This is a genomic window from Pseudomonas sp. GM74, assembly GCF_000282455.1.
In the GTDB taxonomy this organism is placed as follows: domain Bacteria; phylum Pseudomonadota; class Gammaproteobacteria; order Pseudomonadales; family Pseudomonadaceae; genus Aquipseudomonas.
In genome coordinates, this window is sequence record NZ_AKJG01000159.1 from 1 (window position 1) to 51,172 (window position 51,172).

Below are 51,172 nucleotides of genomic sequence, written 5' to 3' on the forward strand. Positions count from 1 at the left end.
GGCCGCGCAGCGGTCGTCATCCAGTCATTCGGATTGCTCGTCAGATGCATTGCAACGCCGGTTTGCGACTGCTTCGGCAGCTGCTACAGGAGACCGGGCGCAACTCGTTTTGTAACCTGCGCTTAACTCACCGAGTGTTTAATTTTGTTGACTGAAGCGCATTAAGTAAACGCGAAAAGTCAGACTACTTTCACACAAAAAAACTTACCTTTATTTAATAATCAAATTGTCGATTGTCGGACAATTTCTCTCGTGCATTAACTTTCAAAATAATACTTTCAGAGCACGCCTATTGTTTCCGGGCACTTGCTGGAATCTCATATTTTGACGTCAAAAAAATAGTGGACATTTGATTTCAAATTGTGTCAGTTTTCTTTCGCCTTCAATGGGCGAGTGATAGGACGATCTCGCCAGGGACCGTCGCTATCTGACAAAAACTGTTCCATAGCTAAACAAGGAAGTGTGTTTATGTCGAAAGTAAAAGATCACGCTATTGATTCCGCCGAACAGGCGTTTCAGCCAGTCAATGCATTGGCAGCCAGTAGTTCTGCATTCAATCAAATCAATAGTTTCAGCCATCAGTATGATCGGGGCGGCAACCTCATGGTCAATGGCAAACCCTCGTTTTCCGTCGACCAGGCAGCTACCCAGTTGCTGCGCGACGGCGCTGCTTACCAGGACAAGGACGGCAGCGGCAAAATCGAACTGACCTATACCTTCCTGACTTCGGCATCGTCGAGCACGATGAACAAACACGGGATTACCGGGTTCAGTCAGTTCAGCGCGCAGCAGAAGGGCCAGGCGGTGCTTGCCATGCAATCCTGGGCCGATGTGGCCAATGTCACCTTCACCGAAAAGACTAGCGGCGGCGACGGTCACATGACCTTCGGAAACTACAGCGGCGGCCAGGATGGTGCGGCGGCGTTTGCCTACCTGCCGGGCACCGGGGCTGGATATGACGGGGCTTCCTGGTACCTGATCAACAGCAGCTACACACCCAACAAAACCCCGGACCTGAACAACTATGGCCGGCAAACCCTGACCCACGAAATCGGCCACTCCCTGGGGCTTGCCCACCCTGGCGACTACAACGCCGGCGAAGGCGCTCCGACCTACAATGACGCTTCCTACGGGCAAGATACCCGCGGCTACAGCGTCATGAGCTACTGGAGTGAAAGCAACACCAGCCAGAATTTCAGCAAGGGCGGGGTCGAAGCCTATTCGTCCGGCCCGCTGATGGACGACATTGCGGCCATTCAGAAGCTCTACGGTGGCAACACCACCACCCGCACGGGCGACACCACCTACGGATTCAACTCCAACGCGGGACGTGATTTCCTGAGCGCGTCCTCGTCAGCGGATAAAGTGGTGTTTTCCGTGTGGGATGCCGGCGGCAAGGACACCCTGGACTTCTCCGGATTCACCCAGAACCAGAAGATCAATCTCAATGAGGCCTCGTTCTCCGACGTTGGTGGCCTGGTGGGTAACATCTCCATCGCCAAGGGTGTCACCGTCGAGAACGCCATTGGCGGTGCCGGCAATGACCTGTTGATCGGTAACAGCGTGTCCAACGAGCTGAAGGGCGGTGCCGGCAACGACATCCTCTACGGTGCCGGTGGTGCGGACAAACTGTGGGGCGGCGCCGGTTCCGACACCTTCGTGTTTGCGGCCAGCAGCGACTCCAGACCCGGTGCTGTCGATCAGATCCTCGACTTCGTCAGCGGTCTGGACAAGATCGACCTGACGGGCATCACCAATGGCGCTGGCCTGCATTTCGTCAGCGCTTTCACCGGCACGGCTGGCGATGCGGTGTTGAACACGTCGGGGGGCAACAGCCTGTTGTCGATCGACTTCTCCGGGCATGGCGTGGCTGACTTCCTGGTCAGCACCGTAGGCCAGGCGGCGTACTCGGACATCGTGGCCTGATTCAAGGTGTAAGGAGGGCGGCGCCGATGCGCCGTCCTTTGTCCCTTGAGCCGCGACCCTGAGTAAAACGCCCTATGATTCGCAACGCTTTTACCTGCAAGGCAACCGCGTGGCTGATAGCGACGCTCATGATGTTTTTTGGAGATGTAGCCATGGCTCGCAGCCTGAAATTGGCGGACCCGTCGGAACTCGCGGGAAAGTGGCAGGTGACACTGCAGGACAAACCGCTGGATGTTTGCACCATCGAACTCAACGCCAGCCAGACCGTGGACGGTGCCGAATGCCTGAGCGCCTGGTTGAGCGAGCAACCGACCGGTTGGTTCACGGAGCCGGACGGAATCGCGCTTACCGGTAAGGAGGGCGCAAAGATCGTGTTCTTCAGTCGGCAAGGAGTAGGGCTGTATCGAGGCACTTCGAAGTCCGGACTGATCATTATCCTGAAGCGCAAAGTTCAATAGCCGGAACACGTTGCCGGTGTCGGAAAGTTGCAATTAACGTGCAAGTAACGACCTCGCCGGGCAGGCGAGGGATAACACTTCAGGAAGAGCCCATGAAGATGGCGAAGAACCCGGTCACCGCACCGTTAATCAAGACGCTGGGTGACTACAAGAGCACTCTGCTCAGCGTTGGTTGTTTCACTGCGCTGATCAACATTCTGATGTTGGCGCCCTCTATCTACATGCTGCAGGTCTATGACCGGGTATTGTCTTCGCAGAATGAAACGACATTGGTCATGTTGTCGTTGATGATTGTCGGCTTCTTTGCCTTTATCGGTTTGCTGGAAGCGGTTCGCAGTTTCATCGTTATCCGTATTGGCAGCCAGTTGGAGCGTCGCTTCAATCTTCGGGTCTATCAGGCGGCGTTCGAGCGCAATCTGTTCCAGGGCGAAGGTAACGCCGGACAATCGCTGGGCGACCTGACGCATATTCGCCAGTTTGTCACCGGCCCCGCGCTGTTCGCATTCTTCGATGCGCCGTGGTTTCCGGTTTACCTGTTCGTGATTTATTTGTTCAATGTCTGGCTCGGTGTGTTTGCCACCGCAGGCGCGGTCCTGTTGATCGCACTTGCGTGTCTCAACGAGGCGATGACCAAAAAACCATTGGGCGAGGCCTCGCTGCTCTCCCAGAAATCCAGCCAACTGGCCACCAGTCACCTGCACAACGCCGAAACCATTCAGGCCATGGGCATGCTGGGGGCGTTGCGCAATCGCTGGTTCCAGGTGCATTCGCGTTACCTCGGCCTGCAGAACCAGGCCAGCGACACCGGCGCCGTTATCAGCTCCTTGAGCAAAACCCTGCGCCTGTGCCTGCAATCGCTGGTGTTGGGCCTTGGCGCGTTGCTGGTGATCAAGGGCGACATGACCGCCGGAATGATGATCGCCGGCTCGATCCTGATGGGCCGCGTGTTGAGCCCCATCGACCAGTTGATTGCCGTGTGGAAACAGTGGAGCGGCGCCAAACTCGCTTATGGCCGTCTGAATGCTTTGCTGCAAGCCTTCCCGCCGGGTGACGACGCCATGGCGCTGCCGGCGCCGAAGGGCCAGATCACTTTTGAACAGGTCAGCGCCGGACCGCCGGGCCAACGCGCTGCAACCTTGCATCTGGTCAGTTTCAGCCTGGCCGCCGGGGAGGTGATGGGCGTGCTCGGTGCCTCGGGTTCCGGTAAATCCACACTGGCGCGGGTACTGGTGGGCGTCTGGCCGACCCTGGGCGGTACGGTGCGGCTCGACGGTGCGGACATCCATCGCTGGAACCGCGACGACCTCGGGCCTTACATCGGTTATCTGCCGCAGGACATCGAGTTGTTCAGCGGCAGCATCGCGCAAAATATCGCGCGTTTTCGTGACGCCGATCCCCAAAAAGTCGTGGCCGCCGCACAGCAGGCCGGCGTGCATGAGCTGATCCTGCGCCTGCCACAGGGCTACGACACCGTGCTCGGTGAGGATGGCAGCGGTCTGTCCGGCGGGCAGAAACAGCGCGTGGCCCTGGCCCGCGCACTGTACGGCCAACCGAGCCTGGTGGTGCTGGATGAGCCTAATTCCAACCTCGATACCGTGGGCGAAGCGGCGCTGGCCAGCGCGATTGCGCAAATGAAAGCCCGGGGAACCAGCGTGATTCTGGTGACCCATCGCTCCTCCGTGCTGGCCCAGGCTGACAAGTTGTTGGTGCTCAATGACGGGCGCCTGCAGGCGTTCGGTGCGAGTCAGGAGGTGCTCAAGGCGCTCTCGGGCGCCCAGCAGGAAAAGGCAGCGCACCCGTCGGGCGGGCTCAGCATGAGCCGGCAGTATCAGCCCGCGACAAGGAGTTCGGGCGTATGAGCAACATCAATGAAGCCAGCATGGAACAGGTCGACATCGCCGAGCGCCCCGAGCGCGACGCCCGCTATTTCGTCCGCCTGGGCTGGGTGCTCGCCCTGGTCGGCGCCGGCAGCTTCTTCATCTGGGCCAGCCTGGCGCCGCTCGATCAGGGCATTCCGGTACAAGGCACGGTAGTGGTTTCGGGCAAGCGCAAAGCCGTGCAATCGATGAGCAGCGGCGTGATCAGCCAGATTCTGGTACGCGAGGGGCAGTCGGTGAAACAGGGGCAGCCGTTGTTCCGGCTCGACCAGACCCAGGTGGCCGCGGACGTGCAATCACTGCAAGCGCAGTACCGCATGGCCTGGGCCAGTCTGGCGCGTTGGCAAAGCGAGCGGGACAACCTGAAACAGGTGAATTTTCCCGCCGGGTTGAGCAACGACCCCGACCCGCGTCTGGCATTGGTGCTCGAAGGCCAGCGCCAGTTGTTCAGCAGCCGTCGCGATGCCTTCGCCCGCGAGCAGTCGGCCTTGCGTGCCAGTATCGAAGGCGCCGCTGCGCAACTGGCGGGTATGCGCCGTGCCCGCACCGACCTGAACGCTCAGGCCGATTCCCTGCAACAACAACTGAGCAATCTGACGCCTTTGGCGGAAAACGGCTACATCCCGCGTAACCGTTTGATGGAGTACCAGCGGCAGCTGTCGCAAGTGCAGCAATTGTTGGCAGAAAACCTCGGTGAAAGCGGTCGGGTAGAGCAGGGCATTATCGAATCGCGCCTGAAGCTGCAACAGCACATCGAGGAGTACCAGAAGGAAGTTCGCACGCAACTGGCCGATGCGCAGCTCAAAAGCGTGACCCTGGAGGAGCAACTGACCTCCGCCGGGTTCGACTTGCAGCACAGCGAAATCATCGCCACGGCTGATGGCATTGCCGTGAATCTGGGGGTTCACACCGTAGGCGCGGTGGTGCGCCAGGGCGACAATCTGCTGGAGATCGTGCCTCAGGACACGCGCCTGGAAGTGGAGGGGCGCCTGCCGGTCAACCTGATCGACAAGGTCGGGGCGCATTTGCCGGTGGACATCCTGTTCACCGCGTTCAACCAGAGCCGCACCCCGCGGGTACCGGGCGAAGTCAGCCTGATCTCCGCCGACCAGATGGTCGACGAGAAAAGCGGCGCACCGTACTACGTGCTGCGCAGCAGCGTCAGCGATCAGGCCATGGAAAAACTCAATGGCCTGGTGATCAAGCCCGGCATGCCGGCGGAAATGTTCGTGCGCACCGGTGAACGCTCACTCCTCAACTATTTGTTCAAACCGCTGCTCGACCGGGCAGGCTCCGCGTTGACCGAGGAATAAGGATGTTCGGTTGTATGAATAAGCTTTCCAGGCTCGGGGCGGCGTTGATGCTGCTCGTGGGCAACCCGGCGGTAGCGGCCATGGGACCGTTCGATGTCTACGAACAAGCGTTGCGCAATGACCCGGTGTTCCTCGGCGCCATCAAGGAGCGCGATGCCGGCCTTGAGAACCGCGCCATCGGCCGCGCCGGGCTGCTGCCGAAACTGGGTTACAACTACAACAAGGGCCGCAACAGCTCCAAGGTCACCTACCTCAACGAGCGAGGGCAAAACCAGAGCGATGACCGCAATTACAGCAGTTACGGTTCCAGCCTGACCCTGCAACAGCCGCTGCTCGACTACGAGGCCTACGCGGCTTATCGCAAAGGTGTGGCGCAGGCGCTGTTCGCCGATGAAAGCTTTCGCGGCAAAAGTCAGCAATTGCTGGTGCGGGTGCTGGAAAACTACACCAAGGCGCTGTTCGCCCAGGACCAGATCGACATTGCCCTGGCCAAGAAAAAAGCCTACGAGCAGCAGTTCCAGCAAAACGAGCAGATGTTCCGTCAGGGCGAAGGCACGCGCACCGACATTCTTGAAGCCGAATCGCGCTACGAACTGGCCACCGCCGAGGAAATCGAGGCGCGTAACGAACAGGATGCGTCCCTGCGCGAACTCGGGGCGCTGATCGGCGTGCCGACTGTCGACATCGTCGATCTCGCGCCGCTGGATCAGCACTTCCAGAGTTTCACCCTGCAACCGGCCAATTACGACACCTGGCACGAATTGGCGGTGGCCAACAACCCGAACCTGGCCTCCCAGCGTCAGGCTCTGGAAGTGGCGCGTCATGAGGTCGAACGCAACCGTGCCGGGCACTTGCCCAGAGTCAGTGCCTACGCCACGGTGCGCCAGAACGAGTCGGAGAGCGGCAACACCTACAACCAGCGCTATGACACCAACACCATCGGCATCGAAATCAACGTGCCGTTGTATGCCGGCGGCGGTGTCTCGGCATCGACCCGTCAGGCCAGTCGCGCGATGGAGCAGGCCGAGTACGAACTGGACGGCAAGACCCGGGAAACCCTGATCCAATTGCGTCGGCAATTCAGCGCCTGCCTGTCCGGCGTGAGCAAATTGCACGCCTATCAGAAAGCCCTGATCTCCGCCGAAGCACTGGTGGTATCGACCAGGCAAAGCATTCTGGGTGGCGAACGGGTCAATCTCGATGCGCTGAATGCCGAACAACAGCTCTATACCACGCGCCGCGACCTGGCCCAGGCCCGCTACGACTACCTGATGGCCTGGACGAAATTGCACTACTACGCCGGAACCCTGAATGAGCAGGATCTGGCCAGGGTTGATGAGGCATTCGGACAAGGCCCGAGGCCCCACTAACCCCACCTTTTTCCGTAGCGGCTGGCGAAGCCGGCGTTCGGCTGCGTAGCAGTCGTAAAACCTGTGCATGCGATCTACTTGATGGACCGCAGTGCCTGAATTCACGACTGCTACGCAGCCGAACGCCGGCTTCGCCAGCTGCTACGGCACTCGGGATCGGGAGCCCGGGCTGTGAGTGATCTCTGACAATTCCAACAACGAGAGAGGCAATACCCATGGGTGTGTACGACTACAAGAACCTCGGCGCAACGGATGCCAAAGCGCTGTTTTCCGACGCGATGGCAATCACGCTGTATTCCTATCACAACCTCGATAACGGCTTTTCGACCGGTTATCAGCACAACGGATTCGGCCTTGGCCTGCCGGCGACGCTGGTGACGGCGTTGATCGGCGGCACCGATTCCCAAGGCGTGATCCCCGGCATTCCGTGGAATCCCGATTCGGAAAAAGCCGCACTCGACGCCGTGCAGCAAGCCGGTTGGACTCCTGTCACCGCTGCGCAGTTGGGCTATGACGGCAAAGTCGACGCCCGGGGAACCTTCTTCGGCGAAAAGGCCGGCTACACCAGTGCTCAGGTGGAGATTCTCGGCAAATACGACACCCAGGGGCACCTCACGGAAATCGGCGTCGCCTTTCGCGGTACCAGCGGTCCACGGGAAAACCAGATCAGCGACTCCATCGGCGACGTGATCAATGACCTGCTGGCGGCGCTGGGCCCGAAGGATTACGCGAAAAACTACGTGGGTGAAGCATTCGGCACGTTGCTGGCGGACGTTGCCGCATTTGCGCGGGCCAACGGTCTGTCCGGCAAGGATGTGCTGGTCAGTGGCCACAGCCTCGGCGGCCTGGCGGTCAACAGCCTGGCGGATTTGAGCAGCGATAAATGGGGCGGTTTTTTCCAGGATTCAAACTACATCGCCTACGCCTCACCGACTCAAAGCAGCAGCGACAAAGTACTGAACGTCGGCTATGAAAACGACCCGGTATTCCGCGCCCTCGACGGCTCGGCGTTCAACCCGTCATCGGTCGGCGTGCACGACGCCGATCAAAACTCGGCTACCAACAACATCGTCAGCTTCAATGACCACTACGCATCGACCGCCTGGAATCTGTTGCCGTTTTCCATCCTTAACATTCCGACCTGGATTTCGCATTTGCCCACCGCTTATGGCGACGGTATGAACCGGGTGATCGAATCAAAGTTCTACGACCTCACCAGCAAGGACTCGACCATCATCGTGGCCAACCTCTCGGACCCGGCACGGGCCAATACCTGGGTGCAGGATCTCAATCGCAACGCTGAGACCCACAAGGGCAGCACGTTCATCATCGGCAGTGACGGCAATGACCTGATCCAGGGCGGCAAGGGCAACGACTATCTGGAAGGTCGCGACGGCAACGACACCTTCCGGGATGCCGGTGGCTACAACATCCTGTTGGGCGGTAAAGGTTACAACGTGCTCGACTTGCAGCAGTCAGTGAAGAATTTCGACTTTGCCAACGATGGCGCCGGCAACCTGTACATTCGCGATGCCAATGGCGGTATCAGCGTGACCCGCGACATTGGCAGCATCGTGAGCAAGGAACCGGGCTTCCTGTGGGGGATGTTCAAGGATGACGTGACCCACAGCGTAAATGCCAACGGGCTTGCGGTGGGCAATCAGTTGAATGCCTACGCGTCATCGGTAAAGGGCGGAGCGGGGAATGACACCTTGAAGGCGCAGACAACCGGCGACTGGTTGTTCGGCCTCGACGGCAATGATCATTTGATCGGTGGTAAAGGCAACGACGTGTTCGTCGGTGGGACAGGCAACGACCTGTTGGAATCGGGTGGCGGGATCGATACTTTCCTGTTCAGCGGCGCGTTTGGCCACGACCGGGTACTCGGCTATCAGGCGAACGACAAACTGGTGTTTCTCGGGGTGCAGGGCGTGATGCCGAACGACGACTTCCGGGACCATGCCACGGCAGTGGGACAGGATACCGTGCTGACGTTTGGCAATGATTCGGTGACGCTGGTGGGGGTGGGGCTGGACAGTTTGTGGGGAGCGGGGATTGTGATTGCCTAAGGGTAATGAGGCGCCGGTAAGGGCCTCTTCGCAAGCAGGCTCCCTCGCCACGGATATAGTGTTCGTTCTTAAGTGAACAGCATTACGCCTTTTAAGCGGGGGCTTTGTCGTTACTGACAGGTTTATGGAACTTTATTGATTAGCGCAGCGCCCTGGTTCCTGACATTGCCAACGGCCTTGTCGACCTTGTACCACTCAAATACGTCACTGACCTCGCCCTGGGATAAGGCCATTTCCTCGGCCCGCTCCTTGGGTGTGGCAGGGTCCAGCCATTCCCGCGCCAGCTCGGGCGAGAACACCACCGGTCGGCGGTCATGCACGTCAAGCAGGCCGCCTGCGCTGTCGGCCGTCAGGATGACGAAACCGTCGTGCTCCCTGTGAGGCGCTCCGCCGATGGGGTACTGGCCGATGGCCGCGCAGAAAGCCGGGGCCCGATTCCGTCGCCGAATCAACCACGGTTGTTTGTTGCCGTCACCTGCATCGACCCATTCGAACCAGTTATCAATCGGGCAGATCGCGCGATGGGGCCAGATCGCCCGGAAGTACGGGCCGTGGGCGACTTTCTCGACCCGGGCATTGACCGGCTCCACGCGATCCGTTGCCCAGTGCGGTCGCCAACCCCAGCGCACGGCGTCGGCGTGCAGCCGATCGTTCTCCAGGTGCAGCAGGGCGAGTTGCGTGGTGGGGGCGGCGTTATAGTGCCCCAGGGGTTCGTTGCCGACGTGATTGATCAGCGCGTCGGGGATGCTCAGCACCGCTACGAAGTCGTGGATTCCACGGTATTGCGACAGTCGTCCGCACATGGCCTGACACTCCGGTTGAGCATTTTTTTCAGTTTAGTTGGTGGCAGCGAAACGGGCTTGGCAAGCACTGGAACCAAACTCTGTGTACCTTATCCAACCTCGGCCCGCCGTTTCGATGCGGGCCGATGACGGATGAACGGGCGAAGGATTCTTGCCAGTTGAAGTATTGACCGTGATGGTCCGGCCCAAGGCAAAAGATGAAACAGTTGTTCAAATGTTTAATGGTGTGCGCCTTGGCAGTGGGTTTGCTGGGCTGTATCGCCGCACCGATTGAAATGACTCCGCAGACTGAGCAGCGTCTAAATGCGCAGCCCCCCATCCGCTTTCTACTGACGTTCGATGACGGTCCCAGTGCCTCGAGCTGGTGGAATCCGACCGTCACGGTACTGGAGAGCCTGGCGCAAAACCCGCTGCAACCGGACATCAAGGCCGTGTTCTTCGTGCAAACCCGCGCTCCGCGAGCCGGCGGCAGCGAATTGGGCCGGGACATCATGCGTCGTGAACATGCCGAAGGTCATATCCTGGGCTTTCACACGGCGACACCCTGGCACACCAATCATCGCTCCCTTGACCCGCCAGCGTTGGAGCAGGCCCTCACCGATGGCAGCGCCGACATCGCCGCGATTGCCGGCGCCCCGCCAACACTGTTGCGCCCGCCATTCTGGAACTACGACAAACGCACCTTCGCCGCTTATCGGCAACATGGCCTGCACGTGCTGCTCACCGACTTGAGCGCCAATGACGGCAAGATCTGGGGCTTCAACGCCAGCCCCCGGCGCCGCTCGCACATGCTGCGCTCGATGTCCGAAGTTCGCGAACGCATTGCCCGTGGCGAATTACCGGTGGTCGATGGCGTGATTCCGGTGGTGGTGACCTTCCACGACCTCAACCGCTATACCGCCCGGCATACCCGTGAATACCTGCAGATTCTGCTCGACAGCGCCCGACAGACCGGGGTGAAAACCGCCGACAAGCCGTTTTACGACGAACAGGCTGCGCTGCAGCGGGCGGCCATGGCGCGTACCGTGCGCGACGATTCGCAACCGGTCGAGTTGCCGGGGTTCTGGAACTGGATCTGGGGTGGGAACTCCCATTGAAAAAAAACGTGCAGAAATGAGCGCTGGATAACACTGACCTGTGGCCAGCCGCTCTATCTGCTCAGGAGGTCGGCGGCAACAGCTCATCGATCATCCGCAAACAATGGTTCAACCCCGGCGACACATCGCCCACCCGTCGGCTGAGAATGATCGGCGAGGTGGCGTTGTCTTCCAGCAGCGGGGTGAAGCCGATGTCGTCGCGGTGCAGCAACTGCACCGAGGCCGGTACCAGCGTGATCCCGATTCCTGCCCCCACCAACCCGATCGCCGTTTGCAGTTCGTTGGTCCATTGCGCGACGTGGATACTCACGCCGTAGGACTCGAACAGGGCAATCACATGGTCGGCGTAACTCGGCCGTGGATTGCCGGGGTACAGCACAAAGGGTTCCCTGGCCAGATCCCGCAGGCTGATGGGACCTGCAAGCAACGGGTGCCCGGCGGGCAGGGCGGCGACCAGGCGGTCTTCGGTGAGCACGGTCTGGACGATGGCCGGGTCGTCGATGCGGATCCGGCCGAAACCGATGTCGATGCGCCCGGCCTTGAGCGCCTGCACCTGTTGCAGGGTGGTCATTTCCGAAAGCCCCAGCTCCAGTTCCAGCGGCTCGCCACTGCGTAACCGCCGGATCAGTTCCGGCAGCACGCCGTACAGCGTCGACGGCGCAAAACCGATGCCCAGCCAGGTCTTTTCCCCCAGCCCGATACGCCGGGTGTTGTCGCAGACCTTGTTCAGTTGTTCGAGCAGGGCGGTGGAGTGCTCATGGAAAAACCGCCCGGCATCCGTCAGCTTCAACGGTCGTCCGCGCTCGAGCAGCATCACCCCCAGTTCGTCCTCCAGTTGCTGGATCTGCCGGCTCAAGGGCGGCTGGGCGATGTGCAGCAATTCGGCCGCGCGGGTGAAGTTGAGGGTTTGAGCCAATACCTGGAAATAACGCAGGTGACGCAGTTCCATGGAGCCTCCTGTCAATCAGTTGCATACCTTTAAGGTATCAAGTCAGACCAATTCTATATTGGCATCGTAAAAAAAGCCGTACGAGAATCGATTCCAGAACTTCAAGAACCTGACGGGTATCGAAATGCTTGCAACAGCCATTGAGTCGATCGAGACGATCATCGTCGATCTGCCGACCATCCGCCCGCACAAGCTGGCGATGCACACCATGCAGAACCAGACCCTGGTGATCATCCGCGTGCGTTGCGCCGACGGCATCGAAGGCATCGGCGAATCCACCACCATCGGTGGCCTGGCCTACGGCAATGAAAGCCCGGACAGCATCAAGACCAACATCGACGCGCACTTCGCCCCGCTGTTGATCGGCCAGGACAGCAACAACGTCAACGCCGCCATGTTGCGCCTGGAGCGCAGCATTCGCGGCAACACCTTCGCCAAATCCGGTATCGAAACCGCACTGCTCGATGCCCTGGGCAAACGCCTTGGCCTGCCGGTCAGCGAATTGCTCGGCGGTCGTGTTCGCGACGCGCTGCCCGTGGCCTGGACCCTGGCCAGCGGCGACACCGAGAAGGACATCGCCGAAGCGGAAAAAATGCTCGACCTGCGTCGCCACCGCATCTTCAAACTGAAGATCGGCGCCGGTGAGGTCAACCGCGACCTGGCCCACGTGATTGCGATCAAGAAAGCCCTGGGTGACCGCGCCAGCGTGCGGGTCGACGTCAACCAGGCCTGGGACGAAGCAGTGGCGATACGTGCCTGCCGGATCCTCGGCACCAACGGCATCGACCTGATCGAGCAACCCATCTCGCGCAACAACCGCGCCGGCATGGCCCGCCTGAACGCCATGAGCCCGGCGCCGATCATGGCCGACGAATCCATCGAATGCGTGGAAGATGCGTTCAACCTGGCCCGCGAAGGCGCGGCTTCGGTGTTCGCCCTGAAGATCGCCAAGAACGGTGGCCCACGTGCTGTATTGCGCACCGCCTCCATTGCCGAGGCGGCCGGCATCGCCCTGTACGGCGGCACCATGCTTGAAGGTGGCCTGGGCACCATGGCTTCGGCCCATGCCTTCGTCACCCTGAACAAACTGGCGTGGGACACCGAGCTGTTCGGCCCGCTATTGCTGACCGAAGACATTCTCAGCGAACCGCTGGTGTATCGCGATTTTGAACTGCACGTGCCGAACACCCCGGGTCTGGGCCTGAGCCTGGATGAAGAGCGCCTGGCGTTTTTCCGCCGCGACAAGACATCCACTGCCATTCATCGAGCCTGAGGAGAGCATTATGCTGTTCCACGTAAAAATGACCGTGAACCTGCCGGTCGACATGAATCCCGAAGCGGCAGCCAAACTCAAGGCTGACGAAAAAGCCCTGGCCCAGCGCCTGCAAGAGCAGGGCAAGTGGCGCCACCTGTGGCGCATCGCCGGGCACTACGCCAACTACAGCGTGTTCGATGTCGACAGCGTTCAGGAACTGCATGACCTGCTGATGCAATTGCCACTGTTTCCGTACATGGCCATCGAAATCGACGCGATGTGCCGGCATCCTTCTTCCATCCGTGACGATGACCGCTGAGCCCAGCCTGTTCAGCGCGCTACGCTAATAATTACAAGATGAGGAACCCAGAATGAACGTCAAGATTTCCCACACTGCCGAAGTCCAGAAATTTCTCGAAGAGGCCAGCGGCCTGCTCAATGACGCCGGCAACCCACGGACCAAGGCACTGGTCTACCGCATCCTGCGTGATTCGGTGAACATCATCGAAGACTTGGCCGTGACTCCGGAAGAATTCTGGAAAGCCGTCAACTACCTCAACGTGCTGGGCGCTCGCCAGGAAGCCGGGCTGGTGGTGGCCGGTCTCGGTCTGGAGCACTACCTCGACCTGCTGATGGACGCCGAAGACGAGCAGGCCGGCAAGTCCGGCGGCACCCCGCGCACCATCGAAGGCCCGCTGTACGTGGCGGGTGCGCCGCTGTCGCAAGGCGAAGCGCGTCTGGACGACGGCGTCGATCCGGGTGTGACCCTGTTCATGCAAGGCCGCGTATTCAACACCGCTGGTGAACCTCTGGCCGGCGCCGTGGTAGATGTCTGGCACGCCAACACCGGTGGCACCTACTCGTACTTCGATACCACGCAGTCGGAATTCAACCTGCGTCGCCGCATCGTTACCGACGCCGAAGGCCGCTACCGTTTTCGCAGCATCGTGCCGTCGGGCTACGGCTGCCCACCGGACGGTCCGACCCAGCAACTGCTCGATCAACTGGGCCGTCATGGCCAGCGCCCGGCGCACGTGCACTTCTTCATTTCCGCACCGGATCATCGCCACCTGACCACCCAGATCAACCTCGATGGCGATCAATACCTGCACGACGATTTCGCCTACGCCACCCGTGACGAACTGATCGCTAAAATCACCTTCAGCGACGATCAGCAGCGCGCGGCGGCCCATGGCGTGAGCGGTCGCTTTGCCGAAATCGAATTCGATTTCACCCTGCAGTCGTCGGCCCAGCCTGAAGAACAGCAGCGCCACGAACGGGTTCGCGCACTGGAAGACTGATAACACGACCCTGTGGGAGCGGGCTTGCTCGCGAAGGCGGAATCAGCCTCAACATCAACGTTGACGGACACTCCGCTTTCGCGAGCAAGCCCGCTCCCACAAGGGTTTCGGTCAACTGTCCGGAAATATCTCAAGCGCCTGGCACACTGATCTAGAATGGCCCGATACAACACATAACAACAATGAGAGTGACCTGATGATGCAAGCGCAACTATTGAGTCAGCGCAGCCGGGTGTTCGACCACGCCGACCCTTACGCGGTGTCGGGCTACGTCAATCAGCACGTCGGCAACCATTGCATCCTCATGCCCCGTGCGGGACGGCCACTGGCCAGTCTCGACCACCGCAAGTTCGCCAGCCTCGACCTGTGCCGCATCAGCTACGGCGCCAGTGTGCGGGTGACGTCCGGTGCGCTGGACAGCATCTATCACCTGCAAGTGCTGCTGCGTGGCAATTGCCTGTGGCGCGGACACGGCCAGGAACATTACTTCGCCCCCGGCGAATTGCTGCTGATCAATCCTGACGATCCGGTGGACCTGACGTATTCCGCCGATTGCGAAAAATTCATCCTCAAAGTCCCGACCCGCTTGTTTGAATCGGTCTGCGATGAGCAGCGCTGGCGCTATCCGGGGCAGGGTGTGCGGTTTCTGGAAAACCGTTACCAGCTCAATGAACTGGAAGGTTTCGTCAACCTGCTGGCGATGATCTGCCAGGAGGCCGAATCCACCGAGCAGATCCCCAGGGTGCAGGAGCATTACACGCAGATCATCGTCAGCAAGATGCTCAGCCTGATGAAAACCAACGTCTGCCGCCTCGAACTCGGCTCGCAGGCGGCCACGTTCGAGGCGATTGCCGATTACATCGCCAATAACCTCAAGCAGGACATCGACAGCGAAGAGCTGGCGCGCCAGGCCCACATGAGCCTGCGCTCGTTGTACGGATTGTTCGAGCGCAATGCCGGTCTTACGCCGAAAAACTACCTGCGCCAGAAACGCCTGGAACGCATCAACGCCTGCCTGAGCGACCCGACCTGCAACGTGCGCAACATCACCGAAGTAGCCATGGACTACGGCTTCCTGCACCTGGGCCGGTTCTCCGACAGCTACCGCAAACAGTTCGGCGAATTGCCGTCCGATACCCTCAAGCGTCGGCATTGAGGCCGGCACTTCCAACATTCATGTCGCCTGACCCGACGCCTTCGCGGGCAAGCCCGCTCCCACAGGTTTAGTGGCTGGACACAATTTTTGCGTTCAACCAAAATCACTGTGGGAGCGGGCTTGCCCGCGAAGAGGCCGGTACATTCAACATTGATGTCGCCCTGACACAACGCCAAACCCCTGCACAAAACGGATAAAGGTCTGCACCCCGCGGATATTCCAGCCTGCCCCCCCGTCCTAGCATGACCCCTGCCTGAACAATAACAATGGAGGCGGCGGCCATGACCCTGCGACCCGAATACGTGCATTCCCTGCTTGAAGACGATCCCGAGCAGGGCCTCTATCGCTGCAAACGCGAGATGTTCACCGACCCCCGGTTGTTCGATCTGGAGATGGAACACATCTTCGAGGGCAACTGGCTGTACCTGGCCCACGAAAGCCAGATCCCCAACATCAACGATTTCTACACCACCACCATGGGGCGCCAGTCGATCTTCATCGCGCGCAACAAGGACGGCGTACTCAACGCCTTCATCAATGCCTGCAGTCACCGTGGTGCGACCCTGTGCCGGCACAAGTCCGGCAACAAGAGCTCCTACACCTGCCCGTTCCACGGCTGGACCTTCAACAACTCCGGCAAACTGCTCAAGGTCAAGGATCCGGCCAACGCCGGCTACCCGTCGAGTTTCAACTGCGAAGGCTCCCACGACCTGACCCGCGTTGCGCGCTTCGAGTCCTATCGCGGCTTTCTGTTCGGCAGCCTGAAAGCCGATGTATTGCCACTGGTCGAGCACCTGGGTGAGTCGGCGAAGATCATCGACATGATCGTCGACCAGTCCGCCGATGGCCTGGAAGTGCTGCGCGGCTCCTCCAGCTACATTTACGAAGGCAACTGGAAACTCACCGCGGAAAACGGCGCCGACGGCTACCACGTCAGCTCCGTGCACTGGAACTACGCGGCCACCCAGAACCAGCGCAAGCAGCGCGAGGCGGGCGACAGCAATCCGACCATGAGCGCCGGCAGCTGGGCCAAGCAGGGTGGTGGTTTCTATTCCTTCGACAAGGGCCACATGCTGCTCTGGACCCGCTGGGCCAACCCCGAGGACCGTCCGCTGTACGAGCGCCGCGATGAGCTGGCGCAGGATTTCGGCAAGGCCCGCGCCGACTGGATGATCGAGAACTCGCGCAATCTGTGCCTGTACCCCAACGTGTACCTGATGGACCAGTTCAGCTCGCAGATCCGCATCGCCCGGCCGATCTCGGTCAACCGCACGGAAATCACCATCTACTGCATCGCCCCCAAGGGCGAGAGCGACCACGCCCGTTCCAGCCGGATTCGCCAGTACGAGGATTTCTTCAACGTCAGCGGCATGGCAACGCCCGACGATCTGGAAGAGTTCCGCTCCTGCCAGACCAGCTACCAGGGCAGCGTCACCACCTGGAACGACATGTCCCGTGGCGCCGAGCACTGGATCGAAGGCGCCGACGAGGCCGCCAAAGAGATCGACCTGCATCCGCTGCTCAGTGGCGTGCGCACCGAAGACGAGGGCCTGTTCGTGCTGCAACACAAGTACTGGCAGCAGACCATGCTCAAGGCCCTGGCGGCCGAGCAGTCGAAGCTGATCGCCGTGGAGGACGTGCAATGACGATTTCCCATGACAGCGTGCGCGACTTTCTCTACCGCGAAGCGCGTTACCTCGACGACCGCCAGTGGGACGAGTGGCTGGAGCTGTACGCCCCGGACGCGACCTTCTGGATGCCGTCCTGGGACGACAACGACGAGTTGACCGAAGATCCGCAGCGGGAAATCTCGCTGATCTGGTACGGCAACCGCACCGGCCTGGAAGACCGCGTCTTCCGCATCAAGACCGAGCGCTCCAGCGCCAGCGTGCCGGACACCCGCACCTCCCACAACATCAGCAACATCGAGCTGCTCGAACAGGCCGACGGACTGTGCAAGGTGCGCTTCAACTGGCACACCCTGAGTTTTCGCTACAAGACCGTCGACAGCTATTTCGGCAGCAGTTTCTACACCCTCGACGTGCGCGGTGAAAACCCGTTGATCAAGGCCAAGAAAGTGATCCTGAAGAACGACTATGTTCGTCAGGTCATCGATGTTTACCACCTGTGAGGCGGCCGTCATGACCCATTCCATTGCATTCAATTTCGAAGACGGCGTCACCCGGTTCATCGACGCCAACGTTGGCGAAACCGTGGCCGATGCCGCGTACCGCCAAGGCATCAACATCCCGCTGGACTGCCGCGACGGCGCCTGCGGCACTTGCAAGTGTTTTGCCGAAGCCGGTCAATACGATCTGGGTGAGGAATACATCGAAGACGCCCTCAGCCCTGAAGAGGCCGAGCAGGGTTTTGTCCTGACCTGCCAGATGCGCGCCCAAAGCGATTGCGTGGTGCGGGTGCCGACTTCCTCGCAAGTCTGCCGCACCCGTCAGGCCAGCTACGACGCGACCATCAGCGCCGTGCGCCAACTGTCCGACAGCACCATCGCGCTGTCGATCAAGGGCGAAGCCCTGAGCAAACTGGCGTTCCTGCCGGGGCAGTACGTGAACCTGGGGATACCCGGCAGCGAGCAGACCCGTGCCTACTCGTTCAGCTCGTTGCAGCGCGACGGCGAGGTCAGCTTCCTGATCCGCAACGTGCCCGGCGGCCTGATGAGCAGCTTTCTCACGGGCATGGCCAAGGCCGGCGACTGCATGAGCCTGGTCGGTCCCTTGGGCAGTTTCTATCTGCGTGACATCCGTCGGCCGCTGTTGCTGCTGGCCGGTGGCACGGGGCTGGCGCCGTTCACCGCGATGCTGGAGAAGATCGCCGAGCAGGGCAGTGATCACCCGCTGCATCTGATCTACGGCGTGACCCACGATTTCGACCTGGTGGAAATCGACCGCCTCGAAGCCTTTGCCGCGCGCATTCCCAACTTCACCTTCAGCGCCTGCGTCGCCAGCCCCGAGAGCCAGCACCCGCTCAAGGGCTACGTGACCCAGCACATCGAGCCGAAGCATTTGAACGCGGGCGATGTCGACGTCTACCTGTGCGGCCCGCCGCCGATGGTCGAGGCCGTCAGCCAGTTCATTCGTGAACAAGGCATTGCGCCGGCCAACTTCTACTACGAGAAATTCGCCGCCAGCGCGGCTTGAGTCGCGCACGAACTCCCGGTGTCGGCAAAGACCCAATGTGGGAGCGGGCTTGCTCGCGAAGAGGCCGGAACATTCAGCATCTATGTCGTCTGTCAGTCCGCTTTCGCGAGCAAGTCGGATCGCCGCACCGCCGCTCCCACAGGATTGGGTTTCGACCGATACATCGTCATTGACCGATGAGGTACACATGAACAGATTTCAAGAAAAAGTCGCCCTGATCACCGGCGCTGCCCAAGGCATCGGGCAGCGGGTGGCCGAGCGCATGGCCGCAGAAGGGGCGAAGCTGATCCTGGTGGATCGTTCCGACCTGGTGTTCGAAGTGCAGCAACAGCTGGCGTCAACCACCCAGGTTTTGGCCCTGACCGCCGACCTTGAGCAATACGAGGAGTGCAGTCGGGTGATGCAAACCGCCGTCGAGCGCTTCGGTCGCCTCGATGTGCTGGTCAATAACGTCGGCGGGACGATCTGGGCCAAGCCGTTCGAGCACTATGACGCGTCGCAGATCGAGGCCGAGGTTCGCCGTTCGCTGTTCCCGACCTTGTGGTGTTGCCATGCGGCGCTGCCCTTCATGCTGGAGCAGGGCAGTGGTGCGATCGTCAACGTATCCTCCATCGCCACCCGCAGCCTCAACCGTGTGCCCTACGGCGCGGCAAAAGGCGGGGTGAATGCCTTGACCGCCTGTCTGGCATTCGAAACCGCCGGTCGCGGCGTGCGGGTCAATGCCACGGCGCCTGGCGGCACCGAAGCACCGCCACGACGCATACCCCGCAACGGTGCCGAGCAGAGTGAGCAGGAAAAATCCTGGTACCAGCAGATCGTCGACCAGACCCTCGACAGCAGTTTGATGAAGCGCTACGGCACCCTGGATGAGCAGGCGGGGGCTATTCTGTTTCTGGCCAGCGACGAAGCGTCCTATATCACCGGCATGGTCATGCCCGTGGGCGGTGGCGATCAGGGCTGAGGCGAGCGGCGAACAACCCCATCGACAAACGGAGTCAGGGTGATGAGTGACAAACCCACGATCGTGCTGGTCCATGGTTTCTGGGGCGGGGCCGCCCATTGGAACAAGGTCATCGTCAAATTGCTCAACCGGGGTGACACGCACATTCGTGCCGTCGAGTTGCCGCTGACTTCACTGGCCGAGGATGCCGAGCGCACGCGCAAGATGGTCGCCCAGGTGCCCGGCCCGGTGCTGCTGGTGGGGCACTCCTATGGCGGCGCGGTGATCACCGAAGCCGGCGACCAGCCGAATGTGGTCGGGCTGGTGTACATCGCCGCTTTCGCCCCGGACGTCGGCGAAAGTCCCGGCGGCATCACGCAACGGCATTTGCCAGCGGCGGCGGCCAACCTGGCTCCCGACAGCGACGGTTACCTGTGGGTCAAGCCAGAGCTCTATCACGAAAGCTTCTGCCAGGATCTGCCGGCGACCGAAGGGTTGGTCATGGGCCTCACCCAGAAAGCGCCGCTGGCCAGCACTTTCGGTGACGCCATTGGCACGGTGGCCTGGAAGAACAAGCCATCGTGGTATCAGATTTCGACCGCAGACCGGATGATCGCGCCACAGAACCAGCAATGGATGGCCGCGCGGCTCAACGCCCGGGAGATTCTGACCTTGAACGCCAGCCATGCGTCCTTGGCTTCAATGCCCGCCGAAGTGGCGGGTTTGATCGACAGGGCAGCGACGGCATTGGCCAAGGGCTAGGGTCCAAGTGCAATCCGAATGGGGAATTTTCATGGCGACGTCTGGTCGGTATTTTGGACAAGGGTGGGTGTAAGGTACGCAAGTCAACCTGATATCACTGCCCAGGAGGAGGTGACTATGAGTGTTTCGATGCTGAACAAAATGCACATGAACGGTTATGACGTACTCTGCGTGAACAATGGCCCCTGGCGGGTGTGCACGCGAGGCGACCGGCTTGGCTCGTTTGACAGTCGGGAAGAAGCTCTGGCGTTTGCCGCGTCGCTGCCCGGCTACAGGGCACGTGCCGGCAGGACTGCGGCCAGTCATCAAGCAAAATGAAGCCCAGCCAGAAGCCCCGGTTCTCCGGGGCTTTTTCATGATGGAGCGACGCTAATAGCCGCCGCCTCCGCTGGGGCGGGAGGGTTCCCGGGCCTTTTGTTGCGTGTGGCTCCACTCCGCGCAGGTCATGAAGCTTTTGTGGTCGACCATGCCACGGTCGTCAAAGCTGACATTGAACGCTTGTTGATGGCCGGATTGACTCAGCTTGTAGTCAAAGCACGTGCCGGGTTCGACAGTCCGGTCGGTGACCGCCAAGGGCTGGCCGCCGATTTGCCGGACTTGCTCCTGGGTCATGCCGGTGTCGACTTTCGCGACCAGCGGCTGGTCCTGATAGATCGAGTTGGTGCTGCAGCCTGCCAACGCGGTCAGTGCGACGACCAACGTAAATAGAGGCCTGTTCATGGCAGCGCTCCCGCTATTGAGCCTTGTTGCGGCTAATGACCTTGGCTTTCACTTCCTCGGCGTAGCCGGACAGTTTTTCTTCATCGCCCTGAAACAATGAACACAATCTTTGAACGGCTTGTGCGTCGACTTCGCTCCCGAGCAGGCGCAATTGCTGCTCTATTCGCAGAAGCTCCACGGCCGACCAGCGCAAATCTGACGCAAGCCCTTGCAGATCGCGCCGAAGTTCCTGTTCCGATTCGTTAAGCCACATGATGACCTCCTGAACTCCTCACTCCGAAATTTTAGACCTGTTTGCCGCACCGGATGCTGTGTTTGTCTGAATCGATGGGGTTTCCTTTGGTCGGGGAAACACTGGTATCGGCCCATCAACTCAGCGGGTCAGAATGGGAGCAAGTCACGCAACGACAGTATGGAGCCTGCGAAAGATGGATAGATTACCTGAACGCAAGGAACTAACCGGGCGAAGTGATATCAATGACAGTCGCTGAATCGTTGGGGATGGCAGTAGGGACGACAGCGAGCTACATTTTCTTATTTCGAATTAAAGGAAACAGCATGCGGATGTTGATGGGGGGGGTCGTGCTGGCATTGCTGGGCGGATGCTCGTTGCCGGCGTCGCTGGTACCGGGCGAGCCGAATGTCAGCAAGCACAGCGAGAAAACGCCAAAGGAGTATGCGGCGTGCGTGTTGCCTGCCTGGCAAAAGGAAGTATCGAATACGACACAGGTTTCGATATCCAACGGATACCGCATCACCGCGCCCAGCGTAATCACGGCCGACGAAGTGGTGGATATCGTGAAGTACAAGGACGGCAGCCGGGTTTCGCTGTATCAGGGGCCACCTTGGGCCAAGTCCGGCGACCTGCGCAAAATCGTGCGCGACTGTTTGTAAGCGCAGGAAGGTGATATCGCTCACCGACCGTTTTCCGACTCGATTGAGAAAAAACCGGATGCCTGGCGTGCATCCGGTTTTTTTGTGTGTGGATCAGTCTGAAAGGCTGGTCGTCGGGATGATTTGCTCGCTGGCGTCGGCGGATCCGATGATTCCCGTGGCCTGATTGATTCGAACATCACGTCTGAATAAAAACATCCCGCTCGGGTTCGCCTGAGCGGGATTTTTACGCGTTGATTGCTTGTGTGAAATTTACCGTGTATTTTTTCATGAAATTAAAAATACAAAATTTCACGAGGCCGTATGTTTCAGCAATCCACCCGGCATGTCGCCAGTTACTACGCCCATACTTGCGCCGACCGCCTGGTCGATCGAGCCGCACTGGAAGGTGAACAAGACACCGAAGTGCTGATCATCGGGGCCGGTTTCAGTGGATTGCATACGGCTTTGCGCCTGGCGCTGGCCGGCAAGCGCGTGACTCTGCTCGAAGCCAGCCGGGTGGCCTGGGCCGCGTCCGGGCGTAATGGCGGCCAGGCGATTCTCGGCTGGTCGTGCGACATGCCACCGCTGGAAGCGGCACTGGGTTACGAACGGGCGCGGCGCTTGTGGGACGGCATGCGCTGGGCCGCGCGGGAGCTGCGTGACTTGCCCGGCCGCCATGAGTTCGATTGCGACTACCGCGCCGGCCATCTCTGGACTTCGGTGATGCCGCGGCGAGTGGGGCTGTTGACCGAGTGGCAACACGAGGCCAGCCACAAGTGGGGTCACGACGAACTGCAATTCATCCCCCGGCAACAGCTGCCGGAATGGGTGGCCAGCGAACGTTATCAGGCCGGCCTGTTCGACCCCGAGGGCGGGCATCTGAATCCACTGAAACTGGCCCTGGGCCTTGCCGATGCAATCGAGCGGGCCGGTGGGCGCATCCACGAGCTAAGCAAGGCGCTGAGCTATGGCGAGGAGGGCGACGGGTTTGTGGTGACCACCGAGCGCGGTCGTATTCGCGCCGATGTGCTGGTGCTGGCGTGCAACGCTTACCTCGACCGACTCGACCCGCAACTGGCCAGTTGCGTGTTGCCGGTCGGCACGTATCAGGTCGCGACCGCGCCGCTGACCAGGGAGCAAGCCACCGCGTTGCTGCCGAGCAACGTGTGCGTGACCGACAACCAGTTCGTACTCGATTATTTCCGCCGCACCCCGGATAACCGCCTGCTGTTCGGCGGTGGCTGCACTTACCTGGGCGGCATGCCCAAGGACATCGCCGCCGCGACCCGGCCGTTCCTGGAGCGGGTGTTCCCGCAACTCACCGGTGTCGATCTGGAGTTCGCCTGGGGCGGCCACATCGACCTGACCCTCAAGCGCACGCCGGATATCGGCCGCCGTGGCGATCTGTACTGGATGCAGGGGTACTCCGGGCATGGCGTACTGCCGACATTGGCCGCGGCGCGGGCGGTGTCCGACGCGGTACTCGGTCAGCCCGACGAGTTGTCCCTGTACCAGGGCCTGAACAACGGCAGTTTTCCCGGCGGCAAATACCTGGCCGCGCCGCTGGAAGCCATCGGCAAAGCCTGGTATCGACTGCGCGACAGCATTTGAAGCGACACTTTCCGGAAGCCTCTAGATGGACATGCAAGAAGAAATCTCGGCGCTGGCGATCCTGATCCAGGACCTGCGCAAGCACAAGAAGTACACCCTGAAGGAACTGGCGGACAAAATCGGTCGCTCCGTGGGTTTTCTGTCCCAGGTCGAGCGCGGCCTGTCGCGCCCGACCGTGGCGGACCTGACCGCCATCAGCGAAACCCTGGGGGTGCCGACCACCTATTTCTACAGCTTGCCCAAACCCATGGCCTTGTCCTGGGTCACCCGCCCGGACGAGCGCCGCACGCTGTACTACGCCGACGGCATCACCGACATCCTCGTCTCGCCAAAAATGCGCGCGTCCTTTTCGATGCTCGAAAGCCAGCTCGAGCCCGGTGCCAGCAGCGGCGACCGGCATATGAAAGACAGTTCCGAACAGGGCGGTTACGTCCTGGAAGGGCAGTTGACCCTGTGGCTCGACGACAACGAACCGGTGACCTTGCGTCCCGGTGACAGCTTTCAACTGGCCAGCCATGCGCACTGCCGCTACGGCAACCTGTCCGATCAACTGACCCGCGTGCTTTGGGTTTACACCTGACAACAAGGAACAAAACGATGGATGCTGTGTGCTCTGAACTGCTGGCCGAGGTTCGCAACTTCCGCCACTGCAACCCCGAAGTGCGTTATGTCGACCTGATCTCCCTGGACATTCCGGGGCATTTCTACGGCAAGCGCTACCCGATCGAGATGCTGGAAAAAGTCGCTGCCGGCAGTGCACTGAAGCTGCCGCAGAACTGCGTGCTGCTCGGCACCCAGGGCGGGCTGTTCAAGATCGGCGATTACTGCTTCAACGATGGTGACCCGGATGCGCTGCGCCGTTTGGTGCCCGGCACCTTGAAGTTGGTGAGCTGGGAAAAGCAGCCCTTGGGCCAGATGCTGATCACCTCCGACGGCACGGAAAAGCCCATCGAATTCGAACCTCGCGAAGTGTTGGCCCAGGTGTTGAAGCGGCTGCACTGTAAAGGCATTTTCCCGGTGGTGGCGTTCGAGCTGGAGTTCTACCTGTTCGACAGCCGCTTGAAGGACGGCTTGCCGCAGTTTCCCCGTGATGAGTTGACCGGTGATGCCGACGATCAGCCGAACATGCACATCGAACGCTTGTCGCGTTTCGCCCCGGTGCTCGATGAAATGGTCGAGACCGCGCGAGCCCAGGGTGTCGATGCCACGGTGATCACCGCCGAACTCGGCCCGGGCCAGTTCGAAATCAACTTCGGCCATTGCGACGACGGCCTGCGCGCCGCCGACTGGGCCGCCCTGTTCTGCCGCAGCACCCGGGGCGTGGCGCTCAAGCACAACTTGCGCGCCAGCTTCATGGCCAAGCCCTACCTGCAGCACCCCGGCAGCGGCATGCACGTGCATGTCAGCCTGTATGACCAGGCCGGCAACAACCTGCTGGCGGCGAACGGCCAGCGGGCGCTGCGCCATGCCGTGGCCGGTTGCCTGGATGTGTTGCCGCACTGCATGCCGATCTTTGCCCCGAACCACAACGCCATGCGCCGCTTGAGCGGCACCGTGAACGTGGCGTCCCGCGCCAGTTGGGGCTTCGAGGATCGCGATGCCTGCTTGCGTATTCCGGAGTCGGACATCAAGAATCTGCGCATTGAACATCGCCTGGCGGGCGCCGATGCTAACCCCTATCTGGCGTTGGCGGCGATTCTGGTGGGGTTGGAGCAAGGCCTGGAAATGGAGCGCGAGCCGATTGCACCGCTCAACGAAGATCGTGGCAGTGGCATCGATCTTCCGTTGGAAATGCTCGAAGCGGTGCAGTCCATGCAAAATCATTCATCGCTGCGCGAAGGCTTGGGGGCGGAGTTCGTGGACGTCTATTGCGAAAACAAACGTCAGGATCATCTGGCATTTCTGCATGACATCAGCGCGCGGGAGTATCGCTGGTTCCTTTAGCCGCCCTTAGAAAATATGTGGATATTGAAGGGGTTAGAAAGATTAGTAACTGGATAGTGAATAAAAATATCTTGTTACAGCAAGAAATATTCCGTAATATTCGCGCCGCGTTCACCACCACGGTTTATGCATTTTTAAATCCCGGGCGTCCATCAGCTGCCCGGGATTTTTTTTGCCTGAAATTTAGTCCAGTCTTTTCAGGCTGCCCTTCAGGTCGATACCGGCCTTTTCAAACGCCTTGAGGGTTTCGGGCGCGGTGAGCTTTGATAGGAAGTTTTTGAAGTTGTTGGCGGCGTCATCGTTACTGCCAGCACCGCGCCGGACAATCTGCAGTGAGGCGCCGATTTCGGCCACGACGCGCTCGCCGGTAATGCCCAGCATCTTGGCCACCAGCAGGTCTTCCATGGCGCCTTCGTCTTTGGTCAACGCCTGAGCGTTGCTGGTGTCTTTTTGCTTGAGGTACGCTTGATGGGCAGCACCGAGACCTGCGAACCGGTGGTGCTGGTAAAAGAGAATTTGAGGCTGAAGGTGAGTGTGGTGGCCATCGTGTACTCCAGGTTGCTCTGTGGGTGAGGCCTGATGATGGCGGTGTGAGCGGAGACTGGCTTTTAATCAGATTTAAAGAGACGATCCGCGCGCGTTTGAAGGTCAACCCGCACTGAAATCACAAGGAGGAATGGACGTATGAGTGAATCAAACAGAGAAAAATTCAACGACCTGATCAGTCAGATCATGGATGTATTGATCGATTCATGTCCTGTGTACAACAGCCTTGATCCAGAGGAATTTGGTATTCAAGCAGGGGAAATGGCTAACAATGGCATGTACAACCCCACGGATGAAGAAGCGTTTTTTAACGACTGCATTCGGTGGCTCAAAGACGAGGAATTTATCCGAGGGGATAACAGCTTTGTGGTCACCAGCTATGGCTTGGAAATGTTCAATAGCCTGCCTGATTGCTTGGTAGCCAACTGAACATGTGGTGGTTGCTCCCGCGAATGTGGGAGTGATCACCCGATCCTGAGTCGACGCACAAAAAGGAGATGTGCAATGGAAGACGAACTGACCATCGAGATTAACGGTGCGCAATACACCGCGACCTACTCAGTTTTCAACGATACCTTGACGGCGATAATGCCTGACGGAAGCCAACGTTATACGGAGCTTCGTGGGCTAACTCCCATGATGGCGACAAGAACTCATCTTCGGGCTTATGTTCTTAGCATCTCCCGCCAAAACAATCAGGAGGATTAGTGTGCCGGCACCGAACATTGAGCGTTTCAACATCCTTGTGGGATCGATTTTTGCGAAGCTCTATGAATCATTCCCTGTGCCGATTGAGTTATCGGCGATAGAGTTCGCCGACCAATTGGTGAGCGATGACTGTGCGAAAGAGTGGAGCCAAAGAGACTCGACTGTCCGCTTTTTTGGCTCAACGGTTGACTGGTTAAGCGACCATGGATACCTCAAAAGAGGGGTGGTTTTTAGCAATAGTACAATCCTGGATTGCGTGCTGACTGCACGTACGCTGGAACTGTTAAACGCAATGCCTTCGAGCCTTGAAAACAAAGGTCCGTCTTTGGGTGATCAGTTGGTCAAAGCGACGAAGGAAGGCATGAGCGGTAAAGTCAAAGAGCTGGCCTCTGACTTCTTGAGTAGAGCCGTTGTGTTTGGAACCAAAGCGGCGACCGATTGGGTGAACTCTTGATAGTCGATTTTTTCATTACCTGATTTTCACTCCTCACACATTAGTGCCAGAACACCATTGGCGAAAGAATGCGCGCCTTCGTCAATGGTGTTTTAAGACTGCTGCGCAGCCGAAGGAGAACGCCGCCGGCTGGCGACTTACCACTACGCTGTTGCGTTAGGTTTACGTTACGAGGCATTCGATCGGCTGTGTGGTGCAATGGATTTCACCGGTGTAAGTAAAGAACTTGAGGTGATTGGTGAGGACTTGAATGGTCTGATTCGCGTTCATGAACAATTTGATAGCGCCCGGCTTATTGAGCTGAATGTGGGGGCACCATTAAAGGATTTTTGCTGAATACTCAGCGAGCGTTCTGGGTCGATTCCGACCCAGAGCTGCATGAGGTACAAGGCTTAATTGAAGTGAACAGCGCGGTGGTTAGCTATGCCGCCTGACAAACAGATTTACGCCTTCAAGCATGATTGAAATTCGCTTCCGATCATTTACCTCCTCCCAAGAGCCATGCGCCGCTGCGTTACGAACCCCACCCCAAGACTCAATGTCTTTCACATCTTGCTTTGTTATTTCTTCAGCCGTACGAAGAACCTGAGCGTATGTGCTGATGCTCGGCTTTTTACCATTGAGGTTTATGCCCTTGTCCTCTACCCATGTGCGGAGAAACTCTTCAAGCGTCGCACCAATCAACACGGCCGCGGCAGCAGGATGGCATTCAGCTTTCTCTAGCAGCGCATGTGCCTGTTGCAGGAAATCGGACACTACGTCAATTTCGGCCTGTCTCTTAGGCGATAACTCGTCTTGAAGCCCGGCTTCTACATAGGAGATGAAAGCATTGAGAATTGCCTTCGCTCCAAGAATTCCTTTATCAGTGAAAACCCCTCCAAGGGTGAGTACTTGTTTGTAAAAGTCGCTATCTTTTCCTACATAAATACGAAAGAATTCGCTTATTGCGGAAAGCGCACCCAAAAAATACATGGGTGACTGAGGGTTCACCTTGTCTACCAGCTGTATGAGTAGTCGCGCTTTTTCAACTAGCTGCTCTGGCGTCATAGGTCTACTTTTCCTTTTGTTAAATTCTGTCATTTAAGTTCAGGCTGTAAGGGCTAGAGCCTCGTTGAACTGGGAGTACTTGGTTTAGGAATGTTTGCATAGCCTGTCATTAGTTGAATAGCATCGTGTGGCCAATTGGCAGATGCTCACCCTAGGCGTAAGTTTAATAAAGGGAGGAGCACTTGTCGGGACGCTGGCGAGGACGTATCACAATATGAAGTTGGCATTACAACTGGTGATCATGTTGAGCGAGTTTGCGATAAGCCAACTACTGGATAACCTCGGGGCACTGCAACAGAAGTAGGCCTACGACGTGTCCTGCGTTCAGTCAAGATGGCTTCAGACTGTATAACAAGCTGAAATCCTGAAGTTATATTCTTAATTAAGTCCTTATCAGAACTACTGCGCGAGGAGTTGACGGTTCTCCTCCCCGAGAAGGCTCCTCTACGTCACGCATTAACTCAAGTCCCTCTAACAATTCGTTAGGAAGTTCAGAGTCAGCATGCTTTTCACGGAGTGACACTAACACACTGGCCAGCCAATTTCGCAATGCAGGGGTCCCAGATGAACCATACAAAGCTTGATGAAGCGGCGTACCTATCAGTCCCATTGATAGAGCTTCTCCAAAGGTATACATGCAGCACGTTGCGGTAGCTTCCTTATAGTGGCCAATTTTTCTGACTACTTGTAGTGGCGTTCCCCACTGGAGCGTCCCCGTGCGGTTTTCGCTATTTTTCAAAGGCCAGAGACCGTCCGCGACAAAGTAAGCAAAATCAAAACCTGAACCCTGCGGGTAGAAGACGCCAAACGTACCCACGGATGGAAGAAGAGCACTCGACAGCAAGTCGTATGGGAGGTGAGTAGTTGCCGTCGCTGCGCTTATTGATGGTCGGTTTGAGAGCAAGTCCCATTGTTCTAAGTTTGCACGGAAGTTGTATGGAACAGACGCTCTTGAACCACAAATTAGCTCGTTGGTGGTGACCTTAGCCTGATTGAAAGTAACCCGTGCTGCGTTGGGGTTACCTGCTGGGTAATGAATAATCATAACGTCACATAACTCGCAGCGAGGGACAGTTCTGCCTGCTCCCCGAGCCGCGCTAAATGTCACTTGGTAACGATTGCCATGATACTCCTCTGCTACTGCGTTGGGTCCGAGGGCGTTAAAAGCGCGGATAAAGGCACGGAAAAGCGCGATTTCACCACGAGCCCCCACTGACTCTGTGCGAAAAGAATCCCGAAGGAGTGATCCCACCATTAGATTTAAACTTCCTTGGTATTTTGACTGCCCTCGATGGTAGTGGCGATTTGCTAGATCTGCAATGGCCCACACAATTTCCGGCACATAGTGCAGGCCTAAAACGCAACGCCGATCATGCTGGTCGGTTGCGTCGAAGTGCCAAGAGTACAGCCATTTTTTTAGATAGTTGAACTGGTGGTGATTTCAAGCTGGCTTCCAAGCCCTGTGGCACGTTACTCACTGGTAGTTCGGCGCAATCCTCTTTTGCTTTCGCTGTTCCCTGAAAATCTTGGAATTTTGCGTAGTGAAGCGAGTCATGAACCAGGTCACGTGTAGGTTCACTGACGGCTAACTGCTAGTCTGAACGACTTCATTCAAGGGCCATATCGATGACACAATCCGGTATCTATACCAATAGCCTTGGGCAGGACCAAGTTCAGCGACCTTACACGGTTCATATGGCTAAGGCGTCCAAAATACGAATCGCAGTACCGTATTTCACTCGTGAATCGGAAATTTTGCAGGCAGCAGCACGAGGCGCGAAAATCGAGCTGTTGGTCGGACTCAACAAAAGCACAAACCCTACGGCGTTGCGCCGTGTACTCGATGCCCCGAACTGCGTGGTGCGTTATTTCACTGACGGTTTCCATGCCAAAGTATTTTTTTTCGACGGTGTGGTCATGCTTGGATCGGCGAATCTGACCGAAGGCGGAATGGCCAGCAATCGGGAGGCAGTTCTGGTTCTTGATCAGCCTGGGGACGAGGATCGCATACTGGATTTACAGCTTTTCTTTGCTCAAGTTTGGGACAGTGCCGAGGTGCTCACGCTTCAGGTGTGTAAGCAGTTCCGGGATGCCTGGGATAAGTCGTCCCGCTTGGGCAATCCCGACGCTCCATTTCAGATACTTCAGGATGTGGAGCCACCCACAGTCCTTTCCGGGAGCGGCCAAAAAACTGCACAGCAACACTATCTAAGCGAATTGCAAAAGTTGATTTACGAGGAATACTGTCCAGCCTTCACGGAGGTTTCTGCGGTGCTTGTAGATGGTGGTTTTCGTCGTTCCGAATTTACCGAGCTTGGTCTTGAGGTCGAGACGAACCGCTTCTTGAACTGGGTGCGCCTTGAGCATGCAATTGGAGAGGCGTCCTGGCAAGAGGCCCCCCTGCGGCAGGAGGGCTTAAGACGACAAATGATTATTCGTCTTGCTGAAGAGTGGGTAACAACCACTCATACCCATATTCCTGATGACTACTTTGAGCTACTCACCGAATTACGAGCGGTGATGGCAACACCAGAGAGCATTCGGGCCGCCAATCATGACCAATTGGCCAGCGCATTGATTTGTGTGCATGCCTTTAAGCAACAACTGCGCTTTACGAAGGGCGGCGAAGATGCCTTACCGGCGAAATTTTGGAAATTCAACAATGGTGATCTACTTCGTGTACAAAACTCGTTGATCAATTTGGTGCATGGAAGTGATGATTTTGCAGTGCGCATTTGTGCAGTGCTGTACGACCAGCGACACAAGCTTGGTGCGTTCGGTCGGTTCTGCGCGTTAGAGCTGGTTGGGACGCTTAAACCGAAGCAGGTCCCTCCGATCAACGGGCGCATGGTCAAGGCATTACGGTTTATTGGCTTTGATGTGCAGGCAACGTAACTTGACTGAAATAGGGACCGCGTTCACCACCACGGTTTATGCATTTTTAAATCCCGGGCGTCCATCAGCTGCCCGGGATTTTTTTTGCCTGAAATTCAGTCGGCCGCTGACTCCATCATTGGCGCTCGCTTGCCGAGCTTCATCAGCCAGTAATAACTCAACGCCGGCACCAGCAGCCCGACGATCCACGCCAGATCCACCCCGTCCAGCGCCGTAGCCACCGGGCCGACATACAGCGTGGTGTTCATGAACGGAATTTCCAGGGCAATCGCCAGCAGGAAACTGCCGCAGGCAATCCGGTTGACCCGCCCGTAGATCCCGTTCAGGTCGAAGATGTCGTCAATCCGGTACTGGCCTTTGCGCAGGCAGTAGTAGTCCACCAGATTGATCGCCGTCCACGGGATCAGGAAGTAGCTCATGAAGAAGATGAAGTTCAGGAAGAAGTTGATGAAGTCGTCCTGACTGATGGTGCACAGGGCTGTGGCCACCAGGCTGATCAGCAGCATGAACACACCGCGCACCCGCGGGGTCACCTTGAGTCGGGCGAAAGGTTCGATCACGGTGATGGTCGACATGAACGCGCCGTACAGGTTGAACACGTTGATCGACACCTGGCCGTAGACGATGAACGCGAACAGCAGCACTGCGGCGCCGCCAAACAATCCGGCGACATGCCCGCCGACATTGCTGGAAAAGTCGCCGATGCCGACGCTCAGGATCGCCCCGAGAATCATCATCCACGCGCCGCCGCTGACCGTGCCGGCGTAGCTGTACCAGAACACCTGGGCGGTTGGCGTGTTGCTCGGCAGGTAGCGCGAATAGTCAGCGACGTAAGGCGCGTAGGACAGTTGCCAGGTCACGGCGATGCTCACCGCCACCAGGAACTTCGATAACGAGAAGCCGGTTGGCAGCCATTGTTCGGCCGGGATCGGCAACTGCAAGGCGAGCACCGTGGCGGCGACGAACACCACCAGCGACAGAATCGACAGCAGCTTCTGCAAGCGGTGAATCAACCGATAGCCATAGAGCGCGACGACGAAGCACAGCGCGCCGATCAGGTAGATATTGCCGGACATCGGCAGCGGGCTGACGGACTCCAGCGCCTGGGCCGCGAGCAAGGTGTTGCTGACGAAGAAACCCAGGTAGATCAGCATCACGAAAAGCAGCGGCAACACTGCCCCCAACACGCCGAATTGCGCCCGGCTCTGGATCATTTGCGGAATGCCCAGCTTCGGTCCCTGGGCCGAGTGGGAGGCCATGAAAATCGCCCCCAGCAACGAGCCGATGATGATCGCCAGCGCACTCCAGAACAGGTTGAGCCCCATCACCACCGGCAACACGCCGGAGGCGATTGTGGTGATGTTCATGTTGGCGCCGAACCAGATATAGAACAGCGAACCCGGTTTGCCGTGGCGTTCGGTCTCGGGGATGAAATCGATGCTTCTTTTTTCGACTTGCATGGCGATCACTCCTGAGTCCGGACGAGACGGGATTGCAGACGGGCGATGGTGCTTTGCAGCTCATGGGGCTGGTGGGCAAACAGGTCCGGCTGCTCGGGGATCAGGCTGATGTAATCACGTTGTTGCAGGGCACGCCGGCATTCGGTCGTGGTGAGGATTTCCAGCGCATAGACCCAGTTGGCCATGATCAGCAAGGCCGAGTAATGCCCGGCCTCGGTGGTCGTGGTGCAGGCATCGCTGACCAGGCGCACGCGATAACCCAGGGCGAAGGCATCGAACACGCTGGTCAGCACGCAGACGTCTGTCAGCACGCCGCAGACGATCAGCGTGTCGACCTCCAATGCCTTGAGTCGGGTGTCGAGGTCGGTGCGGTGAAAGGCACTGTACCGGCCCTTGTCGATGATCAATTCACCGGGCTGCGGCGTCAGCGACTCGATGATTTCCACTTGCCGGGTGCCGGCGCGGTAACTGCCGGGGCCACCGTCGGCGGCCAGAGGTTCGCCGTGGGGCAGGTCACTGCCGTCGGCCTGATTGATGTGGCGGGTATAGATGACAGGCATCCGCTGATGGCGGGCGGTATCGAGCAGGGCGGCGGTATTGGTAACCACTGTGTCGAGGTTTTCCAGGACGAAGCCGTCCTCTTGCTGCATGTCGATGATCAACAGCGCGTTGTTATTGTTCATTGGGCAAACCTGATCAAAGGCGAAACACGATGCACCGTACGCGCCATGCAATGGCGAGACGCGGGGTGCGTGATTGGCTGTTCGGGTGGGCTCAGTGAACTATTTGCCAGAAACCGTTCTGCTTGGCCGAAACGCTGGCGCGCAGGCGCTTGAAATGCAGGTGCGAAGCGGTCCATTCACCGCGCAGGTAGGCCCGCGCGGCACCGGAGGGAGGGGCGAGTGATGGGAGACGACCAGTGATCATTGGAATCGACTCTTGTGGGGGCGAACCTGCTCGCGAACGCGGTGTGTCCGGTACACCAATCCCTGTGGGAGCGGCGGTGCGGCGATCCGACTTGCCCGCGAAGAGGCCGGCACATCCAACATTAATATCGTCTGGGGCACCGCTTTCGCGAGCAAGTCGGATCGCCGCACCGCCGCTCCCACAGTTGAGGTGTGCTGGTCCCCAGCCTCGCATCCTGGCACAGGAATCAGCGAAACGCTGGCACCACGTGCTTGATAAACAGCTCCAGGGATTTTTTCTTCTCCGCGTGGGGCAGGCTGTTATCGCACCAGAAGCTGAATTCGTCGACCCCCAGTTCCTGGTAGTACTTGATGCGCGGAATGATTTCTTCCGGGGTGCCGATCATGGCGGTCTTGTGCAGGCTCTCGAGTTCGAACTCGGGGCGACCGGCGAATTTCTCTTCCGGGCTTGGCGCGAGGAAGCCGTTGACCGGGGTGGTCTTGTTGCCGAACCAGGCATCGAAGGTGCGGTAGAACTTCGAGATTGCCTTGGCCCCGACTTCCCAGCCCTGCGGATCGTCGGCGGTGTGCACGTGGGTGTGACGCAGCACCATCAGTTGCGGGCGCGGCACGTCCGGGTTGTTGTCCAGGGCGGCCTGGAATTTGTTCTTCAGGTCGAGGACTTCCTCGTCGCCTTTCATCAACGGCGTGACCATGACGTTGCAGCCGTTGGCCACGGCGAAGTTGTGCGAGTCCGGGTCGCGGGCGGCGATCCACATCGGCGGGTTCGGTTGCTGGATCGGCTTGGGCACGCTGGTGGAGGTCGGGAATTTCCAGATGTCGCCGTCATGGGCGTAGTCGCCGTTCCACAGGGCCCGTACCACAGGAACCATTTCCCGCAACGCCTGGCCGCCGGAGGATGCCGGCATGCCGCCGGCCATGCGGTCGAACTCGATCTGGTAGGCGCCACGTGCCAGGCCGACCTCCATGCGCCCGTTGCTGATCACGTCGAGCAACGCGCATTCACCGGCCACCCGCAGCGGGTGCCAGAACGGCGCGATGATGGTGCCGGCGCCCAGGTGAATGGTGGTGGTCTTGCCCGCCAGGTAAGCCAGCAGCGGCATCGGGCTTGGTGAAATGGTGTACTCCATGGAGTGGTGTTCGCCGATCCATACGGTGCTGAAACCACCGGCCTCGGCCATCAGCGTCAGTTCGGTCAGGTCTTCGAACAACTGGCGGTGGCTGACGCTTTCGTCCCAACGTTCCATGTGTACGAACAGGGAAAACTTCATGACGCTTACCTCGGATCTATTGTTGTTGGCCTGTCGACTGCGGGCCTGATAGTTATTGGTATACCATAATACGAAATGTCTGCAAAACATTTCTCTGCCGGCAACCCCGGGTTCTGTGGGAGCGGGCTTGCCCGCGAAGGCGGAGTGTCAGGCGACATCGATGTTGAGTGTGCCGGCCTCTTCGCGAGCAAGCCCGCTCCCACAGGGGGATGCGGTGATATCAGAGGGTTCAGGCCAGCACGGGCAGGGCACCCATCTTGCCGTGGCAATACACCAGTGGCCCGCTGCTCTGCCGGGGCACGATCAGGTTTTTCACCGCGCCGACCATGATGGCGTGGTCACCGCCTTCATATTCGCGCCACAACTCGCATTCGATGACCGCCGTGGCGTTGGCCAGAATCGGGTTGCCCAACTCGCTGAGCGTCCACTCGATCCCCTGGGCCTTGTCCTTGCCTTTGCGCGCGAAGGCATAGGCTTCGTTCTGCTGGCCGCCGGACAACACGTGGATGGCAAAACGTTTGTTCTTGATCAACACCGGGTAGGAGTCGGAGCTGTAGTTGGGGCAGAACAGCACCAGGGCCGGGTCCATCGACAGCGAGCTGAAGGCGCTGGCGGTCAGGCCGACGATTTGCCCGTTATCATCCAGGGTGGTGATCACGGTCACTCCGGACGGGAACGAACCCATGACTTGTTTGTAGATGGCGGCATCGATCATTGGACGGTCCTCGGGTGGTGTGACGCGTTTTTATGTGTTTGTAGGTCTGATGGTATACCGTAATACATCGTTTGCAAGGTCTTTTTAGGTGAACCGATAAACGTAAGGCCTTCGTCGCAAACCCAATGATTACGGGGCTTTAAGCTGGCCAACGATGGCGCGATTCGGGCAGGATGCCGGTTCAGATGCTTGTTCAAAGACCGGATCAGTCTTGTTTAAAGCTTGGAATACCATAATATGGTTCGCATCTGAGGGGCGGCCAGAGAGTCCCCCGGTTTGGCTTCATACAAAGATAAGAACAGACAAACTCGAGTTCATGCACATGTCCCAGATGTCCCGGCAAGATCCGTTGATCGAGAACCATACGGTCGACTACGTTCCACTCGCAGAGCGCCACGGGAAGGCCCGCGATCTCTTCACCCTGTGGTTCAGCACCAACATCGCGCCACTGCCCATCGTCACGGGCGCCATGGTGGTCCAGGTGTTCCACCTCAATCTGTTCTGGGGCCTGCTGGCGATTGCCCTCGGGCACATGGTCGGCGGTGTGGTGATTGCGCTGGCATCGGCCCAGGGGCCGTGCATGGGTATTCCGCAGATGGTGCAGAGCCGTGGTCAGTTCGGCCGCTATGGCGCGCTGCTGATCGTGTTCTTCGCGGCGTTGATCTACATCGGTTTCTTCATTTCCAACATCGTGCTGGCAGGCAAATCGATTGTCGGCATTGCGCCGTCGGTTCCGGTGCCGGCCAGCATCCTCATCGGCGCCCTCAGCGCCACGGCCATCGGGGTGATCGGTTATCGCTTCATCCATACCCTGAACCGCATCGGCACCTGGGTGATGGGTAGCGCGTTGCTTGCCGGGTTCCTCTACATCTTCGCCCATGACCTGCCGGCGGACTTCTTCACCCGCGGCGGATTCAACCTGTCCGGCTGGCTGGCCACGGTATCGTTGGGCATCATCTGGCAGATCAGCTTCTCGCCTTACGTGTCGGACTACTCGCGCTACCTGCCGGCGGATATCGGCATCACCCGGCCATTTTTCGCCACCTACCTGGGGGCGACGCTGGGCACGATCCTGTCGTTCACCTTCGGCGCCGTGGCGGTACTGGCAACCCCGGAAGGCACCGAGGCGATGGCGGCGGTCAAGCAGTCCACCGGTTGGCTGGGGCCGATCCTGATGGTGTTGTTCCTGCTCAACATCATCAGCCACAACGCCTTGAATCTGTATGGCGCGGTGCTGTCGATCATCACCTCGATCCAGACCTTCGCCAGCCAGTGGACACCCGGCATCAAGGTGCGCGTGGTGTTGTCGAGCATCGTGCTGGCGGGTTGCTGCGTGGTGGCGCTGGGTGCTTCGGCGAATTTCATTTCGCAGTTCATCGGCCTGATCCTGGCGCTGTTGCTGGTGCTGGTGCCATGGGCCTCGATCAACCTGATCGACTTCTACCTGATCAAGGGGCGTCGCTATGACATCGCCTCGATCTTCCGCGCTGACGGCGGTATCTACGGTCGCTTCAACCTGCACGCGATCATCGCCTACTTCATCGGCATCATCGTGCAACTGCCGTTTGCCAACACGTCGTTGTACGTCGGGCCGTACGCCAATCTGGTGGAGGGCGCGGACTTGTCGTGGCTGGTGGGGCTGGTGGTGACGTGCCCGTTGTATTACTGCCTCGCGACGCGAAGCCAGTTGCAGGAAAGCCGTTCGGCAGCGCTCGGCTGCAGCGACTGAGGCAAAAACCTTTCGTGTTCGTCTGAAAATGCCCGGCGCTTTGTCGGGCATTTTGGTTTGTGGTGATTGTTCAGCGGTTCTGGAAAGCCGCCCGGGCACGCTGCACCGACGGCCTGGCTTCAACGCTGTCGTACCAGTGCGATAGCTCTGGTAGCTGTTTCCAGTCCAGTCGATCACGGAACGCTGTGGCAATGGTGAATGCCGAAATGTCGGCCATGGAGAATTGCTGTCCGGCCATGAAGTCGTCAGTCAGAAAGCTTTCCGAGAAGGTGAGCTGTTCAATCACGCGCAGATCGATGGTTGCCGCTGCCTTGTCCTGTCCCGCCTGGTGCAGAAAAAACGCGGCATGGCTGGGGGCGATGACATCGGTCACGAAAAAGAAATAGCGGTCAATCACCCGGATACGCTCAGGTCCCGGTTGCGCCGGTGCCAGTCGTCCAGGCGCCTTGGCATCGGCGTACTGGATGATGGCGTTGGACTGGTTGATGACCAGCACAGGCGTCGGCCCGTGATCGATCAGGGTCGGCACTTTCCCGGCCGGGTTCAGCGCCAGGAAGGCAGGTTCCAGTTGCTCGCGGGCATGAAGGTCCAACCAGCGTGCCGTGTAGGCAATACCGGCCTCTTCAAGCGCAATGGCGGCCCGTAGCGTGTTGCCGGTGTTCGCGCCGTACAGTTCGATTTGATCGTTCATGGGTCATTGCTCTGGTTGGGACATGCCGGCAGCCACCGAACACCGCTGATGATGTCAGTATGATGAAAATCCGCCGCACCGATATACAAAAACAGTGATCGTCCATACCCCTGCGCGACAAGCCTTATCCCTGCACGAAAACTACTTTCACCGCGTTTGATAATAGCCTCTCGAAATGTTTTAAGAGTTTCACAAGCCAGTCAGTCAACCCTCACCTCGAACGTCCGATGCTCATGCCACTCATCGAGCGCGCCTGTTTTCGCGCCCGTGCTGAGCGCTGTTGCGTGGGCGGCAATCGGGTCCTGTCTGGCGGTGAAACCTTCAAATAACGATAAGAAACACCCAGGAGCACCTTATGTTCAAACGCGCGATTCCCACCGCAGTCCTGCTGGCCACCAGTTCGGTGTGCGCACAGGCGGCTGACACCGCAGCCCATGGTTTTCTCGAAGACAGCAAGGCCAGTCTCTCGATGCGCACCCTGTATTTCAACAGCGACAATCGTGATGGCAGCGCGGCCCCTTCGAAAACCGAAGAGGCGGCCCAGGGTTTCGTGTTGCGCTATGAATCCGGGTTTACCCAGGGCGCGGTGGGGTTCGGGCTCGATGCCCAGGCGTTGCTCGGCATCACGCTGGACAGCGGAGCGGGGCGCCACGTCGGTAGTGGCATGATTCCTTCCGACGGCGACGGCGCGGCCCCCGCCTGGAGCAGCTTCGGTCCTACGGCGAAGATGCGCCTGGCCAGGACTGAATTTCGCTACGGCACCTTGCTGCCGAAATTGCCGATCCTTCTGGCGAACGATGCCCGTGTGTTGCCGCAATCGTTTACCGGCGCGCAGGTCACCTCGAACGACATCGATGGCCTGACGTTGACCGGCGGTGTGCTGGAGCACGCGGTAGGGCGCGCCTCGACGGACCGCACAGGCTTGTCGGTCGCCGGCAGCACACAGGACAGCAACAAGTTCTACTACGCCGGCGGTGACTACAACCTCACCAGGAACCTGAAGACTCAGTATTACTTCGCGCAGCTGGAGGATTTCTACAACCAGCACTTCCTCGGCCTGACGCACATCCTGTCCATCGACAGCGCAAGCTCACTGACCACCGACCTGCGCTACTTCCGCACCACGTCGAGCGGTGCCAACAGCTCCGCCACCGGCCGCGCGCAAGGCTATCGGGTATCGGGCTACACCGGCGACAACGACGGTGAAATCGACAACAGCACCTGGTCTGCGATGGTCACCTACACCCATGGTGGGCACGCGGTGTCGGTGGGGCATCAACGGGTGGGCGACGGCAGCAACTTCGTCCAGCCCAACCAGGGCAGCCTGGTGGACAAGGGGGCGGGCGGCGGCAGCGTCTACCTGCCCACCGACAAGATGATCCAGAACTTTGCCCGGGCCGGCGAACAGACGAATTTCGGGCAGTACACCTACGACTTCGCGCCCCTGGGCGTGCCGGGCCTGAAAGCCTCGATCGTGTATCTGAAGGGCACGGACATCAAGGCGCAAAACGCCAGTGACCAGTCTGAGTGGGAGCGCGACATGACCCTGGACTACGTGTTGCAGTCGGGCACGTTCAAGGGGGTGGGGTTCACACTGCGTAACGCCAAGTCCAATACCGATGCCGGGCGCAACGTGGATCAGAACCGGTTCATCATCAATTACACCTTGTCGTTATTGTAATCACGCCCCCCCTGTGGGAGCGGGCTTGCCCGCGAAGAGGCCGGCACATTCAGTATCGATGTGACCTGACATACCGCTTTCGCGAACAAGTCGGATCGCCGCACCGCCACTCCCACAAAAATCGATTTGTCAGGGTTGCCCGGTTGTTGCATTCACGCCCTTGTCCCAAAGCGCGACCAAGCCACCGAAAGTCCCGACATAGGCCGTGCCATCCGGCGCCAGCGTGATCGGCGACCAGTTGTTGTCGAAGGCCTGGCCGACCCCGCTCAGCGTCTTGAATCGGGTCTGGCCGCTGTCGAAATCCAGCGCCATCAGGTACCAGGCGTTCTCGCCGTCGGGCTGCGGCTCGAAGGTGTAGAAGTACAACAGGCCGTTGCTCACCGAGAGTTTGGGGACCACCGAAGGCGAACGTTCCTTCGATTCCCAGATCCGGTCGCAGCCCGACTCATCGGTGCGGATGTCGATACGGCTGATACCGCCGTGCACGGCCTGCCAGTCCTTCTGCGCGAAGGCGCTGGTGTAGCCGGCGTTGTTCTCGAGGATGATCGAGCGTCCCCAGCCGATGGCCGAGTTGTCGGTGGCCGAGGCATTGTTGTCGAACACCGGTAGCTTGCAGATCAGACGATTGCCGGCGTAATCCTGTTCGCGACGGTAGACCAGCAGGTTGATGCGCCCGTCGCTGTTGTCGGTGATGGTGACGTAGCGCTCGCCCAGCAGGGTCGGCGTAGTGCCGCTGCCCTGATTGATCGCCCCGACCTTGCGTCCGGTGCCACGGTCGTACACCTCGCGCCAGCCTTGCACGGGCTTGCCATCGGCATCGGCGGCGAAGCGGTACATGGCGTGATCGGACACCAGATAAACGCCGTCGGCCGCCACCGACATGCCGTTCTGGATCTCTTCGTTGGCCAGTTGAATGCCCTGGACCTTGCCGGTGTCGGGGTTCAGGGTGCCGATGCGGCCGCGTCGGGTGATCCACCAGATCAAGCCCTGGTGATCAGGCATAACTCCGGTGACAGGGTCGCATTCGCCCTTGGGAAACCAGGAAGCAGGGCGCACACAATCGTGGGGAACCTTGTCGCTCAGGTCCCAATTGTCGACCTCCTTGAACGACCACGCACCGGATTGATCCTGACGATGCACGACGCGCTGGATGTGCTGCTCGGCATCGGCGATGACCACGCGATTCTGCTCGTCGACATAGAAATAGGCGCCGGAGGTGTCCGCCATGATCTTGTCCGGGTCCAGGGTAATCAGCGCGTGGAAAGTCGAAGGACGCGGCGGCAGCGGGTAGCGGGCCAGCAGTTCGAGGGTGCGCGGTTCGAGCAGTTGCAGTTCGAACTGCATCAGGTTGGCGCACAGCACCACCAGGCGGCCCTGTTGATCGAAGGTATGAATCGGGCACATGCCGCCAGGCTTGCGACTGCCGTCACGGCTGCTCACTTGCATGTCACCGCCCAACGGACCGGGGCCGGGGTGCGTGTCGGAGCTGTAGCCATCGGCATGCATGTAACTGCTGCCGTTGCTGGCCATGAACGGGTTGGCGGGCACGGCGCCGCTCAGCGGTCGGGGGACAGTGGCGCTGCCGATCAATGCAGTGGCATTGCCCGTGCTGGCCAGCGGTTGTGGTTCATAGGGTTCGGAACAGGCACTGAGCAGGCCGAGCAGGGGCAGGGCAAGCAGGAGTGGAGCACGCATCGAAGCCTCGCGATCTTGTTATTGGTGTGATGCGCAATAAGCAGCAAGGAGGCTGCCCGGGCATCGGCTGTTTGGACTAACCCTCGGTGAAAGGCCTCGCGCCGCTGATCAAATCGGACACCTATTTTGGCCATTGCGATCTCCTTTTGGCCTGCCTCACGCTGTGAACCGGCGACGCCGTCAGCAAGAATCAGACGCGGGTGGCTGAGTCGGCAACCCAAGTTGAAACCACAACCAGACGCTTCAATTCCTTGCCCTTGGCTATTTTCAAGGCCGCTGCCGTGTACAGAACATAAAAACCATCGAACTCACGCCACACTTGGGGAAACGATCCATGGACTCAATGAAACGAATACTGGGCGCCACCGTTTGCGGACTGTCGCTGCTGGCCAGCGCGGTGCACGCCGAACAGCGCGAATTGCGGGTGTACAACTGGGCGGACTACATACTGCCGTCCGTGCCCAAGGATTTCGCAAAAGACACCGGGATCAATGTGACCTGGGACACCTTCGACACCAACGAGTCCCTGGAAGCCAAGCTGCTGACCGGCAACTCGGGCTACGACCTGGTGGTGCCGTCGAACCAGTTCATCGAAACCCAGATCAAGGCGGGCGTGTTCCAGAAGCTCGACAAGTCCAGACTGCCTAACTGGTCGCACCAGGATCCTGCGTTGCTCAAGCTGCTGGACAAGAACGACCCGGGCAACCAGTACGGCGTGCCCTACATGTACGGCACCGTGCTGATTGGCTTCAACCCGGCCAAGGTCAAGGCGGCGCTGGGCGAGAATGCGCCGGTGGACAGCTGGGACCTGGTGTTCAAGCCCGAGAACATGGAGAAGCTCAAGGCCTGTGGCGTCGCCATGCTCGACTCGCCGTCGGAGATCCTGCCGCTGGCCCTGCATTACCTGGGGCTGGACCCGAACAGCCAGAATCCCGATGACTACGAAAAAGCCAAGGCGCTGATGCTCAAGGTTCGCCCTTACGTCACTTACTTCAACTCCGCCAAATACATGACCGACATCGCCAACGGCGATATCTGCGTGGCCATCGGTTACTCCGGCAGCTTCTATCAATTCGGCAATCGCGCCAAAGAAGCGGGCAACGGCGTGGTCGTCGACTGGCGCCTGCCGAAAGAGGGCGCGCCGATCTGGTTCGACACCTTCGCCATTCCGAAAAGCGCGAAGAACGTCGCCGAGGCCCACGAATTCCTCAACGACCTGCTGGACCCGAAAGTCATCGCGCCGATCAGCGACTTCCTCGGTTACCCGAATGCCAACAAGGACTCGCTGGCGCTGATCGACAAGAACATCACCGGCAACCCGAACCTGACACCGACCAGCGAGGCATTGAAGACGCTGTACGTCGTGCAGCCATTGCCGCAAAAGCTCGAGCGGGTGCGCACCCGGGTGTGGACCAGCATCAAGTCCGATCAGTAACACCGGGAAATTGTGTGAGATATCTGTGGGGGTACAGATTTTGTGTACACCCATGGCCCTGTGGGAGCGGCGGTGCGGCGATCCGACTTGCTCGCGAAGGCGGAGTGTCAGTCAATGCAGGTGTCGACTGATCCACCGCCATCGCGAGCAAGCTCGCTCCCACAGGTTTTTGTGTCGAGCACAGGTTTTGTGCGCACCCATGACCCTGTGGGAGCGGGCTTGCCCGCGATGGCTGACTGACAGGCAACAAAGATGGAAGGTGCTGTGATTAGCGGAAGAACTCCCCCGGCGTTTCGCCGAACTGCTGGCGGAAGGCCGCGATAAACGCCGAGGTCGAGTCGTAGCCACAAGCCAACGCGACGTCGGTTACTCGCTCACCCTGTTCCAGTGGCGTCAGGGCACCAAGTAAACGCAAGCGCTGGCGCCAGGCGCGAAAAGTCAGGCCGGTGTCGCGCAGAAACAGGCGACTGAGGGTTTTCTCGGTGACGCCGAATTGCTCGCTCCAGTGGCTGAGCGTGGTCTGTTGCTCCGGGTGTGACTCCAGGCTTTGGGCGATTTGCCGCAATCGGCTGTCCTGGGGCAGGGGTAGCATCAAATCGATCTGCGGCGCCTGCGCCAACTGATCCAGAATCACCTGGGCCAACCGGCCGTGCGGACCGTTCTGATCGTATTCCACCGGTATCTGACTGAAGGCACGGATCAATTCGCGCAACAAATCGCTGACCCCCAACACATGACAGCCCGGCGGCGCCCACGTCGAGACACTGCAATCGATGTACAGGCTGCGCATTTCCGTGCGCGGCGAACTGAACACCCGGTGCGGCATGCCCGCTGGAATCCACACAGCACGCTCCGGCGGGGCGACGAAACGACCGACGCCGGTCTGAATTTCGAGCACGCCCGCAATCGCGTAGGAAAGCTGCACCCACGGATGGCTGTGACGCCGGGTCAGGGCGCGATTGGGCAGCGATTCGGTACGGCCATAGAGCGGTCGTGGCAGGCTGGACAGCCCGGGAATACTGCGTCGAACACTCTTGTCATGTCCTTTAGGCGGCATCAGCTGGCTCATCGGCGTTAGTCGGTAATTCCCGGTCACGTTAGAGTCGCTTTCACGTACTGGCAACCCCCGGATGATCAACCCCATGACTCGCCCCCGTTTGTTACCCGACAACTTCACCCTGACCCTGATCGGCGTAGTGGCGCTCGCCAGCCTGCTGCCCGCCAGCGGCCAGGTCGCGGTCGGTTTTGGCTGGCTGACCAATATCGCCATCGCACTGCTGTTTTTCCTGCATGGCGCCAAGCTGTCCCGCGAATCGATCATTGCCGGTGCCGGGCACTGGCGCCTGCATTTGCTGGTGTTCAGCCTGACCTTCGTGCTGTTCCCGCTGCTCGGCCTGGCGCTCAAGCCGCTGCTGTCGCCGCTGATCGGCAATGACCTGTACATGGGCATGCTCTACCTCTGCGCGTTGCCTGCCACGGTGCAGTCGGCGATTGCCTTTACTTCGCTGGCGCGGGGCAACATCCCGGCGGCGATTTGCAGTGCGGCGGCATCCAGCCTGTTCGGGATTTTCCTCACGCCGTTGCTGGTGACCCTGCTGCTCAATGTCCACGGCGAAGGCGCCTCGACCCTCGACGCCATACTCAAGATCAGCGTGCAACTGCTGCTGCCGTTCATTGCCGGGCAAATCGCGCGGCGCTGGATCGGCAACTGGGTGGCGCGCAACAAGAACTGGTTGAAGTTCGTCGATCAGGGCTCGATTTTGCTGGTGGTCTACGGCGCGTTCAGCGAGGCGGTGATCGAGGGTCTCTGGCAGCAGATTCCGTTGCTGGACCTGGTTGGGTTGGTGCTGGTCTGCTGCATCGTTCTGGCACTGGTGTTGCTGGCCTCTACCGTGTTGGGCAAGGCATTCGGCTTCAACCAGGAAGACCGTATCACCATTCTCTTCTGTGGTTCGAAGAAAAGCCTGGCGACCGGCGTGCCGATGGCGCAGGTGTTGTTTGCCGGGAGCACCATTGGCTTGCTGATCTTGCCGCTGATGCTGTTCCACCAGATTCAACTGATGGTCTGTGCGGTACTGGCGCAGCGTTTTGCCAATCGGCCGGAATCGATTCCGGAACTGATGGCTCAGGTCGATCCCTGAAAATCCGGGACGGGAGCGGTAATGGCTCCAGTCCCGGAGTTGATTACCGCTTGTCAGCCGCCAATGGCGGGGTACGCGGCGGGATCATGCGTTTGCTGCCGGTCGACTCGAACGCCGACGCCAGGTGCAGCAGCGACGAGTCGTCATAGGCGCGCCCGGCAAAGGTCAGGCCGACCGGCATGCCGATGTCCGGCATCACGCCCATCGGCACGGTGACCGTCGGCACGCCAAGGTGACGGATGGCGAGGTTGCCGTTGGCGACCCAAATACCGTTGCTCCAGGCGATATCCGCCGAATGCGGATCGACATCGGCATTCGCAGGCGCTACATCGGCGACCGTCGGGAACAGCACCGCGTCGAGTCCCAGGCGATCCATCCAGTCTTCCAGATCGATCTTGCGGGTCTTCTCAAGCCCGCGCAGGCCATCGGGTACTGTGCTGATCTGGTCCCACTGTGTGATGCCGCGCTCGGCCATGCGCACGTATTCGTCCATGCCGGCGACCAGATCGCCCTCGCGGTTGGGCAGGGTGCCCGGGTCGTGAGGGAAAATCTGCGGGCCGTCGACATCGACCAGACGATTCAGTTTCGGATCGCCGTTGGCTTGCAGGAAGTCATCGAAGGCCCAGGCGGTCAGGTCCCACAGTTCATGGTGCAGAAATTCCTTGGAGACGATGCCGCGATTGAACACGGTCGGTGCGCCAGGACGATCGCCTTCGCAATTGGAAACCAGCGGGAAGTCCACTTCGAGCACTTCGGCGCCAGCGGCTTCGAGGGCCTTGCGCGCCTGTTCCCAGAGCCCGATCACCGAAGGACGGGTGTTGATGCGTTGGCCGGTCGGGCCACCGATGCCCGGCGCTTCGGACGTGCCGGCTTCTGGGTCGGCATTGATGTACATGCGTGGAATACCGAACTTCTTGCCTTTGAGCGCTTCGCTGTTGGCGGCCAGCGCCGCGTAGGACTCAGGGCGTACCGAAGAAGATTTCGGGATCGGCACCCAGGGTTGCAGGCGCCACAGATCGCCACGGGTGTCCGGGTCATCGGCCACCACCACGTCGAGCACTTCGAGCAGGTCGGCCATGGTCCGGGCGAACGGCACGACCACGTCCATGGTCGGGGTCAACGGCCAGTTGCCGCGCACCGAGATCACCCCACGCGAAGGGGTGTAGGCGCACAAGCCATTGTTCGAGGCCGGGCCACGACCGCTCGACCAGGTTTCTTCCGCCAGACCGAAGGCCGCGAAACTCGCGGCCGTGGCAGTACCCGCGCCGTTCGACGAGCCGGAGGCGAAAGGGGCGGTGAGGTAGTCGGCGTTGTACGGGCTTTCGGCGCGGCCGTAGACGCCACGTTGCATCCCGCCGTTGGCCATCGGTGGCATGTTGGTCTTGCCCAGGCAGATCGCCCCGGCGGCGCGCAGGCGTTCGATGGTGAATGCATCGCGATAGGCGACCAGGTCCTTGAAGGCCGGGCTGCCGGAAGCGGCGGTGAGGCCCTTGACCAGATAGCTGTCCTTGGCGGTGTAAGGAATGCCGTCCAGCGCTCCCAGCGTCTGGCCCTTGGCGCGACGGGCATCGGACGCCTGGGCTTCGGCGAGCGCTTCGGGGTTGCGCACCACGACCGCGTTCAGCGCGGTCGGCGTTTCGGGGCCGTCATAGGCATCGATCCGCGCGAGATAAGCCTGGACCAGTTCAACCGAGGTGGTCTGGCCGGATTCGAGCGCGGCGCGCAGCTCGGCAATGGAAACTTCGGTAACTTCGATCATGCTGCCACCGCCGCTTGCAGGTGGAGGGTCCCAAACACTTCACTTTTCTCGAAATGGACTTTCATATCGTTATTCTCGTTGCACTGTGTGGCACGACAGGGTCGGGTGTTAAAAATACTGAGCACTATTTAGCATTAAACCGGGGTTTTAGGAATCCGTTGTCCAATTTATCTTACAGGCGACAGAAAAAAGGCCACCACAACCCGACGTTGTGGTGGCCCGAGGGTGACTCATTATAGTGGCCCGCGCGCGCAGGCCAATGGATCAGTGAGCGCCGGCAGCCTTGTTCAGGTCGCTTTCGGCCCATTCGGTGTAGACGCAGGCATCGGCGGTGGCCCAGCGCACCCGCACCGGGTCACCGGCCTTGAGCGGCATGCCGGCGGCGGACAGTGCCTTGACCGTCATCGAGGTGCCGCCAGCGGTGACCACGCTGCAGGTCTGGCTCTCGCCGAGAAACAACACTTCCACGACCTTGGCCGAGACTTCGTTCCAGCCGGCGACCAGGGGTTCGGCAAGGGCTTGTTCAGTGCTCAGGGCCAGGGCTTTTTCCGGACGCACCATCAACAGCACGTCCTGATCGGTTTGCAGGCCGGCGGTCAGTCGGATCGACAACGGCTGCCCTTCGAAGGTCGCCACCGCATTGCCTTGGGCCTTGAGCTTGAGGAAGTTCGAGTTGCCGAGGAACGAGGCGACAAAGGCGTTCGGCGGATTCTGGTACAGGTCATAGCCACTGCCGAGGCCAACAATCTTGCCGTGGCTGAAAATCGCGATGCGCTGGGACAGGCGCATGGCTTCTTCCTGATCGTGGGTCACGTAGACGATGGTGATGCCCAGGCGTCGATGCAGCTGGCGCAGTTCGTCCTGCAAGTCTTCACGGAGTTTTTTGTCCAGTGCGCCCAGCGGTTCGTCCATCAGCAGGATGCGTGGTTCGTAAACCAACGCGCGGGCGATGGCGACGCGCTGTTGCTGACCGCCAGAGAGTTGCGAAGGGCGGCGATGGGCAAATTGCTCAAGCTGCACCAGCTTGAGCATCGCATCGACCCGGCGCTCGCGTTCGGCCGTGGCCAGTTTGCGAATGGCCAGCGGGAAGGCAATGTTGTCGCGCACGGACAGGTGCGGGAACAGCGAGTAGCGCTGGAACACCATGCCGATGTCCCGCTTGTGCGGCGGCACGTTGACCAGCGATTGGCCGTTGACCAGGATCTCGCCGCTGCTCGGCGTTTCGAAACCGGCAAGCATCGACAGCGTAGTGCTTTTGCCCGAGCCGCTGGAGCCGAGGAAGGTGAGGAATTCACCGTCCTTGATGTCCAGCGAGATGTTGTCCACGGCGGCAAAGTCGCCGTAGTGTCTGTTCAGGTTGCGCAGGCTGACCAGGGGTTTGTCATTTTGCTGCGCGGAATCTTTGATCACTGCACTCATGTCGTACTCCTGGCGCTCAAGCGCTGATTTCGTTGCGCCGGCGCAGAGCGGCGGCGATCACCATGACCAATACCGAGAGGCCGATCAGCAGCGTCGAGGCGACGGCGATCACGGGTGTCAGGTCCTGGCGCAGGGTGGTCCACATTTTCACGGGAAGGGTTTGCAGGGTCGGGCTGGCCATCATCACGCTCAGCACCACTTCATCCCACGAGACGAGGAAGGCGAAGAGGGCACCGGCCACCATGCCCGGACGGATCGCCGGGAAGGTCACCTTGAACACCGCTTGCAGGCGCGAGGCGCCGCAGATCACCGCCGCATCCTCGATCGACTGGTCGAACAGCTTCAGGGAGTTGATGATCGAGATGATGGTGAACGGCAACGCGACGATCACATGGCTGACCACGAACGCGAACATGGTCCCGGTGTAACCCAGTTTCAGGAACAGCGCGTACACCGCCACGGCGATGATCACCAGGGGCACGATCATCGGCAGGGTGAACAGGCCGTAGAGCATTTCCCGGCCGGGGAAGCGACCGCGTACCAGAGCGAACGCGGTGGGCAGGCCCAGCGCGACGGCGAAGAACGTGGTCAGCACCGCGACCTTGAGGCTGGCCATGGCGGCGTTCATCCAGTCGGCATTGGAGAAGAACTGGCCGTACCATTTCAACGTCCAGCCGGGCGGCGGGAACACCAGCCATTGCGACGATCCGAACGACAGCAGCACGATGAACACGATCGGCAGCAGCAGGAACAGACCGATCAGCCCGGTGGTGGCATACAGGCCGAAACGCATGCGCCGGCTCATGGCATTGGGGGTCAGGAGCATGACGGCTTACCTCGCGTTGCTGGCGCCAACCGGGGATTCCGGCTGGAGCTTCAGGTAGAAGTAGAACAGCACCAGCGTGATCACGATCAACAACGCGGCGCCGGCGCTGGCCAGGCCCCAGTTGAGGAACGACTGCACCTGCTGAATGATGAACTCGGGCAGCATCATGTTCTGCGCACCGCCCAGCAGCGCCGGGGTCACGTAGTAACCGAGGGACATCACGAACACCATCAGGCCGCCGGAGAACAGCCCCGGCCGGCACAGCGGCAGGAACACCCGGAAGAAGTTGGTCCAGGGGCTGGCGCCGCAGATCGAACCGGCCTGCAGGATCATCGGGTCGATGGCCTGCATGGTCGCCTGCAACGGCAGCACGATGAACGGGATCATGATGTAGCTCATGCCGATCACCACACCGGTCAGGTTGTGCACCATTTCCAGCGGTTGATCGATGATGCCCATGGCCATCAATGCCTTGTTAATCACCCCGGAGGCTTGCAGCAACACCAGCCAGGAGTAGGTGCGGGCGAGCAAGCTGGTCCACATCGACAGCAGCACGATGTTCAGGATCCAGCGCCCCCAGCCACGGGGCACCAGGGTGATCGCCCAGGCCAGCGGGAAGCCCAGCAGCAGGCTGAACAGGGTCACCAGGCCCGCCACCGAGAAGGTGTTGAGCAGGACCCGCGCATAGGCCGAGTTGGCGAACAGTTGTTCGTAGTTGCCCAGCCCCGGCACTGGTTCCAGCACGCCGCGCAACAACAGGCCAATCAACGGCGCCAGAAAGAACAGACCGAGAAACAGCAGGGCGGGCACCAGGTTGCTCGCGCCACGCCAGCGCTGGGCCAGGCTCGGCGATTGCGTGATCGCAGCTGCCTTGCCGGCAGCGCCAGGGGCGCTCCCGACTGACGTGGATGGACGGGATGCGGTTGCCGTCATTTTCATTTGACCAGCCATTCGTTCCACCGTGTCGCGATGGCCGGACCGTTCTTGGCCCAGTACGCGAAATCAAGAGTGATCTGATCCTTTGCGTAAGCGGTCGGCAGGTTAGGGGCCAGCACCGAGTCCAGGCGCTGCACGCTGTCGACGTTGACCGGGGCGTAGGCGGTCAGGTTGGAGAAGTCCGCCTGGCCCTTGGCACTGCTGGCGTTGGCCAGGAACTTCATCGCCGCGTCCTTGTTTTTCGAACCCTTGGGAATGACCAGGATGTCGGCCATCACCAGGTTCTGCTTCCAGCTTACGCCGACCGGGGCGCCGTCTTCCTGCAGGGCGTGGATCCGGCCGTTCCAGAACTGGCCCATGCTTGCTTCACCGGAGGCCAGCAGCTGCTGCGACTGCGCGCCGCCGCCCCACCAGACGATGTCTTTCTTGATGGTGTCGAGTTTTTTGAACGCGCGATCCAGATCCAGCGGGTAGAGCTTGTCCGCCGCTACACCGTCGGCCAGCAGCGCCAGTTCCAGTACGCCAGGGCTTGGCCATTTGTAGAGGGCGCGTTTGCCGGGGTAGGTCTTGGTGTCGAACAGCGCAGACCAGTCCTGAGGCTTGCCGGCGCCGAGCTTGCCTTCGTTGTAGCCCAGGACGAAGGAGAAGAAGAACGAGCCGACACCGTGGTCCGAGACGAAGCGCGGGTCGATCTTGTCGCGTTCAATGATTTTGAAATCGAGGGGTTCAAGCAAGCCTTCGGCGGCGGCGCGCAGGGCGAAGTCGGCTTCGACGTCGACCACGTCCCACTGCACGTTGCCGCTTTCGACCATGGCCTTGAGCTTGCCGTAGTCGGTCGGGCCATCCTGCACAACGGTGATGCCGCTGGCCTTGCTGAACGGGTCGGCCCAGGCCTGCTTCTGCGCATCCTGGGTGCTGCCGCCCCAACTCACGAAGTTGACGCTTTCAGCCGCCAGCAATGCCTGGCTGGTCACGCTCAGCAGTCCCGCAAAAAGAACCGCGGTCGCACGTTTGTTCAACACCATTTTCACGCCCTCATTGTTGTGTTTATGAGCGGGGCTTTGGAGTGCCCGCCTATCGGGAGCAGTAGGTCCGTCGAGTCAGTGCTGACTGTCCGGTCTATGGAATATCATATTATGGTATTCCAAACTTTGTGCAAGCACTTTGCCGTACCGGCTATCAGCCAAATTCTGATTTTTTTGGTCAGATTCACGTCCTGTAGCAGCTGGCGAAGCCTGCGTTCGGCTGCGTAGCAG

General features: G+C 59.6%; 50 protein-coding genes. 30 read left to right on the plus strand and 20 right to left on the minus strand.

Translation table 11 applies throughout. The features are described from left to right. Window positions 1–468 precede the first annotated feature (468 nt). From PMI34_RS02225 to PMI34_RS02200, 6 genes are all read left to right on the plus strand, one after another. Window positions 469–1,926 carry a serralysin family metalloprotease gene (locus PMI34_RS02225; protein WP_008053761.1) on the plus strand — a complete coding sequence of 486 codons (1,458 nt, stop codon included), beginning with the start codon at window positions 469–471 and terminating at the stop codon, window positions 1,924–1,926. 74 nt (window positions 1,927–2,000) lie between these two features. Beyond that, window positions 2,001–2,384, plus strand: a complete 384-nt coding sequence (locus PMI34_RS02220; protein ID WP_081498120.1) for an AprI/Inh family metalloprotease inhibitor — start codon at window positions 2,001–2,003, stop codon at window positions 2,382–2,384. 92 nt (window positions 2,385–2,476) lie between these two features. Further along, entirely contained in the window at window positions 2,477–4,243 is a 1,767-nt protein-coding gene (locus PMI34_RS02215; protein WP_008053763.1) for a type I secretion system permease/ATPase, read from the plus strand. Beyond that, complete coding sequence (locus PMI34_RS02210; protein WP_008053764.1) at window positions 4,240–5,574, plus strand: HlyD family type I secretion periplasmic adaptor subunit; 1,335 nt, start codon at window positions 4,240–4,242, stop codon at window positions 5,572–5,574. The genes PMI34_RS02215 and PMI34_RS02210 overlap by 4 nt, the downstream gene beginning before the upstream one ends. A gap of 2 nt (window positions 5,575–5,576) precedes the next feature. Next, window positions 5,577–6,944, plus strand: coding sequence for a TolC family outer membrane protein (locus PMI34_RS02205; RefSeq protein WP_008053765.1), 1,368 nt, complete (start codon window positions 5,577–5,579; stop codon window positions 6,942–6,944). 215 nt (window positions 6,945–7,159) lie between these two features. Then, the gene (locus PMI34_RS02200; RefSeq protein WP_008053766.1) at window positions 7,160–9,013 is read left to right on the plus strand and encodes a polyurethane esterase; all 1,854 of its coding nucleotides are present in this window, start codon (window positions 7,160–7,162) and stop codon (window positions 9,011–9,013) included. 122 nt (window positions 9,014–9,135) lie between these two features. Here the strand turns inward: PMI34_RS02200 and PMI34_RS02195 are convergent, their stop codons facing one another. Beyond that, entirely contained in the window at window positions 9,136–9,816 is a 681-nt protein-coding gene (locus PMI34_RS02195) for an SOS response-associated peptidase family protein (RefSeq protein WP_008053767.1), read from the minus strand. 197 nt (window positions 9,817–10,013) lie between these two features. Between PMI34_RS02195 and PMI34_RS02190 the strand changes: the two genes are divergently transcribed. Continuing rightward, a complete protein-coding gene (locus PMI34_RS02190; protein WP_008053768.1) occupies window positions 10,014–10,913 on the plus strand; it encodes a polysaccharide deacetylase family protein in 900 nt (299 codons plus the stop codon). 61 nt (window positions 10,914–10,974) lie between these two features. On the opposite strand, the gene PMI34_RS02185 is transcribed toward PMI34_RS02190, so the two are convergent. Beyond that, window positions 10,975–11,862, minus strand: coding sequence for a LysR family transcriptional regulator (locus PMI34_RS02185; protein ID WP_008053769.1), 888 nt, complete (start codon window positions 11,860–11,862; stop codon window positions 10,975–10,977). A 124-nt stretch (window positions 11,863–11,986) separates the two neighbouring features. Here PMI34_RS02185 and PMI34_RS02180 point away from each other — a divergent pair, with 124 nt between their 5' ends. The 10 genes from PMI34_RS02180 (at window position 11,987) to PMI34_RS02135 (ending at window position 20,749) form a co-directional block, all read left to right on the plus strand. Next, complete coding sequence (locus PMI34_RS02180) at window positions 11,987–13,135, plus strand: muconate cycloisomerase family protein (RefSeq protein ID WP_008053770.1); 1,149 nt, start codon at window positions 11,987–11,989, stop codon at window positions 13,133–13,135. A gap of 10 nt (window positions 13,136–13,145) precedes the next feature. Continuing rightward, window positions 13,146–13,436 carry a muconolactone Delta-isomerase gene (gene catC / locus PMI34_RS02175; protein ID WP_008053771.1) on the plus strand — a complete coding sequence of 97 codons (291 nt, stop codon included), beginning with the start codon at window positions 13,146–13,148 and terminating at the stop codon, window positions 13,434–13,436. Between the two features lie 52 nt (window positions 13,437–13,488). Continuing rightward, window positions 13,489–14,418: a catechol 1,2-dioxygenase gene (gene catA / locus PMI34_RS02170; RefSeq protein WP_008053772.1), complete on the plus strand. Its 930-nt coding sequence runs from the start codon at window positions 13,489–13,491 to the stop codon at window positions 14,416–14,418. 196 nt (window positions 14,419–14,614) lie between these two features. Beyond that, on the plus strand, window positions 14,615–15,574 hold the full coding sequence (locus tag PMI34_RS02165) for an AraC family transcriptional regulator (RefSeq protein ID WP_008053773.1): 960 nt from the start codon (window positions 14,615–14,617) through the stop codon (window positions 15,572–15,574). A gap of 281 nt (window positions 15,575–15,855) precedes the next feature. Beyond that, window positions 15,856–17,220: a benzoate 1,2-dioxygenase large subunit gene (gene benA / locus PMI34_RS02160; RefSeq protein WP_008053774.1), complete on the plus strand. Its 1,365-nt coding sequence runs from the start codon at window positions 15,856–15,858 to the stop codon at window positions 17,218–17,220. Further along, window positions 17,217–17,705, plus strand: coding sequence for a benzoate 1,2-dioxygenase small subunit (gene benB / locus PMI34_RS02155; protein ID WP_008053776.1), 489 nt, complete (start codon window positions 17,217–17,219; stop codon window positions 17,703–17,705). The genes benA and benB overlap by 4 nt, the downstream gene beginning before the upstream one ends. Before the next feature lie 10 nt (window positions 17,706–17,715). After that, window positions 17,716–18,729, plus strand: a complete 1,014-nt coding sequence (gene benC, locus PMI34_RS02150) for a benzoate 1,2-dioxygenase electron transfer component BenC (protein WP_008053778.1) — start codon at window positions 17,716–17,718, stop codon at window positions 18,727–18,729. A gap of 187 nt (window positions 18,730–18,916) precedes the next feature. Then, the gene (locus tag PMI34_RS02145) at window positions 18,917–19,690 is read left to right on the plus strand and encodes a 1,6-dihydroxycyclohexa-2,4-diene-1-carboxylate dehydrogenase (protein WP_008053779.1); all 774 of its coding nucleotides are present in this window, start codon (window positions 18,917–18,919) and stop codon (window positions 19,688–19,690) included. Window positions 19,691–19,732: 42 nt separating this feature from the next. Beyond that, a complete protein-coding gene (locus PMI34_RS02140; protein WP_008053780.1) occupies window positions 19,733–20,431 on the plus strand; it encodes an alpha/beta hydrolase in 699 nt (232 codons plus the stop codon). Window positions 20,432–20,548: 117 nt separating this feature from the next. After that, entirely contained in the window at window positions 20,549–20,749 is a 201-nt protein-coding gene (locus tag PMI34_RS02135; protein WP_008053781.1) for a hypothetical protein, read from the plus strand. A gap of 51 nt (window positions 20,750–20,800) precedes the next feature. On the opposite strand, the gene osmE is transcribed toward PMI34_RS02135, so the two are convergent. Together osmE and PMI34_RS02125 are read right to left on the minus strand one after the other, a co-directional pair. After that, the gene (gene osmE / locus PMI34_RS02130) at window positions 20,801–21,151 is read right to left on the minus strand and encodes an osmotically-inducible lipoprotein OsmE (RefSeq protein WP_008053782.1); all 351 of its coding nucleotides are present in this window, start codon (window positions 21,149–21,151) and stop codon (window positions 20,801–20,803) included. 13 nt (window positions 21,152–21,164) lie between these two features. After that, on the minus strand, window positions 21,165–21,404 hold the full coding sequence (locus PMI34_RS02125; RefSeq protein WP_008053783.1) for a hypothetical protein: 240 nt from the start codon (window positions 21,402–21,404) through the stop codon (window positions 21,165–21,167). A gap of 305 nt (window positions 21,405–21,709) precedes the next feature. On the opposite strand from PMI34_RS02125, the gene PMI34_RS02120 reads away from it, so the two are divergent. The 4 genes from PMI34_RS02120 (at window position 21,710) to PMI34_RS02105 (ending at window position 25,582) form a co-directional block, all read left to right on the plus strand. Beyond that, the gene (locus PMI34_RS02120) at window positions 21,710–22,045 is read left to right on the plus strand and encodes a hypothetical protein (protein WP_008053784.1); all 336 of its coding nucleotides are present in this window, start codon (window positions 21,710–21,712) and stop codon (window positions 22,043–22,045) included. 303 nt (window positions 22,046–22,348) lie between these two features. Then, window positions 22,349–23,638: an NAD(P)/FAD-dependent oxidoreductase gene (locus tag PMI34_RS02115; protein ID WP_008053785.1), complete on the plus strand. Its 1,290-nt coding sequence runs from the start codon at window positions 22,349–22,351 to the stop codon at window positions 23,636–23,638. 25 nt (window positions 23,639–23,663) lie between these two features. After that, entirely contained in the window at window positions 23,664–24,218 is a 555-nt protein-coding gene (locus tag PMI34_RS02110; RefSeq protein WP_008053787.1) for a helix-turn-helix domain-containing protein, read from the plus strand. A gap of 17 nt (window positions 24,219–24,235) precedes the next feature. Then, complete coding sequence (locus PMI34_RS02105; protein ID WP_008053789.1) at window positions 24,236–25,582, plus strand: glutamine synthetase family protein; 1,347 nt, start codon at window positions 24,236–24,238, stop codon at window positions 25,580–25,582. A 183-nt stretch (window positions 25,583–25,765) separates the two neighbouring features. Here the strand turns inward: PMI34_RS02105 and PMI34_RS02100 are convergent, their stop codons facing one another. Together PMI34_RS02100 and PMI34_RS29560 are read right to left on the minus strand one after the other, a co-directional pair. Next, entirely contained in the window at window positions 25,766–25,987 is a 222-nt protein-coding gene (locus tag PMI34_RS02100) for a phage tail tape measure protein (protein WP_238538840.1), read from the minus strand. A gap of 17 nt (window positions 25,988–26,004) precedes the next feature. Then, complete coding sequence (locus tag PMI34_RS29560; RefSeq protein ID WP_274517719.1) at window positions 26,005–26,127, minus strand: hypothetical protein; 123 nt, start codon at window positions 26,125–26,127, stop codon at window positions 26,005–26,007. Between the two features lie 139 nt (window positions 26,128–26,266). Here PMI34_RS29560 and PMI34_RS02095 point away from each other — a divergent pair, with 139 nt between their 5' ends. The 4 genes from PMI34_RS02095 to PMI34_RS28875 all read left to right on the plus strand — a co-directional run bounded on the left by PMI34_RS02095 (window position 26,267) and on the right by PMI34_RS28875 (window position 27,626). Then, entirely contained in the window at window positions 26,267–26,557 is a 291-nt protein-coding gene (locus PMI34_RS02095; protein WP_008053792.1) for a hypothetical protein, read from the plus strand. Window positions 26,558–26,632: 75 nt separating this feature from the next. Next, a complete protein-coding gene (locus tag PMI34_RS02090; protein WP_008053793.1) occupies window positions 26,633–26,836 on the plus strand; it encodes a hypothetical protein in 204 nt (67 codons plus the stop codon). Window position 26,837: 1 nt separating this feature from the next. Beyond that, entirely contained in the window at window positions 26,838–27,290 is a 453-nt protein-coding gene (locus PMI34_RS0127575; RefSeq protein ID WP_008053794.1) for a hypothetical protein, read from the plus strand. A 198-nt stretch (window positions 27,291–27,488) separates the two neighbouring features. Further along, window positions 27,489–27,626 (plus strand): hypothetical protein, encoded by a 138-nt coding sequence (locus PMI34_RS28875; RefSeq protein WP_157222741.1) that lies wholly within the window; start codon window positions 27,489–27,491, stop codon window positions 27,624–27,626. Between the two features lie 81 nt (window positions 27,627–27,707). Here PMI34_RS28875 and PMI34_RS02085 read toward each other — a convergent pair whose 3' ends face one another. Next, entirely contained in the window at window positions 27,708–28,337 is a 630-nt protein-coding gene (locus PMI34_RS02085) for a hypothetical protein (protein WP_008053795.1), read from the minus strand. Window positions 28,338–29,963: 1,626 nt separating this feature from the next. Between PMI34_RS02085 and PMI34_RS02080 the strand changes: the two genes are divergently transcribed. Next, on the plus strand, window positions 29,964–31,232 hold the full coding sequence (locus PMI34_RS02080) for a phospholipase D family protein (protein WP_008053799.1): 1,269 nt from the start codon (window positions 29,964–29,966) through the stop codon (window positions 31,230–31,232). A gap of 95 nt (window positions 31,233–31,327) precedes the next feature. On the opposite strand, the gene PMI34_RS02075 is transcribed toward PMI34_RS02080, so the two are convergent. The 5 genes from PMI34_RS02075 to PMI34_RS02060 form a co-directional block, all read right to left on the minus strand. Next, window positions 31,328–32,692, minus strand: coding sequence for a purine-cytosine permease family protein (locus PMI34_RS02075; RefSeq protein ID WP_008053800.1), 1,365 nt, complete (start codon window positions 32,690–32,692; stop codon window positions 31,328–31,330). A gap of 5 nt (window positions 32,693–32,697) precedes the next feature. Next, window positions 32,698–33,375: an isochorismatase family cysteine hydrolase gene (locus tag PMI34_RS02070; RefSeq protein WP_008053801.1), complete on the minus strand. Its 678-nt coding sequence runs from the start codon at window positions 33,373–33,375 to the stop codon at window positions 32,698–32,700. 91 nt (window positions 33,376–33,466) lie between these two features. After that, the gene (locus tag PMI34_RS29035) at window positions 33,467–33,619 is read right to left on the minus strand and encodes a hypothetical protein (RefSeq protein ID WP_008053803.1); all 153 of its coding nucleotides are present in this window, start codon (window positions 33,617–33,619) and stop codon (window positions 33,467–33,469) included. Window positions 33,620–33,845: 226 nt separating this feature from the next. Continuing rightward, window positions 33,846–34,889 carry an LLM class flavin-dependent oxidoreductase gene (locus tag PMI34_RS02065; protein ID WP_008000482.1) on the minus strand — a complete coding sequence of 348 codons (1,044 nt, stop codon included), beginning with the start codon at window positions 34,887–34,889 and terminating at the stop codon, window positions 33,846–33,848. Window positions 34,890–35,118: 229 nt separating this feature from the next. Then, window positions 35,119–35,604: a flavin reductase family protein gene (locus PMI34_RS02060; RefSeq protein ID WP_008053804.1), complete on the minus strand. Its 486-nt coding sequence runs from the start codon at window positions 35,602–35,604 to the stop codon at window positions 35,119–35,121. Between the two features lie 322 nt (window positions 35,605–35,926). On the opposite strand from PMI34_RS02060, the gene PMI34_RS02055 reads away from it, so the two are divergent. Continuing rightward, entirely contained in the window at window positions 35,927–37,333 is a 1,407-nt protein-coding gene (locus PMI34_RS02055) for a purine-cytosine permease family protein (RefSeq protein WP_008053805.1), read from the plus strand. Between the two features lie 70 nt (window positions 37,334–37,403). Here PMI34_RS02055 and PMI34_RS02050 read toward each other — a convergent pair whose 3' ends face one another. Continuing rightward, the gene (locus PMI34_RS02050; RefSeq protein WP_008053806.1) at window positions 37,404–38,024 is read right to left on the minus strand and encodes a glutathione S-transferase family protein; all 621 of its coding nucleotides are present in this window, start codon (window positions 38,022–38,024) and stop codon (window positions 37,404–37,406) included. A 355-nt stretch (window positions 38,025–38,379) separates the two neighbouring features. Between PMI34_RS02050 and PMI34_RS02045 the strand changes: the two genes are divergently transcribed. Further along, entirely contained in the window at window positions 38,380–39,705 is a 1,326-nt protein-coding gene (locus tag PMI34_RS02045) for an OprD family porin (protein ID WP_008053807.1), read from the plus strand. A 129-nt stretch (window positions 39,706–39,834) separates the two neighbouring features. Here the strand turns inward: PMI34_RS02045 and PMI34_RS02040 are convergent, their stop codons facing one another. Then, complete coding sequence (locus PMI34_RS02040; RefSeq protein WP_008053808.1) at window positions 39,835–41,400, minus strand: hypothetical protein; 1,566 nt, start codon at window positions 41,398–41,400, stop codon at window positions 39,835–39,837. Window positions 41,401–41,734: 334 nt separating this feature from the next. On the opposite strand from PMI34_RS02040, the gene PMI34_RS02035 reads away from it, so the two are divergent. Then, the gene (locus PMI34_RS02035) at window positions 41,735–42,835 is read left to right on the plus strand and encodes a polyamine ABC transporter substrate-binding protein (RefSeq protein ID WP_008053809.1); all 1,101 of its coding nucleotides are present in this window, start codon (window positions 41,735–41,737) and stop codon (window positions 42,833–42,835) included. 268 nt (window positions 42,836–43,103) lie between these two features. Here the strand turns inward: PMI34_RS02035 and PMI34_RS02030 are convergent, their stop codons facing one another. Further along, window positions 43,104–43,892, minus strand: a complete 789-nt coding sequence (locus PMI34_RS02030) for an AraC family transcriptional regulator (RefSeq protein ID WP_008053810.1) — start codon at window positions 43,890–43,892, stop codon at window positions 43,104–43,106. Window positions 43,893–43,977: 85 nt separating this feature from the next. Between PMI34_RS02030 and PMI34_RS02025 the strand changes: the two genes are divergently transcribed. Further along, window positions 43,978–44,976: a bile acid:sodium symporter family protein gene (locus PMI34_RS02025; protein WP_008053811.1), complete on the plus strand. Its 999-nt coding sequence runs from the start codon at window positions 43,978–43,980 to the stop codon at window positions 44,974–44,976. 43 nt (window positions 44,977–45,019) lie between these two features. On the opposite strand, the gene PMI34_RS02020 is transcribed toward PMI34_RS02025, so the two are convergent. The 5 genes from PMI34_RS02020 to PMI34_RS02000 all read right to left on the minus strand — a co-directional run bounded on the left by PMI34_RS02020 (window position 45,020) and on the right by PMI34_RS02000 (window position 50,941). After that, entirely contained in the window at window positions 45,020–46,735 is a 1,716-nt protein-coding gene (locus tag PMI34_RS02020) for an amidase (RefSeq protein WP_008053812.1), read from the minus strand. 264 nt (window positions 46,736–46,999) lie between these two features. Then, complete coding sequence (locus tag PMI34_RS02015) at window positions 47,000–48,154, minus strand: ABC transporter ATP-binding protein (RefSeq protein ID WP_008053813.1); 1,155 nt, start codon at window positions 48,152–48,154, stop codon at window positions 47,000–47,002. Window positions 48,155–48,170: 16 nt separating this feature from the next. Beyond that, on the minus strand, window positions 48,171–48,980 hold the full coding sequence (locus PMI34_RS02010; protein WP_007976227.1) for an ABC transporter permease: 810 nt from the start codon (window positions 48,978–48,980) through the stop codon (window positions 48,171–48,173). Between the two features lie 6 nt (window positions 48,981–48,986). Beyond that, window positions 48,987–49,919, minus strand: coding sequence for an ABC transporter permease (locus tag PMI34_RS02005; RefSeq protein WP_008053814.1), 933 nt, complete (start codon window positions 49,917–49,919; stop codon window positions 48,987–48,989). Then, window positions 49,916–50,941, minus strand: coding sequence for an ABC transporter substrate-binding protein (locus PMI34_RS02000; RefSeq protein WP_008053816.1), 1,026 nt, complete (start codon window positions 50,939–50,941; stop codon window positions 49,916–49,918). The genes PMI34_RS02005 and PMI34_RS02000 overlap by 4 nt, the downstream gene beginning before the upstream one ends. Window positions 50,942–51,172 lie beyond the last annotated feature (231 nt).

Coding starts and splice junctions, on each gene's coding strand:
- PMI34_RS02225 (WP_008053761.1), top strand. CDS start 469: ATGTCGAAAGTAAAAGATCACGCTATTGATTCCGCCGAACAGGCGTTT.
- PMI34_RS02220 (WP_081498120.1), top strand. CDS start 2,001: ATGATTCGCAACGCTTTTACCTGCAAGGCAACCGCGTGGCTGATAGCG.
- PMI34_RS02215 (WP_008053763.1), top strand. CDS start 2,477: ATGAAGATGGCGAAGAACCCGGTCACCGCACCGTTAATCAAGACGCTG.
- PMI34_RS02210 (WP_008053764.1), top strand. CDS start 4,240: ATGAGCAACATCAATGAAGCCAGCATGGAACAGGTCGACATCGCCGAG.
- PMI34_RS02205 (WP_008053765.1), top strand. CDS start 5,577: ATGTTCGGTTGTATGAATAAGCTTTCCAGGCTCGGGGCGGCGTTGATG.
- PMI34_RS02200 (WP_008053766.1), top strand. CDS start 7,160: ATGGGTGTGTACGACTACAAGAACCTCGGCGCAACGGATGCCAAAGCG.
- PMI34_RS02195 (WP_008053767.1), bottom strand. CDS start 9,816: ATGTGCGGACGACTGTCGCAATACCGTGGAATCCACGACTTCGTAGCG.
- PMI34_RS02190 (WP_008053768.1), top strand. CDS start 10,014: ATGAAACAGTTGTTCAAATGTTTAATGGTGTGCGCCTTGGCAGTGGGT.
- PMI34_RS02185 (WP_008053769.1), bottom strand. CDS start 11,862: ATGGAACTGCGTCACCTGCGTTATTTCCAGGTATTGGCTCAAACCCTC.
- PMI34_RS02180 (WP_008053770.1), top strand. CDS start 11,987: ATGCTTGCAACAGCCATTGAGTCGATCGAGACGATCATCGTCGATCTG.
- catC (WP_008053771.1), top strand. CDS start 13,146: ATGCTGTTCCACGTAAAAATGACCGTGAACCTGCCGGTCGACATGAAT.
- catA (WP_008053772.1), top strand. CDS start 13,489: ATGAACGTCAAGATTTCCCACACTGCCGAAGTCCAGAAATTTCTCGAA.
- PMI34_RS02165 (WP_008053773.1), top strand. CDS start 14,615: ATGATGCAAGCGCAACTATTGAGTCAGCGCAGCCGGGTGTTCGACCAC.
- benA (WP_008053774.1), top strand. CDS start 15,856: ATGACCCTGCGACCCGAATACGTGCATTCCCTGCTTGAAGACGATCCC.
- benB (WP_008053776.1), top strand. CDS start 17,217: ATGACGATTTCCCATGACAGCGTGCGCGACTTTCTCTACCGCGAAGCG.
- benC (WP_008053778.1), top strand. CDS start 17,716: ATGACCCATTCCATTGCATTCAATTTCGAAGACGGCGTCACCCGGTTC.
- PMI34_RS02145 (WP_008053779.1), top strand. CDS start 18,917: ATGAACAGATTTCAAGAAAAAGTCGCCCTGATCACCGGCGCTGCCCAA.
- PMI34_RS02140 (WP_008053780.1), top strand. CDS start 19,733: ATGAGTGACAAACCCACGATCGTGCTGGTCCATGGTTTCTGGGGCGGG.
- PMI34_RS02135 (WP_008053781.1), top strand. CDS start 20,549: ATGAGTGTTTCGATGCTGAACAAAATGCACATGAACGGTTATGACGTA.
- osmE (WP_008053782.1), bottom strand. CDS start 21,151: ATGAACAGGCCTCTATTTACGTTGGTCGTCGCACTGACCGCGTTGGCA.
- PMI34_RS02125 (WP_008053783.1), bottom strand. CDS start 21,404: ATGTGGCTTAACGAATCGGAACAGGAACTTCGGCGCGATCTGCAAGGG.
- PMI34_RS02120 (WP_008053784.1), top strand. CDS start 21,710: ATGCGGATGTTGATGGGGGGGGTCGTGCTGGCATTGCTGGGCGGATGC.
- PMI34_RS02115 (WP_008053785.1), top strand. CDS start 22,349: ATGTTTCAGCAATCCACCCGGCATGTCGCCAGTTACTACGCCCATACT.
- PMI34_RS02110 (WP_008053787.1), top strand. CDS start 23,664: ATGGACATGCAAGAAGAAATCTCGGCGCTGGCGATCCTGATCCAGGAC.
- PMI34_RS02105 (WP_008053789.1), top strand. CDS start 24,236: ATGGATGCTGTGTGCTCTGAACTGCTGGCCGAGGTTCGCAACTTCCGC.
- PMI34_RS02100 (WP_238538840.1), bottom strand. CDS start 25,987: ATGGAAGACCTGCTGGTGGCCAAGATGCTGGGCATTACCGGCGAGCGC.
- PMI34_RS29560 (WP_274517719.1), bottom strand. CDS start 26,127: ATGGCCACCACACTCACCTTCAGCCTCAAATTCTCTTTTACCAGCACC.
- PMI34_RS02095 (WP_008053792.1), top strand. CDS start 26,267: ATGAGTGAATCAAACAGAGAAAAATTCAACGACCTGATCAGTCAGATC.
- PMI34_RS02090 (WP_008053793.1), top strand. CDS start 26,633: ATGGAAGACGAACTGACCATCGAGATTAACGGTGCGCAATACACCGCG.
- PMI34_RS28875 (WP_157222741.1), top strand. CDS start 27,489: ATGGATTTCACCGGTGTAAGTAAAGAACTTGAGGTGATTGGTGAGGAC.
- PMI34_RS02085 (WP_008053795.1), bottom strand. CDS start 28,337: ATGACGCCAGAGCAGCTAGTTGAAAAAGCGCGACTACTCATACAGCTG.
- PMI34_RS02080 (WP_008053799.1), top strand. CDS start 29,964: ATGACACAATCCGGTATCTATACCAATAGCCTTGGGCAGGACCAAGTT.
- PMI34_RS02075 (WP_008053800.1), bottom strand. CDS start 32,692: ATGCAAGTCGAAAAAAGAAGCATCGATTTCATCCCCGAGACCGAACGC.
- PMI34_RS02070 (WP_008053801.1), bottom strand. CDS start 33,375: ATGAACAATAACAACGCGCTGTTGATCATCGACATGCAGCAAGAGGAC.
- PMI34_RS29035 (WP_008053803.1), bottom strand. CDS start 33,619: ATGATCACTGGTCGTCTCCCATCACTCGCCCCTCCCTCCGGTGCCGCG.
- PMI34_RS02065 (WP_008000482.1), bottom strand. CDS start 34,889: ATGAAGTTTTCCCTGTTCGTACACATGGAACGTTGGGACGAAAGCGTC.
- PMI34_RS02060 (WP_008053804.1), bottom strand. CDS start 35,604: ATGATCGATGCCGCCATCTACAAACAAGTCATGGGTTCGTTCCCGTCC.
- PMI34_RS02055 (WP_008053805.1), top strand. CDS start 35,927: ATGTCCCAGATGTCCCGGCAAGATCCGTTGATCGAGAACCATACGGTC.
- PMI34_RS02050 (WP_008053806.1), bottom strand. CDS start 38,024: ATGAACGATCAAATCGAACTGTACGGCGCGAACACCGGCAACACGCTA.
- PMI34_RS02045 (WP_008053807.1), top strand. CDS start 38,380: ATGTTCAAACGCGCGATTCCCACCGCAGTCCTGCTGGCCACCAGTTCG.
- PMI34_RS02040 (WP_008053808.1), bottom strand. CDS start 41,400: ATGCGTGCTCCACTCCTGCTTGCCCTGCCCCTGCTCGGCCTGCTCAGT.
- PMI34_RS02035 (WP_008053809.1), top strand. CDS start 41,735: ATGGACTCAATGAAACGAATACTGGGCGCCACCGTTTGCGGACTGTCG.
- PMI34_RS02030 (WP_008053810.1), bottom strand. CDS start 43,892: ATGCCGCCTAAAGGACATGACAAGAGTGTTCGACGCAGTATTCCCGGG.
- PMI34_RS02025 (WP_008053811.1), top strand. CDS start 43,978: ATGACTCGCCCCCGTTTGTTACCCGACAACTTCACCCTGACCCTGATC.
- PMI34_RS02020 (WP_008053812.1), bottom strand. CDS start 46,735: ATGATCGAAGTTACCGAAGTTTCCATTGCCGAGCTGCGCGCCGCGCTC.
- PMI34_RS02015 (WP_008053813.1), bottom strand. CDS start 48,154: ATGAGTGCAGTGATCAAAGATTCCGCGCAGCAAAATGACAAACCCCTG.
- PMI34_RS02010 (WP_007976227.1), bottom strand. CDS start 48,980: ATGCTCCTGACCCCCAATGCCATGAGCCGGCGCATGCGTTTCGGCCTG.
- PMI34_RS02005 (WP_008053814.1), bottom strand. CDS start 49,919: ATGAAAATGACGGCAACCGCATCCCGTCCATCCACGTCAGTCGGGAGC.
- PMI34_RS02000 (WP_008053816.1), bottom strand. CDS start 50,941: ATGGTGTTGAACAAACGTGCGACCGCGGTTCTTTTTGCGGGACTGCTG.